General features: G+C 72.0%; 53 protein-coding genes and 2 pseudogenes (2 of these 55 running past the window's edge). 20 read left to right on the plus strand and 35 right to left on the minus strand.

All coding sequences use genetic code 11. The annotated features are described in order from the left end of the window. Positions 1-818, minus strand: partial view of an asparagine synthase (glutamine-hydrolyzing) gene (gene asnB / locus GA0070617_RS19590; RefSeq protein WP_091446696.1) — the beginning only. The gene continues 1,144 nt to the left of window position 1, outside the view; only the first 818 of its 1,962 coding nucleotides appear in the window; its start codon is at positions 816-818; the stop codon falls past the left edge of the window. A gap of 113 nt (positions 819-931) precedes the next feature. On the opposite strand from asnB, the gene GA0070617_RS19595 reads away from it, so the two are divergent. Further along, a complete protein-coding gene (locus GA0070617_RS19595) occupies positions 932-2,413 on the plus strand; it encodes an aminopeptidase P family protein (RefSeq protein WP_091440632.1) in 1,482 nt (493 codons plus the stop codon). Between the two features lie 535 nt (positions 2,414-2,948). Beyond that, positions 2,949-4,646, plus strand: a complete 1,698-nt coding sequence (locus GA0070617_RS19600; RefSeq protein WP_091440635.1) for a hypothetical protein — start codon at positions 2,949-2,951, stop codon at positions 4,644-4,646. A 102-nt stretch (positions 4,647-4,748) separates the two neighbouring features. Here the strand turns inward: GA0070617_RS19600 and GA0070617_RS19605 are convergent, their stop codons facing one another. Further along, on the minus strand, positions 4,749-5,423 hold the full coding sequence (locus tag GA0070617_RS19605; protein ID WP_229688198.1) for a cellulose binding domain-containing protein: 675 nt from the start codon (positions 5,421-5,423) through the stop codon (positions 4,749-4,751). Positions 5,424-5,720: 297 nt separating this feature from the next. Then, positions 5,721-6,437, minus strand: a complete 717-nt coding sequence (locus tag GA0070617_RS19610; RefSeq protein ID WP_091440639.1) for a hypothetical protein — start codon at positions 6,435-6,437, stop codon at positions 5,721-5,723. 19 nt (positions 6,438-6,456) lie between these two features. Here GA0070617_RS19610 and GA0070617_RS19615 point away from each other — a divergent pair, with 19 nt between their 5' ends. Continuing rightward, complete coding sequence (locus GA0070617_RS19615) at positions 6,457-6,627, plus strand: hypothetical protein (protein ID WP_175440384.1); 171 nt, start codon at positions 6,457-6,459, stop codon at positions 6,625-6,627. A gap of 535 nt (positions 6,628-7,162) precedes the next feature. Next, entirely contained in the window at positions 7,163-7,822 is a 660-nt protein-coding gene (locus GA0070617_RS19620) for a C39 family peptidase (protein ID WP_091440645.1), read from the plus strand. 48 nt (positions 7,823-7,870) lie between these two features. Here the strand turns inward: GA0070617_RS19620 and GA0070617_RS19625 are convergent, their stop codons facing one another. After that, on the minus strand, positions 7,871-8,629 hold the full coding sequence (locus tag GA0070617_RS19625) for a DedA family protein (protein WP_091440647.1): 759 nt from the start codon (positions 8,627-8,629) through the stop codon (positions 7,871-7,873). Between the two features lie 237 nt (positions 8,630-8,866). Here GA0070617_RS19625 and GA0070617_RS19630 point away from each other — a divergent pair, with 237 nt between their 5' ends. Beyond that, the gene (locus tag GA0070617_RS19630) at positions 8,867-11,740 is read left to right on the plus strand and encodes an aconitate hydratase (RefSeq protein ID WP_091440650.1); all 2,874 of its coding nucleotides are present in this window, start codon (positions 8,867-8,869) and stop codon (positions 11,738-11,740) included. Between the two features lie 69 nt (positions 11,741-11,809). Here GA0070617_RS19630 and GA0070617_RS19635 read toward each other — a convergent pair whose 3' ends face one another. Genes GA0070617_RS19635 through GA0070617_RS19645 form a run of 3 tightly spaced genes read right to left on the minus strand, consistent with a single transcriptional unit; the run spans position 11,810 to position 13,205 of the window. Beyond that, entirely contained in the window at positions 11,810-12,409 is a 600-nt protein-coding gene (locus tag GA0070617_RS19635; RefSeq protein WP_091440654.1) for a GTP-binding protein, read from the minus strand. After that, positions 12,390-12,776, minus strand: coding sequence for a DUF742 domain-containing protein (locus GA0070617_RS19640; protein WP_091440657.1), 387 nt, complete (start codon positions 12,774-12,776; stop codon positions 12,390-12,392). Before GA0070617_RS19640 ends, GA0070617_RS19635 begins: the two co-directional genes overlap by 20 nt. A gap of 6 nt (positions 12,777-12,782) precedes the next feature. Next, the gene (locus GA0070617_RS19645) at positions 12,783-13,205 is read right to left on the minus strand and encodes a roadblock/LC7 domain-containing protein (protein WP_091440660.1); all 423 of its coding nucleotides are present in this window, start codon (positions 13,203-13,205) and stop codon (positions 12,783-12,785) included. A gap of 408 nt (positions 13,206-13,613) precedes the next feature. Between GA0070617_RS19645 and GA0070617_RS19650 the strand changes: the two genes are divergently transcribed. Then, on the plus strand, positions 13,614-13,859 hold the full coding sequence (locus tag GA0070617_RS19650; RefSeq protein ID WP_091440665.1) for a DUF2630 family protein: 246 nt from the start codon (positions 13,614-13,616) through the stop codon (positions 13,857-13,859). 107 nt (positions 13,860-13,966) lie between these two features. Here GA0070617_RS19650 and GA0070617_RS19655 read toward each other — a convergent pair whose 3' ends face one another. Further along, complete coding sequence (locus GA0070617_RS19655) at positions 13,967-14,902, minus strand: serine protein kinase RIO (protein WP_091440669.1); 936 nt, start codon at positions 14,900-14,902, stop codon at positions 13,967-13,969. Positions 14,903-15,119: 217 nt separating this feature from the next. Beyond that, positions 15,120-15,764, minus strand: a complete 645-nt coding sequence (locus GA0070617_RS19660; RefSeq protein ID WP_091440672.1) for an HAD family hydrolase — start codon at positions 15,762-15,764, stop codon at positions 15,120-15,122. 153 nt (positions 15,765-15,917) lie between these two features. Here GA0070617_RS19660 and GA0070617_RS19665 point away from each other — a divergent pair, with 153 nt between their 5' ends. From GA0070617_RS19665 to mug, 5 genes and pseudogenes are all read left to right on the plus strand, one after another. Further along, positions 15,918-16,490, plus strand: coding sequence for a TetR/AcrR family transcriptional regulator (locus GA0070617_RS19665; protein ID WP_091440676.1), 573 nt, complete (start codon positions 15,918-15,920; stop codon positions 16,488-16,490). A 122-nt stretch (positions 16,491-16,612) separates the two neighbouring features. After that, entirely contained in the window at positions 16,613-17,536 is a 924-nt protein-coding gene (locus GA0070617_RS19670; protein WP_091440679.1) for a TIGR04222 domain-containing membrane protein, read from the plus strand. Continuing rightward, positions 17,533-18,348: pseudogene (locus GA0070617_RS19675) on the plus strand (MbnB/TglH/ChrH family RiPP precursor modification enzyme); the annotation flags it as partial. The gene GA0070617_RS19670 and the pseudogene GA0070617_RS19675, both read left to right, overlap by 4 nt. 197 nt (positions 18,349-18,545) lie before the next feature. Continuing rightward, positions 18,546-19,058, plus strand: coding sequence for an SCO6045 C-terminal-like domain-containing protein (locus tag GA0070617_RS19680; RefSeq protein WP_373868312.1), 513 nt, complete (start codon positions 18,546-18,548; stop codon positions 19,056-19,058). A gap of 43 nt (positions 19,059-19,101) precedes the next feature. Continuing rightward, entirely contained in the window at positions 19,102-19,761 is a 660-nt protein-coding gene (gene mug, locus GA0070617_RS19685) for a G/U mismatch-specific DNA glycosylase (RefSeq protein ID WP_091440682.1), read from the plus strand. Between the two features lie 145 nt (positions 19,762-19,906). Here mug and GA0070617_RS19690 read toward each other — a convergent pair whose 3' ends face one another. The 4 genes from GA0070617_RS19690 to GA0070617_RS19705 form a co-directional block, all read right to left on the minus strand. Next, positions 19,907-21,889, minus strand: a complete 1,983-nt coding sequence (locus tag GA0070617_RS19690) for an ABC transporter ATP-binding protein (RefSeq protein ID WP_091446699.1) — start codon at positions 21,887-21,889, stop codon at positions 19,907-19,909. Positions 21,890-22,062: 173 nt separating this feature from the next. Next, positions 22,063-22,830: an enoyl-CoA hydratase/isomerase family protein gene (locus tag GA0070617_RS19695; protein WP_091440685.1), complete on the minus strand. Its 768-nt coding sequence runs from the start codon at positions 22,828-22,830 to the stop codon at positions 22,063-22,065. A 43-nt stretch (positions 22,831-22,873) separates the two neighbouring features. Beyond that, complete coding sequence (locus GA0070617_RS19700) at positions 22,874-23,101, minus strand: helix-turn-helix domain-containing protein (protein WP_007462679.1); 228 nt, start codon at positions 23,099-23,101, stop codon at positions 22,874-22,876. Positions 23,102-23,416: 315 nt separating this feature from the next. Further along, positions 23,417-25,021: an ABC-F family ATP-binding cassette domain-containing protein gene (locus GA0070617_RS19705; protein ID WP_091440688.1), complete on the minus strand. Its 1,605-nt coding sequence runs from the start codon at positions 25,019-25,021 to the stop codon at positions 23,417-23,419. 243 nt (positions 25,022-25,264) lie between these two features. Here GA0070617_RS19705 and ypfJ point away from each other — a divergent pair, with 243 nt between their 5' ends. Then, the gene (gene ypfJ / locus GA0070617_RS19710; RefSeq protein ID WP_091446701.1) at positions 25,265-26,179 is read left to right on the plus strand and encodes a KPN_02809 family neutral zinc metallopeptidase; all 915 of its coding nucleotides are present in this window, start codon (positions 25,265-25,267) and stop codon (positions 26,177-26,179) included. Between the two features lie 89 nt (positions 26,180-26,268). Here ypfJ and GA0070617_RS19715 read toward each other — a convergent pair whose 3' ends face one another. The 3 genes and pseudogenes from GA0070617_RS19715 to GA0070617_RS19725 form a co-directional block, all read right to left on the minus strand. Beyond that, complete coding sequence (locus tag GA0070617_RS19715) at positions 26,269-26,916, minus strand: acVLRF1 family peptidyl-tRNA hydrolase (protein ID WP_091440691.1); 648 nt, start codon at positions 26,914-26,916, stop codon at positions 26,269-26,271. 453 nt (positions 26,917-27,369) lie between these two features. Further along, on the minus strand, positions 27,370-28,245 hold the full coding sequence (locus tag GA0070617_RS19720) for a sulfurtransferase (RefSeq protein WP_091440694.1): 876 nt from the start codon (positions 28,243-28,245) through the stop codon (positions 27,370-27,372). A 134-nt stretch (positions 28,246-28,379) separates the two neighbouring features. Then, positions 28,380-28,935 (minus strand): annotated as a pseudogene (locus tag GA0070617_RS19725) (LysE family transporter). Positions 28,936-29,180: 245 nt separating this feature from the next. Between GA0070617_RS19725 and GA0070617_RS19730 the strand changes: the two are divergent. Next, positions 29,181-30,017, plus strand: a complete 837-nt coding sequence (locus tag GA0070617_RS19730) for a VOC family protein (protein ID WP_229688199.1) — start codon at positions 29,181-29,183, stop codon at positions 30,015-30,017. A 333-nt stretch (positions 30,018-30,350) separates the two neighbouring features. Here GA0070617_RS19730 and GA0070617_RS19735 read toward each other — a convergent pair whose 3' ends face one another. The 8 genes from GA0070617_RS19735 to GA0070617_RS19770 all read right to left on the minus strand — a co-directional run bounded on the left by GA0070617_RS19735 (position 30,351) and on the right by GA0070617_RS19770 (position 37,268). Continuing rightward, the gene (locus tag GA0070617_RS19735; RefSeq protein ID WP_091446705.1) at positions 30,351-30,725 is read right to left on the minus strand and encodes a metal-sulfur cluster assembly factor; all 375 of its coding nucleotides are present in this window, start codon (positions 30,723-30,725) and stop codon (positions 30,351-30,353) included. A 179-nt stretch (positions 30,726-30,904) separates the two neighbouring features. Continuing rightward, complete coding sequence (sufU, locus tag GA0070617_RS19740) at positions 30,905-31,381, minus strand: Fe-S cluster assembly sulfur transfer protein SufU (RefSeq protein WP_091440698.1); 477 nt, start codon at positions 31,379-31,381, stop codon at positions 30,905-30,907. Positions 31,382-31,419: 38 nt separating this feature from the next. Continuing rightward, entirely contained in the window at positions 31,420-32,736 is a 1,317-nt protein-coding gene (locus GA0070617_RS19745) for a cysteine desulfurase (RefSeq protein WP_091440701.1), read from the minus strand. A 7-nt stretch (positions 32,737-32,743) separates the two neighbouring features. After that, on the minus strand, positions 32,744-33,517 hold the full coding sequence (gene sufC / locus GA0070617_RS19750; protein ID WP_091440705.1) for a Fe-S cluster assembly ATPase SufC: 774 nt from the start codon (positions 33,515-33,517) through the stop codon (positions 32,744-32,746). Then, positions 33,517-33,861, minus strand: coding sequence for a non-heme iron oxygenase ferredoxin subunit (locus GA0070617_RS19755; protein ID WP_091440708.1), 345 nt, complete (start codon positions 33,859-33,861; stop codon positions 33,517-33,519). Before GA0070617_RS19755 ends, sufC begins: the two co-directional genes overlap by 1 nt. Next, a complete protein-coding gene (sufD, locus tag GA0070617_RS19760) occupies positions 33,861-35,003 on the minus strand; it encodes a Fe-S cluster assembly protein SufD (RefSeq protein WP_091440711.1) in 1,143 nt (380 codons plus the stop codon). The genes GA0070617_RS19755 and sufD overlap by 1 nt, the downstream gene beginning before the upstream one ends. 67 nt (positions 35,004-35,070) lie before the next feature. Continuing rightward, positions 35,071-36,501 (minus strand): Fe-S cluster assembly protein SufB, encoded by a 1,431-nt coding sequence (gene sufB, locus GA0070617_RS19765; protein WP_091440713.1) that lies wholly within the window; start codon positions 36,499-36,501, stop codon positions 35,071-35,073. Then, the gene (locus tag GA0070617_RS19770) at positions 36,498-37,268 is read right to left on the minus strand and encodes a helix-turn-helix transcriptional regulator (RefSeq protein ID WP_091440716.1); all 771 of its coding nucleotides are present in this window, start codon (positions 37,266-37,268) and stop codon (positions 36,498-36,500) included. The genes sufB and GA0070617_RS19770 overlap by 4 nt, the downstream gene beginning before the upstream one ends. A gap of 98 nt (positions 37,269-37,366) precedes the next feature. Here GA0070617_RS19770 and GA0070617_RS19775 point away from each other — a divergent pair, with 98 nt between their 5' ends. Further along, entirely contained in the window at positions 37,367-38,356 is a 990-nt protein-coding gene (locus GA0070617_RS19775; RefSeq protein ID WP_091440719.1) for a COX15/CtaA family protein, read from the plus strand. On the opposite strand, the gene GA0070617_RS19780 is transcribed toward GA0070617_RS19775, so the two are convergent. From GA0070617_RS19780 to GA0070617_RS19790, 3 genes are all read right to left on the minus strand, one after another. Then, positions 38,284-39,201 carry an ATP-grasp domain-containing protein gene (locus GA0070617_RS19780; RefSeq protein WP_091446713.1) on the minus strand — a complete coding sequence of 306 codons (918 nt, stop codon included), beginning with the start codon at positions 39,199-39,201 and terminating at the stop codon, positions 38,284-38,286. The two genes, GA0070617_RS19775 and GA0070617_RS19780, sit on opposite strands and share 73 nt — an antisense overlap. A gap of 5 nt (positions 39,202-39,206) precedes the next feature. Then, entirely contained in the window at positions 39,207-39,539 is a 333-nt protein-coding gene (locus GA0070617_RS19785; protein WP_091440721.1) for a hypothetical protein, read from the minus strand. Positions 39,540-39,696: 157 nt separating this feature from the next. Beyond that, complete coding sequence (locus GA0070617_RS19790) at positions 39,697-40,653, minus strand: heme o synthase (RefSeq protein WP_091440722.1); 957 nt, start codon at positions 40,651-40,653, stop codon at positions 39,697-39,699. Positions 40,654-40,920: 267 nt separating this feature from the next. On the opposite strand from GA0070617_RS19790, the gene tkt reads away from it, so the two are divergent. Genes tkt through pgl form a run of 6 tightly spaced genes read left to right on the plus strand, consistent with a single transcriptional unit; the run spans position 40,921 to position 49,338 of the window. Continuing rightward, complete coding sequence (gene tkt / locus GA0070617_RS19795) at positions 40,921-43,059, plus strand: transketolase (protein ID WP_091440725.1); 2,139 nt, start codon at positions 40,921-40,923, stop codon at positions 43,057-43,059. A gap of 14 nt (positions 43,060-43,073) precedes the next feature. After that, positions 43,074-44,252, plus strand: a complete 1,179-nt coding sequence (gene tal / locus GA0070617_RS19800; RefSeq protein WP_091440729.1) for a transaldolase — start codon at positions 43,074-43,076, stop codon at positions 44,250-44,252. Between the two features lie 31 nt (positions 44,253-44,283). After that, positions 44,284-45,933: a glucose-6-phosphate isomerase gene (locus GA0070617_RS19805; protein ID WP_091440732.1), complete on the plus strand. Its 1,650-nt coding sequence runs from the start codon at positions 44,284-44,286 to the stop codon at positions 45,931-45,933. A gap of 2 nt (positions 45,934-45,935) precedes the next feature. Continuing rightward, a complete protein-coding gene (gene zwf, locus GA0070617_RS19810) occupies positions 45,936-47,486 on the plus strand; it encodes a glucose-6-phosphate dehydrogenase (protein WP_091440735.1) in 1,551 nt (516 codons plus the stop codon). Positions 47,487-47,517: 31 nt separating this feature from the next. After that, entirely contained in the window at positions 47,518-48,531 is a 1,014-nt protein-coding gene (locus GA0070617_RS19815) for a glucose-6-phosphate dehydrogenase assembly protein OpcA (RefSeq protein ID WP_091440739.1), read from the plus strand. A gap of 36 nt (positions 48,532-48,567) precedes the next feature. Further along, the gene (gene pgl / locus GA0070617_RS19820) at positions 48,568-49,338 is read left to right on the plus strand and encodes a 6-phosphogluconolactonase (RefSeq protein WP_091440742.1); all 771 of its coding nucleotides are present in this window, start codon (positions 48,568-48,570) and stop codon (positions 49,336-49,338) included. Between the two features lie 328 nt (positions 49,339-49,666). Here the strand turns inward: pgl and secG are convergent, their stop codons facing one another. From secG to GA0070617_RS19860, 8 genes are all read right to left on the minus strand, one after another. Then, complete coding sequence (secG, locus tag GA0070617_RS19825; RefSeq protein WP_091440745.1) at positions 49,667-49,924, minus strand: preprotein translocase subunit SecG; 258 nt, start codon at positions 49,922-49,924, stop codon at positions 49,667-49,669. A 95-nt stretch (positions 49,925-50,019) separates the two neighbouring features. Next, positions 50,020-50,811: a triose-phosphate isomerase gene (gene tpiA / locus GA0070617_RS19830; RefSeq protein WP_091440748.1), complete on the minus strand. Its 792-nt coding sequence runs from the start codon at positions 50,809-50,811 to the stop codon at positions 50,020-50,022. Continuing rightward, entirely contained in the window at positions 50,811-52,010 is a 1,200-nt protein-coding gene (locus tag GA0070617_RS19835) for a phosphoglycerate kinase (RefSeq protein ID WP_091440751.1), read from the minus strand. Before GA0070617_RS19835 ends, tpiA begins: the two co-directional genes overlap by 1 nt. Before the next feature lie 37 nt (positions 52,011-52,047). Beyond that, positions 52,048-53,052, minus strand: coding sequence for a type I glyceraldehyde-3-phosphate dehydrogenase (gene gap, locus GA0070617_RS19840; RefSeq protein ID WP_091440754.1), 1,005 nt, complete (start codon positions 53,050-53,052; stop codon positions 52,048-52,050). 284 nt (positions 53,053-53,336) lie between these two features. Further along, on the minus strand, positions 53,337-54,317 hold the full coding sequence (gene whiA, locus GA0070617_RS19845) for a DNA-binding protein WhiA (protein ID WP_091440759.1): 981 nt from the start codon (positions 54,315-54,317) through the stop codon (positions 53,337-53,339). 54 nt (positions 54,318-54,371) lie between these two features. Beyond that, positions 54,372-55,334, minus strand: coding sequence for a gluconeogenesis factor YvcK family protein (locus tag GA0070617_RS19850; protein ID WP_091440763.1), 963 nt, complete (start codon positions 55,332-55,334; stop codon positions 54,372-54,374). Continuing rightward, positions 55,331-56,245 (minus strand): RNase adapter RapZ, encoded by a 915-nt coding sequence (rapZ, locus tag GA0070617_RS19855; RefSeq protein WP_091440767.1) that lies wholly within the window; start codon positions 56,243-56,245, stop codon positions 55,331-55,333. The genes GA0070617_RS19850 and rapZ overlap by 4 nt, the downstream gene beginning before the upstream one ends. 373 nt (positions 56,246-56,618) lie before the next feature. After that, positions 56,619-56,919: the 3' end of an NADPH-dependent F420 reductase gene (locus GA0070617_RS19860; protein WP_091440770.1), read on the minus strand. Its footprint extends 392 nt past the window's final position; 301 of the gene's 693 nt are visible here — the last part of the coding sequence; the start codon falls outside the window, past its right edge; its stop codon occupies positions 56,619-56,621.

Below are 56,919 nucleotides of genomic sequence, written 5' to 3' on the forward strand. Positions count from 1 at the left end.
GAGCCCACCGGCACGTCGGAGCGCATGTGCATCCGGACGCTCTCCCGCAGCGTCTCCCGGATCTCGTGGTACAGCCGCTGCTCGTCGGAGACCGGGGCGGGGCGGAACACCGGCCGGTACCAGCGGCGCACGTCGAGCCGGCCGCCGGGGCTCCAGCTGAAGTACTCCCCCGAGCCGATCCGGTTGATGCCCCGGTGCAGGGTGCCCGGCTCCGGCACGTACTGCAGGGTCAGGTAGTGCGAGAGGTTCGCGGTGTCGATGCCGGCGTCCCCGGCGTACGCCGACTGGGCGAAGGGCAGCAGGGCCTTCTTCTCCGAGGCGAGGTAGAGCCCGTCGGCGGTCTCCAGGTAGTGCAGCGGCTTGATGCCGAAGTTGTCCCGGGCACCGAAGGCCCGGCGTTCCTGGCGGTCCCAGATGACGAAGGCGAACATCCCGCGCAGCCGGGTGAGTACCTGCTCGCCCCAGTAGTGGTAGCCGGCGACGATCACCTCGCCGTCACCGGCGGTGGCGAACTGGGCGCCGTACTGGCGGATCAGCTCCTCGCGCAGCTCGATGTAGTTGTAGATCTCACCGTTGAAGGTGAGCAGGTAACGACCGCCCGCGTACGACAGCGGCTCTTGGCTGGAGGCCACGTCGATGATGGCCAGCCGCTTGTGGGCGAAGACCCCGTCCGCGTACCGGCCACTGGCGTCGCCGACAACCTCCACCCCTGTCTCGTCCGGTCCGCGGTGGTGCAGGCATTCCAGCGCCCCCGCGATGTGGTCGCGGTGGGCGGCGGCGTTGCCGTTCGCGCTGAAGAAGGCCAGGAGTCCGCACATGGTGGACATCTTTCCACGCGTCCACAGCGACCGTCGCAGCACCGCAGGGTCTCCGCCCGGGCGCGGGCCCGGGTACCGTCTGGACAGCGAGGCGACGCGAAGGAGCTCTGATCATGACCGAGCAGCGCACCGGCGGCCAGCCGGCGGACGGCACCGAGTCACACGACCCGGACTTCCCGGAGGCGTTCCTGTCGTTCATGCGGCAGGGCTGGCAGGACAGCACGCTGCCGGTCAACCCCCGGCCGGAGGTGCCCGACCACGCCAAACGCCGCGCGGCGCTCTCCGCCGCCTTCCCCGGGGAGACCCTGGTCATCCCGACCGGCGGCGAGAAGGTACGCGCCAACGACACCGACCACCCGTTCCGCCCGGGCAGCGACTTCGCGTACCTGACCGGCGACCACGACCCGGACAGCGTGCTGGTGCTGCGGCCCAACGGCTCCGGGCACGACGCCACCCTGTTCATGCGGCCCCGCTCGTCCCGGCTGACCGACGAGTTCTTCCGCAGCCGCCACGGTGAGCTGTGGGTGGGCCGCCGGCACACGCTGGCCGAGAAGTCGACCGAGCTGGGGCTGCCGACGGCCGACCTGACCGAGCTGGAGGCGACGCTGGCCCGGCTCGCGCCGGCGCGTACCCGGGTGTTGCGGGGTTTCGACGCCGAGGTGGACGCGGCCGTACGTCGCTACGACGGCCCCCGTGAGGACGGGCAGCCGAGCCGGGACCGGGAGCTGGCCATCGCGATCTCCGAGCTGAAGCTGGTCAAGGACGAGTGGGAGATCGCCCAGCTCCAGGACGCGATCGACGCCACGGTACGCGGCTTCGAGGACGTGGCCCGGGTGCTGCCGGCCGACCGGGGCGTCTCCGAGCGGCTGCTGGAGGGCGTCTTCGCGCTGCGGGCCCGGCACGACGGCAACGACGTCGGCTACAGCTCGATCGTCGGTGCCGGCGAGCACGCCACGATCCTGCACTGGGTGCACAACCACGGCGTCACCCGGCCGGGTGAGTTGCTGTTGATGGACATGGGGGTGGAGGGACGCAACCTCTACACCGCCGACGTCACCCGGGTACTGCCGGTCGACGGCCGCTTCACCGCGCTGCAGCGCCAGGTCTACGACATCGTGTACGCCTCACAGCAGGCCGGCATCGACGTCATCAAACCGGGGGTGGCGTTCAAGGACGTCCACCTGACCTGCATGCGGGTGCTCGCCGAGGGGCTGGCCGAGCTGGGGCTGCTGCCGGTGAGCGTGGACGAGGCGATGGACGAGAAGTCCCAGGTCTACCGGCGGTGGACGCTGCACGGCTTCGGCCACATGCTCGGGCTCGACGTGCACGACTGCGCCAACGCCCGCAAGGAGCGCTACCGCGACGGCACCCTGGGCGAGGGGTACGTGCTCACCGTGGAGCCGGGGCTCTACTTCCAGCCGGAGGACGAGCTGGTCCCCGCCGAGCTGCGCGGGGTGGGCATCCGGATCGAGGACGACGTGCTGGTCACCGCGGACGGCGCGCGGAACCTGTCGGCCGGCCTGCCGCGCGCCGCCGACGAGGTGGAGAGCTGGCTGGCGCAGCAGCGCGAGGCAGGTCCCCGGCTGCCCGGCTGACCGCACCGACCACCCGGTCACCAGGCCCCGCTCCGGCAACGACGGAGCGGGGCCGTTCGGTATGCCCGTGTATCAGCCAACACGGGTTTTATTCCGGTTAGCGCCACCTTCGTGACGATTGGCCAACTACGGTGGGTTTCAGAACGCTGGTCCCGTTGGTGCCCGTCCGGCACCTTCGCCCCTCGTCGGCGACGAACCGGCGAGCCGCGTCGAGCCACCCGGTGCTCGGCTGATCCACATAGGCCAGGGGCCCTGCCGCGCGCCACGGCCACGGCACGGGCCCCTGGCCCGCGTCAAGGCCACGGCACGGGCCCCTGGCCCGGGTGTGGCCGACCGTGCCGTCTGCGCCGACCGTCCCGACTGCGGCACTCCCGGGCATCAGATCCCCTATGTGGGCTTTTTTCAGATATGACCACGACGCGAGGAACGCTCTCCTACGGTGGGTTTCAGCAGCTACAACCGATTTGTAGCCAGGGGCGCCTCCCGTCACGGCGGGGTGACCTTGTCCTATACAAGGAGAGGGCAGAGAGCACCGATGTCCAATCACCTTAGAAAGAGCGGTGTCACCGACACGGCACCGCGCAGCCGCAGCAAGAAGTGGATCGCCACCGGCATCGCCGGGCTGACCGGCGTGGTCGCCCTCGGCATGGTGGCCGGGTCGAACGCCGGGGCGATGACCCGCCTCGACGACATCGGCGGGCAGCAGAGCCAGAAGGACGGCTCGGGCTGGGAGGGACGTGAGGGCGCCGAGCGGGGGCCGCACGCCACGTCCGTTCCCTGTGACGCCACCGCCCTGGTCGCCGCGATCAACACCGCCAACCAGTTCCTCGGCGGCACGTTGAAGCTGGCCCGTGGCTGCACGTACGAGTTGCGCAACGGCACCGCCAACAACGGGCTGCCGCCGATCACCACGGACATCACCATCCAGGGTGAGCACTCGACCATCGAGCGGGCCTTCGACCTGGCCAGCGCGGCTCCGACGCTCTTCCGCATCTTCCAGGTCAACGCCGGCGGCAACCTGCGCCTGGCTGACGTCACCCTGCGCAACGGCCTGGTGACGTCGGTTCCCGGCGGCGGGGCCATGCTGGTCCAGGCAGGCGGGCGGGCCGAGGTCAAGAACGTCAAGTTCGCCCAGAACAACGCCCGGGGCCCGGGTGGGATCAACGGCGGCGCGCTGACGAACCTCGGCACCACCGTCATCAAGGACAGCAAGTTCACCCTGAACAACGGTGGACAGAACGGTGGTGCCGTCTACAACACCGGCACGCTGACCGTGGAGAAGTCCCACTTCGAGACCAACCGGGTCTCGGGTGCGGCGAACAACGGTGGCGGTGGTATCGCCAGCGCCGGTGGTTCGGTCGTGGTGCGGGAGAGCACCTTCGTCGGCAACCAGAGTGCCGGCGACGGTGGCGGCCTGCTGCTGACCTCCGGCACGGGCGAGATCAGCGACAGCACGTTCCGCCTGAACGTCGCCATCAACAACGGCGGTGGCGTCGCCAACGACGGGGGCACCCTGTCGTTGCGCAACGTCAAGTTCCTGGAGAACACCGCCGCGGCCGGGGCCGGCGGTGGCCTGTACACCGCGGCCGGCACCACCACCACCATCCTGCCCGCCGAGGGCGAGTGGCCCGGCAAGTTGTCCGAGTGGGGGCACTCCGAGTCCGGCAAGGACAAGGGTGGCAAGGAGGAGGAGTCCAAGAAGGACGAGAAGGCCAAGAAGGAGGACGGCGGCAAGGGCAGCACCGCCACCGACAAGACCGAGAAGTCCGAGGGCCACGGCGGCGGCGACGGCGGCAAGCCGGTCGACGACGAGAAGTGGGCCGCGGGTGAGAAGTCGGCCGAGGGTGACAAGCTGGCCGACTTCGCCGGCCCGGACGCCGACGAGAAGCTGGCGCAGCACCGGGGCACCATCTTCTACGGCAACGTCGCCGGCAACGCGGTCACCGGCGGCGGCGCGATCTACAACGCCGGCACCATCACGATCGCCGACAGCCTGCTGCTGCGCAACCAGGCCGGCGGCAACGGCGGCGGCCTCAACAACGCCGTCACCGGCGTGGCCGTGATCCAGCGCAGCGTCATCACCGAGAACCAGGCCAGCAACACCGGCGGCGGCATCTTCAACCTCAACGCCACCGCCGGGTCGGTCACCATCGACACCAGGACCCTGGTGTTCCGCAACAACCCGAACAACTGCGCCGGACCTGGCACCCCGATCGCCAACTGCCAGGGCTGACCACATCCGCTCGACCGGTGAACCACCGGCCGACGGAGCACCGAACCGGCCCCGCCGGACGCGACCGACCAGGTCGCCTCCGGCGGGGCCGGCCGTACGGGATCAGAACCCGACGCAGTCGGCGCCGTTGACGGTGCAGGTGACCGGGCGGGTGGTCGAGCCGGTCCGTTCCAGGTGGAAGCGCAACGACACAGCCGCGCCGGGAGCCAGTTCCGCCCCGCCGGTGTAGCTGAAGACACTGCCGGTCATCTCCGCCCGCCCCTGCTCGGCGCTCTCCACCCAGGCGGTCACCAACCGTCCCTGCGGAAAGACCAGTCGGGTCCGCCACTCCTCGGCCCGCGATCCGGTGTTGGCCAGCCGGACCTCGGCGATGAACGCGTCGCCGTAGCTGTTCATCAGCTGGTAGGTGCCGGTCACCGGCGAGCGCCTGGCCGGCGGGGTGGTGGCGCGTGCGCTCGGACGCGACGGCTGCGTCGACTCGGCCGGCGAGGGCACCGGAGACGGCGGCGGTGGCGGTACGGCCGTCTCGGTGGGCGGCTCCGGCGCGACCTCCAGATCGGTCGAGCGCGGCGAGAGGCCGGGCACCACCGGCGGTGGCGGCGTCGGCGCGACCACCTCGGGCGTCCGGGGCGGCTCACCCTCCGACGGCGGTAGCGCCGGCAACGACACCGTGCTGTCCGCGGAACCGAAATACCCGTCGGCGTCGGGCCCTCGCCCCTGCGCCGAACAGAAGGCGACCACCATCAGCACCATCATCACGATCACACCGGCGGACACCACGATCCACGGTGAGGACGCGACAGCACCGCCACGAACCGAATGCTGGGTACGACGCCGCATGCCGGACATAAGCCTCCCCGGTCCGTCCTGTCCGGAGAGCGTAGCGATCAACGGCAATGTCGGAAAGTACCGGGGTCATCCCGGTGGGTTTTCCACCACCGTGCCGGCCGCGATCCGTGCTCCACAGTGCCCGGTACGGCCTCGACCGGCTCGTGGTGCGCGACGCTCCACACCGGTCGGCCGGTACGGACCGCCGACCCACCGGCGGTCCACGCGGCGCGGTAACGATAGCGCTCACCGGGGCGGGATGCGCACCTCGATCTCGGCGCCGAGTCGGGCCGGGCCGGCCAACCCGAGGTCGTCGCCGCTCCAGAAGCGGCCGGGGTCGTACCAGTTGGGCCGGCGCCCCTCGGGCAGCAGTCCCATCGCCTCGTAGGTCACCGCGACCACCTCGGCGCAGTACGCCGTCTCCAACGCCCGGTCCGACGGCGCGGCCGGATCGTCGGCACGACCCGGAACGGGAGCGGGGGCCCACCGCCCCGGCAACGGCAGCCGTACCTGCGGCACCCGGCCCCGCGCCCAGCGCCAGGCGAGCTGGGCGGTGGACGGGAACGGCGTACCGTCCAGCCGGGCCACGGTACGCAGCGCCGCCTTCTCCATCTCGGCGTCGGCGGGCGGTTCGAGCTGACGCAGCCAGGCCCGCTGGCCGTACCGGTTGGCCCAGACGCAGACCGCGTCCCGCAGGTCGTGCAGTTGCACACCCCGGTGGTGGGTACCGGTCCACATGTCCGGCAGCGACCGGCCCAGCTCGGCGTGCCACATCAGCGGCGGCATGTCGTCCAGCACCAGCGCCATGCCGACGTGGTTGACCGGACTGTTCGTGGTGAGCTGGATGGCCCGGTCCGGCACGCTACGTCCGCGGAACACCCAGACGTCACCGGTGCGACTCAGCTCCACGGCCTCGTCCAGGCTGATGCTCGTGCCGCCCCGCCGTCCGCTCTGCTCGCTCATGGGGGTCTACCCTAGGCGGATGCGGCAAGGAATGCGGTGGTGGAAGGTGCTCGGTCTGGCCGGTATCGCCGGGGTCGCGGCCTCCGGCGTGGTGATCGCCCGGGCGGAGCGGCGGCGTCGGGCGTACACCCCGGAGGAGATCCGGGCCCGGCTGCGCGACCGGCACGCCGAGGCCACCGCCGACGAGTAGGGCAACCAGGCAAACGTACCATTTGGGCGTTTTGTGGGGTTTTGGGGTGTCGGCGAGTGGGCCGGGCCACCCGGCCGGCGGAATCGCTGCCGGGGGCGGGGCGTTATACCTGGCATACCCCGGGCGCTCCACCGCCCACCGCAGGCGCTCCACGGGCTGCGGCACGGGGCCCGGAAGCCACCGGGCACGCGATCCCGCGGCCCACGGCAGCCGGCCGGAATGCCACCGGCCCCCGGGTCGTTACATCCCCCGGACCCCGAGCGACCGGCGCCCAGCACACCGGATCGCAGCCGGCCGGAATGCCTCCGGCCCCCGGGTCGTTACATCCCCCGGACCCCGAGCGACCGGCGCCCAGCACACCGGATCGCAGCCGGCCGGAATGCCTCCGGCCCCCGGGTCGTTACACCCCCCGGACGCCCGAGCAGGTCACCACGAGATCGCCGGGTCGTCCCCCCTAGCTGAGACATCCCCCGCCAGCGCCCGCGTCACCCCCGGCGCGCGGTGCGGCACACCCCCGAACAGAGAGGCACACATCATGCGTACCGATCTGCTTCGTAAGACCGCTCTGACCGTTGCCGGCCTGGCCCTGACCGGCGGCACCATCGCCGGCCCGGTGACCACCGCCATGGCCGCCCCCGCCACCACCACCGGCGTCGCGTCGGTGCAGGCCGACCGCAAGCCGGCCGGCGAGCGTCAGCTCAACGTCCGGTACGAGGCGCAGCCGAACTTCTACTACTGCGGCCCGGCCGCCGCGCGTAACGCGCTGAGCGTCCAGGACAAGGTCATCGACATGGACGCCATGGCCAAGGAGATGGGCACCACCGAGGCGGGTACCGACTCCGTCAACGACATCACCCCGGTGCTGAACAAGCACAGCGGCAAGGACGCGTACCGCAGCGTCGAGATCCGCAGCAGCAAGGCCGACGACAAGCAGACCGACACCCTGCGGGCCGACATCGTCCGCACCGTGGACAACGGCCGGGCCGTGGTGGCCAACATCGCCGGCACCGCGACCGACACCGACGGCACCGTCCACTCGTTCGAGGGTGGCCACTACATCAGCGTGGTCGGGTACTCCGACGACGGCAAGACGGTGACCATCGCCGACTCGGCCAACCCGGACCAGGCCTCCTACCGGATGAGCGTGGACAACCTGGCCGACTGGATCGCCAGCCGCGGCTACGCGACCTCCTGACCCACCGCACACCACGAGCGGGCCGACCCCACACCGGGGTCGGCCCGCTCAGCGTTGCGCGTCGGCACCCACCGGGTCTGCGGCCGGCGGGTCAGCGGCCGGCGGATCGGCGGCCATCGGGGCGGCCGCGTCGGCGGCCGGCGAGTCAGCTGCCGGCGAGTCGGCTGCCGGCGAGTCAGCCGGGTCGGTCTCGTCGGACGGCTCGGGGTTGCGGGTCCGGCTGCGCAGCCACCAGGTGCCGCCCAGACCGACGAGCACCGCGACAGCCAGGGCGATCCAGGAGAAGTCCTTGAGCCAGTGCTCGGCCACCCGCCCCAGGGTGTAGATCAGGTAGGTGGTGCCGAAGGCCCAGACCAACCCGCCGGCCGCGTTGGCCACCAGGAACCGGCGGTACGGCACGTGCAGCATGCCGGCGAGCGGGCCGGCGAGGATCCGCAACAATGCCACGAACCGGCCGAAGAAGACCGCCCACACGCCGTACCGGGCGAAGGTCCGTTCGGCCTGGGCCAGGTGCGCCGGCCCGAGGTGCTTCGGGAACCGCCGACCCAGCCGGTCCAGCAGCGGCCGGCCGCCCCGACGGCCGATCGCGTAGCCGACCGAGTCGCCGACGATGGCGCCGAACGCGGCGAAGCTGGCCAGCCAGAGCGGGTCCACCGCCCCGGTGGTGGCGGCCAGCAGCGCGGAGCTGACCAGCACGATCTCACCCGGCAGCGGAACGCCCATGCTCTCCACGCCGATCACGCCGGCCACGATCAGATAGATGGCGGCCGGCGGCAGCGCGGCGAGCCAGTGTTGTACGTCGACCACGACCCACCCCTTGCGATCCGGCCCCGAACCCTACCCGCGCCGACGGCCGGGTGAGTGCCCGATAGCGGACCGGTCGGCGGTGGTGGATCATGGCTGCACCGCGTGCCACGGGTTGCGTCCTTAACAAGACGGACGTACGGTTTTGTTGGAAGCGGGAATCGGCGGTAAGTGTCACCTAACCGGGGCGTCGCCCCGGGCGGTGCGACAGACTGCCTAGGACTACTCACGGTCGCTGGTGTGAAGGAGTACGACGTGGCGAGCCTCGACACCTTCGGTGCGAAGACCCAGCTACGCGTCGGAGACGCGAGCTACGAGATTTTCAAGGTCGACAAGGTGGACGGTCACGACCGGCTGCCGTACAGCCTGAAGATCCTCCTGGAAAACCTGCTGCGGACCGAGGACGGCGCGAACATCACCGCCGACCACATCCGGCAGCTCGGCGGCTGGGACCCCACCGCCGACCCGAGCGTGGAGATCCAGTTCACCCCGGCGCGGGTGCTGATGCAGGACTTCACCGGCGTACCCTGCGTGGTCGACCTGGCCACCATGCGCGAGGCGGTGCGTGACCTGGGCGGCGACGCCACCAAGGTGAACCCGCTCGCCCCCGCCGAGCTGGTCATCGACCACTCGGTCATCGCCGACCTGTTCGGCCGCGAGGACGCCTTCGAGCGCAACGTCGAGCTGGAGTACGAGCGCAACAAGGAGCGCTACCAGTTCCTGCGCTGGGGCCAGACCGCGTTCAACGAGTTCAAGGTGGTCCCGCCCGGCACCGGCATCGTGCACCAGGTCAACATCGAGTACCTGGCCCGTACGATCATGGAGCGCGGCGGTCAGGCGTACCCGGACACGGTCGTCGGCACCGACTCGCACACCACCATGGTCAACGGCCTCGGCGTGCTGGGCTGGGGCGTGGGCGGCATCGAGGCCGAGGCCGCGATGCTCGGCCAGCCGGTCAGCATGCTGATCCCCCGGGTCGTCGGGTTCAAGCTGCACGGCGAGATGCCGGCCGGCACCACCGCCACCGACCTGGTCCTGACCATCACCGAGATGCTGCGCAAGCACGGTGTGGTCGGCAAGTTCGTCGAGTTCTACGGCCCCGGGGTCAGCGCGGTGCCGCTGGCCAACCGGGCCACCATCGGCAACATGTCCCCGGAGTACGGCTCCACCGTCGCCATCTTCCCGATCGACGCCGAGACCGTGCGCTACCTGGAGCTGACCGGCCGCGACCCGCAGCAGGTGGCGCTGGTCGAGGCGTACGCCAAGGAGCAGGGGCTGTGGCACGACCCGGCCGCCGAGCCGGCGTACTCCGAGCGCCTGGAGCTGGACCTGGGCACCATCGAGCCGTCCCTGGCCGGCCCGAAGCGCCCGCAGGACCGGGTGCCGCTGGGCAGCGCCAAGACCCTGTTCCGCGCGGCCCTGTCCGACTACGTCGCGGCCGACGAGACCGGTGGCGACCCGAGCCGCAAGCCGGGCGTGCCGCAACAGCAGAAGCCGTTCGGCACCGCCGGCCCGGCCGACGAGGCCAGCGCCGAGTCCTTCCCGGCCAGCGACGCCCCGGCCAACGGGGTGAGTGACCCGGCCGACGCCCCGCGCGAGCTGACCACCGCCGCCGTCGGCTCCGGCGGCCGGGCCAGCAACCCGATCCGGGTCACCGGCGACGACGGGGTGGAGTACGAGCTGGACCACGGCGCGGTGGTGATCGCCGCGATCACCTCCTGCACCAACACCTCCAACCCGCAGGTGATGATCGGCGCGGCGCTGCTGGCCCGCAACGCCGTCGACCGGGGCCTGGCCCGCAAGCCGTGGGTGAAGACCACCCTCGCCCCGGGCTCGAAGGTCGTCATGGACTACTACGAGCGCGCCGGGCTGACCCCCTACCTGGACAAGCTCGGCTTCCACCTGGTCGGGTACGGCTGCACCACCTGCATCGGCAACTCCGGTCCGCTGCCGGAGGAGGTCTCCGCCGCAGTCAACGAGGCCGACCTCGCCGTGGTGTCGGTGCTGTCGGGCAACCGGAACTTCGAGGGCCGGATCAACCCGGACGTCAAGATGAACTACCTGGCCTCCCCGCCGTTGGTGGTGGCGTACGCGCTGGCCGGCACCATGGACATCGACCTGGCCAACGAGCCGCTCGGCTCCGACAGCAAGGGCGAGCCGGTCTTCCTGCGCGACATCTGGCCGAACAGCGCCGAGATCCAGGAGGTCATCGCCCAGGCGATCGGCGCCACCGGTTTCAGCGCCGCCTACGAGGACGTCTTCGCCGGTGACCAGCGGTGGCAGTCGCTGCCCACGCCGACCGGCGACACCTTCGCCTGGGCCGACGACTCGACGTACGTGCGCAAGCCCCCGTACTTCGAGGGCATGGCGCAGGAGCCGACGCCGGTGGTGGACATCAGCGACGCCCGGGTGCTGGCCAAGCTGGGCGACTCGGTGACCACCGACCACATCTCGCCGGCCGGCTCGATCAAGGCCGACTCCCCGGCCGGCAGGTACCTCGCCGAGCACGGGGTGCCGCGCCACGAGTTCAACTCGTACGGCTCCCGCCGGGGTAACCACGAGGTGATGATCCGGGGCACCTTCGCCAACATCCGGCTGCGCAACCAGCTGCGGGTCCCCGGGGCCGACGCCGCGCTGCCCGAGGGCGGCTTCACGGTCAACCACCTGACCGGCGAGCAGAGCACCATCTACGACGCCTCCACCGCCTACCAGGAGGCGGGCGTCCCGCTGGTCATCCTGGCCGGCAAGGAGTACGGTTCCGGCTCCTCGCGGGACTGGGCGGCCAAGGGCACCATGCTGCTCGGCGTCCGGGCGGTCATCGCCGAGTCGTACGAGCGGATCCACCGCTCCAACCTGATCGGCATGGGCGTGCTGCCGCTGCAGTTCCCGGTGGACACCACCGCCGAGTCGCTCGGCCTCACCGGCGCCGAGACGTTCTCCATCACCGGTGTGACCGCGCTGAACGACGGCGACACCCCGCGTACGGTGCGGGTCACCACCGACACCGGCGTGGAGTTCGACGCGGTGGTCCGGATCGACACCCCGGGCGAGGCGGACTACTACCGCCACGGCGGCATCCTGCAGTACGTGCTGCGCCGGATGATCGCCAGCTGACCCGCTGACCCCCCGGTACGCCAGCAGGGCCCCTCGTTCGCGAGGGGCCCTGCTGGTTTTTTGTCCCGCTCAGCCCGCCCGGCTCTCCCGCAGCTTCATGGCGTGTTCCATCAACGTGATCAGCACCTGCTTGCCGGACTCCCGCTGGCGGGCGTCACAGAGCAGCACCGGGACGCCCGGATCCAGGTTGAGGGCGGCCTGCACCTCGTCGAGCTGGTAACGCCGGGCCCCCTCGAAGCAGTTGACCGCCACCACGAACGGGGTGCCCCGGCGCTCGAAGTAGTCGACCGAGGGGAAACAGTCGGAGAGCCGGCGGGTGTCGGCCAGCACCACCGCACCGATCGCCCCGAGCGCCAGCTCGTCCCAGACGAACCAGAACCGGTCCTGCCCCGGCGTACCGAACAGGTAGAGCACCAGGTCGTCGCTGATGGTGATCCGACCGAAGTCCATCGCCACGGTGGTGGTGGACTTGTCCTCCACCCCGGAGAGGTCGTCGACCGCGACGCCGCTGGCGGTCAACACCTCCTCGGTACGCAGCGGTTTGGTCTCGCTGACCGCGCCGACCATCGTCGTCTTGCCCACCCCGAAGCCCCCGGCTATCAGGATCTTGATCGCGGTGGGTAGCAGGGGTGCCGCGTCCGCGGCCGGGTCAGAGTGCCCGTAGTCCATGGAGAACCGCCTCGAGGATGCTGTCGTCAGGAAGGTCGGCGGGGATGAGTGGCTCCCGGACCTGGACCAGGCCACGGGCGACCAGGTCACCGAGGAGGACCCGGACCGCCCCCACCGGCAGGTCGAACTGGGCGGCGATCTCGGCGACCGAGCACACCCGCCGGCAGAGCTCGATGATCGCCAGGTGCTCCGGCCCCAGCCCTGCCGGGGCGGGCGGGGCGGCGGGAGTGGTCATCACCAGCGAGATCAGATCGAAGGTGCCGGTGACCGGGCGGCCCCGACCCCGGGTGACCGCGTACGGGCGCACCACCGGCCCCGCCTGCTCGTCGACCCACCGGTCGTCCCACGATCCGTCCGCAACGGCCACCGTGGACTACCGCCCGTCGGCGGGCAGGTCGAGGCCCCGGGCCGGTGAGTTGACGTACTTGCCGACCCGGGTCACCAGCATCGCCATCTCGTACGCGATCAGACCGACGTCGGCCTCCTCACCGGCGAGCACCGCCAGGCACGCGTTGCGCCCGGCCGCCGTGACGAAGAGGAACGAGGACTGCATCTCGATGATCGTCTGCTGTACGTGGCCGCCACCGAAGCGCTTGCCGGCCCCCCGGGCCAGGCTCTGGATCCCGGCGGCCATCGCCGCGAGGTGCTCGCCGTCGTCGCGGCTCAACCCCTGCGAGGATGCCATCAGCAGCCCGTCGGTGGAGAGCGCGACCGCATGCTCAGCCTGCTTCACCCGACTGACCAGGTCGTCCAGCAGCCACGTCAGGTCTGCGCTCGGAGCCGTCTTCTGCACCACTCGTCGTCCTCTTCTCCCCGGCTGGTGTCGCCGTGCTCGTCTCGGGCTTCCCCACGTACCCAGGGCGGTCGCACCCGCCCCGCGGTCGGCTCAACGCGCCATCGGTCGGCGGTGCGGCCTTCCCGGCGGACCGGAGCGTCCACCGGCCACCAGTTCGGTGCGGACGGACCGCACCCATGCCGTACTCCATTATGGACCGCCGGCCGAGACACCGGTCCGCCCGGTCCCGGCGAGCGGGATCGGCGATGGCCGACCTTCGGGGTTCCCGGCCCCGACCCCCGCAGCCGCCCGACCGGTGGACGGTACCCGTTCCGGGTTTCGGACGGGTGCACGGGCGACGGTACGCCGGACGGGCGGCCTATCCGGTCCGGGCGACAGTGGCCGGTGTGCTGTGCCACGCTCAGGGGCATGGACGACAGGAACATCTTGAGGCGCATCTCGGAGCTGGTCGACGAGGAACACCGGCTCCGGTCCACCGCGCAGGTCAACGAGGCGGGCACCGCGGACGAGCAGGACCGGCTACGGGAGTTGGAGGAGTCCCTGGACCAGTGCTGGGATCTGCTGCGCCGACGCCGGGCCGCCCGGCAGGCCCACGGCGACCCGGAGGCGCAGGGTGCCCGGCCGGTCTCGGAGGTCGAACGCTACCTGCAGTGACGTCCGCCGGCTCGGCGCTGCCGCGTCCGCCGGTGGGCGCCGGGTGGCCCGGACCCGAAGATCGGTTTCCGGGCCACCCGCGCCCAACGGATGCCGGCCACCCGCGCTCAGCGGATGCCGGCCTCCCTCAGCAGCAGCTCGGTCAGGGCGGCCGGATCGGCGGTGCCGCCGGGCAGTCCCCGGGCGGTGAACCAGGCGGCGACCACCCGGACGTCGCGGGCCAGGAACTCCGGGCCCTGCGGGTTGGCCACCACGTCGACCACCTGCGGCAGATCGATCATGACCAGTCGTCCGTCGTGCACGAGCAGGTTGTACGGGGAGAGGTCGCCGTGGGCGTACCCGACCCGCGCCAGCACCACCAGGGCGTCCACCAGCTGCTGCCAGAGCGCCCGCAGCTCCACCGGCCCGGGACGCAGCTGGGCCAGTCGCGGCGCGGCGTGGCCCTGCTCGGCGTCACCGAGGAACTCCAGCATCAACTCGGTGCCGAGCACCTGCACCGGGTACGGGACGGCGATCGTGCCGAACTCCGCGCCGATCCGCCAGAGCCGACCGAGCGCGTCGAACTCGGCGGCGGCCCACTGCCCCGCTATCAACTGCCGGCCGAAGTCGGTCCGCCCGGCCATCGCCCGGTTCTCCCGGGACCGGCGGACCCGACGGCCTTCGAGATAGCCGGCGTCGCGGTGGAAGAGCCGGTGGTTGGCGTCCCGGTAGCGCTTCACCGCCAGCAGGCAGGACCGGTCGGTCCCCGGCACCGCCCGGCGGAGCAGGTGCACGTCGGCTTCCTTGCCGGTCTTGAGTACCCCGAGTTCGGTGTCCCGGGCGGCCGACTCGGTGACCACCCAGTCGGGGTACGGCTCGGGGCCGTGCACGGCGGTGTCCCAGGACGACCACCGGTCGCCGGTCTGGGGATCGGGCTCGTCGCCGGGGTCGGCGGTGACCGGTGGGGCCGGTCGACCGCGCTTCAGGAGGTAGGGCTCGTCGTCGTCGAAGCGGCTCCGGCCGCGGGCACGGCGCGGCTGCGCCGGTAGGTCATGTTCACGCACTTGTCTGGTGATCCCTTGATCGAGGCTGGTGGGGACGGACGGGAAGAGCCTGCGAAAACAGCCATGACCGACCTCCTCTCCACTCGACCGGGCGTCACCCGGGCACGTGCCACACGCGCGCCGACCATCCTCACCGCCGCCGGAGCGGACGGTCAACCGATTTATCCACCGACCGGTCGGTTGCGCGCTCCGGCACCTGCGGCCGGCCGCCCGGCGGTCAGCTGCCGAGCACGACCGCGACGGCGGCGATCAGGCCGTCGACGACGTGGGTGGGTGCGAACCGGGAGTCCGACCAGGTACGCCCCCGGTGCAGCCAGACGCTGGGCAGCCCGACCGAGGTGGCTCCGCCGATGTCCGCCTCCGGACCGTCACCGATCACCCAGGCTCCCCGCAGCGGCATCCGGACGCGTTGGGCGGCGAGCGCGAAGATCCTCGGGTTGGGCTTGCTCACCCCGGCCTCCTCGGAGATCACCCAGTCGGCCACGTACCGGTCCAGCCCGGTGCGCCGGATCAGGGCCTCCTGCTGGCGTACCACGCCGTTGCTGACCACCACCGGCAGCCAACCGGCGTTGTCGGCGATCCGCAGCGCGCACGCCACCAGCGGGTCGAGCCGGGTGTACGACAGCGCCCCGTCGTGCAGCTCCTCGACCAGGTCGATGGAGGGAATGAGCAGGCCGTAGCGGTCCCGGATGGCGTCCGCGACGTCCCACCGGTCGGTCAGCCCGTCCGCGTCGATGGCGACCAGCCAGTCGATGTCGCCGGGCGGGGCACCGACGGCGTCCAGGAAACGCTGTCCCCAGGTACGGAACGACCCGGCCCGATCGAGCAGGGTGTTGTCCAGGTCCAGCAGGAGCAGCGGCACCCGCCGAAGGGTACGGGACCACGCTGTGTCATGGACAGGGCCGGTTGGCCCACCGTGGCGCTGCGGTACCGCCGCGTACCACCCCGGTCACCCCAACGCACCAAGCCGTACGTACGGTTTGCACCGGTCCACCGCACCTGACACGATCGTCAGGTGCCCAGAGTAAGTCAGGACCAGCTTGACGCCCGACGACAGGAGATCCTCGCCGCGGCGCGGGACTGTTTCGCCCGACACGGGTACGAGGGGGCCACCGTCCGGCGGCTGGAGGAGGCCACCGGCCTGTCCCGGGGGGCGATCTTCCACCACTTCCGGGACAAGGACTCCCTCTTCCTGGCCGTCGCCGAGGACGACGCGGTGGCCATGGTGGAGACGGTGGCGCGCAACGGTCTGGTCCAGGTGATGCGCGACCTGCTGGCCCGTGCGGTCTCCCCGGACACCACCGGCTGGTTGGGCAGTCAGCTGGAGGTCTCCCGCCGGCTGCGTACCGATCCGGCCTTCGCCCGCCGGTGGGCCGAGCGGTCGGCGGCGATCGCCGAGGCGACCCGGGACCGGCTGACCCGCCAGCGGGAGGCCGGCGTGCTGCGCGAGGACATCCCGATCGACGTCCTCGCCCAGTTCCTGGAGTTGGCCTACGACGGCCTGGTGCTGCACCTGGCCATGGGGCGGCCCGCCGGCGACCTGGCCCGGGTGCTCGACCTGGTCGAGGAGGCGGTCCGCCGCCACTGACCCCGGTCCCGGGCCAGCCGCACCGACCTCCGGTCCGCCGGCACCGACCGGCGGGACCGTGGGTGGCGGGGCTGGCCCACAATGGGCGCACCCCTGCCACGTGTGACCACAGGAGCCGACACATGCTGGTTCTCGCCGCCCCGGACGACACCTGGGGCATCTCCGGTCCGGTCTTCCTCGGGAGCTATCTGACGGTGGCCGTCCTCATCGTCTGCTGGTCGCTCGTCGACCGGGCCCGTCTGCTCACCGGATCGCCCAGGTACGGCCCGCTCGGCGCGCAGCCGGTCGCCTACCTCAACGGCGGCGAACAACTCGCCGTCTGGGCCGCCCTCGGCGGGCTGCGCGGCAGTGGTCTGGTCGGCGTCACGCCGGACCGGCGGCTGGCGGTCACCGGCAGCCTGCCCGCCGGTGCCACCGGCCTGGACGTGGCGGTGCACCACGCGGCGTACCGCCGGTTGACCGCCCGGCAGCTGCGCCAGGACCCGGCGGTGCGTCAGGCGCTGGACGCGCTGCGGGAGGGGTTGCGGCGACAGGGCCTGCTGCTCACCCCGGCCCAGCGTCGTCGACTGCGTCGGGGCGCGGTACTGCTCGGCGTGCTGCTCCTGGTCGGCCTGGTCCGGGTCCTCGCCGGCCTGGCCAACGACCGGCCGGTCGGCTTCCTCCTGCTCGGCATGGCGGTCATCGGGGTGACCGCCCTGCTGCTGACCCGGGCGCCCCGGCGGACCAGGGCCGCGACGGCCGCGCTGCGCGCCCATCGCCAGCAACACGTCCATCTCGCCCCCACCAACAATCCGGCGTACGCCACCTACGGCGCCACCGGGGCCGCGATGGGGATCGCCCTGTTCGGCACCGCCTCGATCTGGGCCGCCGACCCCACCTTCGCCGAGCAGGCCGACATCCAGCGGCAGACGGCCACGGGTGGTGGCTCCACCGGCGGCTGCGGCAGTGGCTCCTCCGGGGACAGCGGTGGTTCCTCCGGCGACAGCGGCGGTGGCTCCAGTTGCGGTGGTGGTTCCAGCTGCGGCGGCGGGGGGTGTGGCGGGTGACCGGACCGGCCGGGGTGGGCATCGGCTGGCGGCCGGAGATCGCCGGCTTCGTCGCCGACCTGCCCGGACTGCGTTTCGTCGAGGTGGCCGCCGAGTCGATCCCGTCGACCGGGCCGCTTCCCGCCGCCCTGGCCGAGCTGCGTGGGCGGGGTGTCACCGTCGTACCGCACGGGGTGCGACTCTCCCTCGGCGGCGCGGAACCGGTCGAGGCGGCCCGGGTGGCACACCTGGCCCGGGTCGCGGAGCTGACCGGGGCCCCGCTGGTCAGCGAACACATCGCGTTCGTCCGGGCCGGCGGCCTGGAGGCCGGGCACCTGCTGCCGTTGCCGCGCAGCCGGGAGGCGGTGGCCGTCACCGTGGCCAACGTGCGGCGGGCCCAGGCCGACCTGCCGGTCCCGCTCGCCCTGGAACCGATCGCGGCGCTGTTCGACTGGCCGGACGACGAACTGGACGAGGCGGACTTCCTGACCGAGATCCTCGACCGGACCGGCGCGCAGCTCCTGCTCGACCTCGCCAACGTGTACGCCAACGCACGCAACCGGGGCACCGACCCGGTCGCCCTGCTCGACCGGCTGCCGTTGGAACGCGTCGCCTACGTGCACGTCGCGGGCGGCGCCGAGGCGGGCGGTTTCTACCACGACACGCACACCGATTCGCTGCCCCGGCCCGTACTCGACCTGGTCGTTGCGCTCTGCGCGCGCCGGCGTCCCCCGGCGCTGCTGTTGGAACGGGACGGCCACTACCCGCCGGCCGCCGAGCTACGCGCCGAACTGGACGCCATCGCCACCGCCTCCGGCCACCCGCCCGTAACCCCCACCGGTAAGGAAGGGCCCCCTGTTAACGCTTTCGGTATAGAAGGGAACCCCTTTTGCCTGCCGAGTGGCGGAGCTGAACTCGGCCATCCGGCGGCGGGCGCACCGGGCCATCCGGCGGCGAGCACACCAGGTCATCCGGCGACGGGCACACCGGGCCGGCCGGCGACGGGCGTACCGGGCCGGCCGGTGGCGATGTGAGTACGCCGGAGGGGACCGGCGCGGCGCGGGCCGCCGACGGGCCGAGCACCCCCGACGGTGCCGGTGACCTCGCGGTCCGGCAGGCCGCGCTGGTCGCCGCCCTGGTCGCGGGTCGACCGGCCCCGCCGGGCTTCGCGCCGGAGCCGCTGGCCGCCGCCCGCGCCGCCCTGCTACGCAAGCGGGCCGGGGAGGTGGCCCGACACTGGCCCCTGCTCGCCGCCGGCCTCGGTCCGGCCTGGCCGGGCACCTTCACCGGGTGGGCCGCCGGCCGCCCCGGCAACGGTTCGCTGCGCGACGGCTGGGACCTCGCCCGGCACCTGCTCCAACGGGACGCCCTGCCCCCGTTGGGCGCCGACGAGTTGGCCGTCCGGGAGGCCACCGTCGGCTACGACGGGCAACGACCCCCGCGTACGCGGCGGCTGCCGGCGGTGGGCCGGGCCGGCGGTGCCGTCGCGCTCCAGGTCGCCGGTCGGGTACGCCTGCTGCGGGCCGCCAGCCGTTCGCGGTGACCTCGACCGCGACCCCGGTCACCGGGTACGGCAGGATCACCACATGGCCGAGCTACCTGACCGGACTCCCTCCCCCGGTCGACGGTCGGGCACTGCGCAGTCGTCGCCTACCGTGCGGCCGGCGCCTCCCGCACCGCGCCGGGCACGCGCGGGATCGCCCACGCCGAGCCGGGAGGAGTTGGCGGCGGCGGCCGACCGGACCATCCCGGACGTCGTCGCGCCCGGCCTGAACGTGCTCTTCGTGGGGATCAATCCGGGGCTGTGGTCGGCCGCCACCGGCCGGCACTTCGCCCGGCCAGGCAACCGGTTCTGGCCCGCCCTGCACCGGGGTGGCTTCACCCCGTACCAGCTTGCCCCGCACGAGCAGGACGACCTGCCCGGCTACGGCCTGGGCATCACGAACATGGTGGCCCGGGCCAGTGCCCGCGCCGACGAGCTGACCGCCGCCGAACTCGTCGCCGGCGCGGAGATCCTGACCGATACCGTCGAGCGGTACCGGCCCCGCTGGGTGGCGGTGGTCGGGGTGACCGCGTACCGGACCGGGTTCGGCCGGCCGAAGGCCACCTACGGACCGCAACCGGAGACGCTGGGCCCGGCCAAGCTGTGGGTGCTGCCCAACCCGAGCGGCCTGAACGCGCACTTCACCGCCGAGACCCTGGGTGCCGCCTTCGCCGAGTTGCGGGCGGCGACGGCATCCCGGTGACCGGTCCGCCGCCGGGCGGCGGAGTGACCGGGTGGCCGCCGGGCGGCGGAGTGACCGGGTGGCCGCCGGGCGGCGGAGTGGCCAGTTCGCCACCGGGCGGCGGAGTGACCGGTCCGCCGCTGGGCGGCCGGGCTGCTCCTGCTGGTCAGTTCGCCGCGGCTGGCGGCAGCGCCTCCTCGGCGAGGTACTGGCTCGTCGGCACGGTGGTGATCACCGGCTCGGGGCCGGTGGCGTCGGCGTACGGGCTGGGCGAGTCGGCGACCGCGAACTGGGTCCGGTACAGCTCGGCGTAGAGCCCGCCGACGGCCACCAGCTCCTCGTGCCGGCCCCGCTCGACGATGCGTCCGCCGTCGAGGACGAGGATCTGGTCGGCGTCGCGGACGGTGGAGAGCCGGTGCGCGATCACCAGCGCGGTACGCCCGGTCAACGCCACCGACAGGGCCCGCTGCACCGCCGCCTCGCTCTCGGAGTCCAGGTGTGCGGTCGCCTCGTCGAGGATCACGATCGACGGGGCCTTGAGCAGCAACCGGGCGATGGCGATGCGCTGCTTCTCCCCGCCGGAGAAGCGGTAGCCGCGCTCCCCGACCGTGGTCTGCAGGCCGTCGGGCAGCGTCCGGACCAGATCGGCGACCTGGGCGCCGGCAAGCGCCGCCCAGATCTCGTCGTCGGTGGCGTCGGGTTTGGCGTAGCGCAGGTTCTCCGCGATCGTCTCGTGGAAGAGGTGCGAGTCCTGGGTCACCACCCCGATCTCGTCCCGCAGCGAGGCGAGGGAGGCGTCGCGGACGTCCACCCCACCGACGAGCACCTGGCCGTCGGTGACGTCGTAGATCCGGGAGACCAGCATGGACAGGGTGGACTTGCCGGCACCCGAGGGCCCGACCAGGGCCACCATCTGACCCGGCTCGACGCTGAACGAGACCCCCTTGAGCACCGGCTCGTTGATGGTCCGGTCCAGCGTGGTGACCTCTTCGAGGGAGGCCAGGGAGACTTCGGCGGCGCTCGGGTACCGGAACCGGACGTCGCGGAACTCGACCCGGCCGTTGCCCGGCGGCACCGCCACCGCACCCGGCTTCTCCTCGATGCCCGGCCGCAGGTCGAGCACCTCGAAGACCCGGTCGAAGGAGACCAGGGCGCTCATCACGTCGACCCGGACGTTCGACAACGCGGTGAGCGGGCCGTACAGGCGGGTGAGCAGCAGGGCCAGCGTCACCACGGTGCCGGCGCTGACGCTGCCGGTGACCGCGAGCCAGCCGCCGAGACCGTAGGTGAGCGCCTGGGCCAGCGAGGCGACCAGCAGCATCGCGACGAAGAAGGTCCGGGAGTACATGGCGGACTGGATGCCGATGTCGCGGACCCGTTCGGCCCGCCCGGCGAACCGGCGGGCCTCCTCGTCGGGGGTACCGAAGAGCTTGACCAGCAGCGCGCCGGCCACGCCGAACCGCTCGGTCATCGTCGCGTTCATCTTGGCGTCGAGGTTGTACGACTCCCGGGTGATCTCGGCCAGCCGCTTGCCCACCCGCCGGGCCGGCACGATGAAGATCGGCAGCAGCACCAGCGAGAGCACGGTGATCTGCCAGGAGAGGGTGAACATCACCGCGGCGGTGAGCACCAGCTGGATGACGTTGCTGACCACCCCGGACAGGGTCGAGGTGAAGGCCCGTTGGGCACCCATCACGTCGTTGTTGAGCCGGCTGACCAGCGCACCGGTCTGGGTCCGGTTGAAGAACTGCAGCGGCATCCGCTGCACGTGGTCGTAGACCCGGGTCCGCAGGTCGAGGATGATCCCCTCGCCGATGCGGGCGGAGTACCACCGTTGGGCCAGCGAGAGCAGTGCGTCGAGGACGGCGAGCCCGGCGATGAACAGCGCGAGGCGGACCACCGCCGCCCCGGCGTCGGTGCCGCCCCGGTTGATCGTGTTGATCACGTCGCCGGCGAGGACCGGCGTGGCCACCCCGATGATCGCGGCGAGCACCACCGTGACCAGGAAGACCACGATGTCGCGGCGGTAGGGCCGGGCGAACGCCACGATGCGCCGGGCGGTGCCGTTGCTCAGTCGGTGGGCGGTGACCTGGTCCCGGTCGCGCATCGACCGGAGCATGCTCCATCCGCCCATGCCGCCGCCGGGCATCGGGTTCGCCACGTATCACCTCCGGGTCGTCGGGCCGCCAGGTCCATTCTCCCGACGTGTACGACAACCTCGGCGGTAACCTGGCTCTTCCCGAGCGGTCCTTACTATCCGGCACGACCGAAACGGCCGCCAGTCGGGGCGACCCGGCCCGTGCCCGGGCACGTCCGGCTCGGCTATTCCCCGCGTCCGGCCAGGTCACGCAGCCGACGGGTCTGCGCCTCCCGCTCGGCCCGCTGCTGGTCGGCGGCGTTGCGGTTGACCGCGCCCGCCAGCAGGGCCTTGATCTCGACCACCGCGTCGCGGTCGTGGGCGAGCAGGCCGGCGGTGAGGTCCCGGACCGCGTCGGTCAGCTCGGCGGTGGGCACGACGAGGGTGGCCAGGCCGATCCGGTCCGCCTCGGCGGCGTCCATCCGTCGACCGGTCGCGCAGATCTCCAGGGCCCGGGAGTAGCCGACCAGGTCGACCAGGCGCTTGGTGCCGGCGAGGTCGGGGACCAGCCCGAGGGTGACCTCGGCCATGGCGAGCCGGGCGTCCTCGGCGAGCACCCGCAGGTCGCAGGCGAGGGCGAGCTGGAAGCCGGCACCGATGGCGTGCCCCTGGACGGCGGCGACCGAGACGATGTCGGGCCGGTGCAGCCAGGTGAACGCGGCCTGGAACTCGGCTATCCGCTGCGCGCACTCGGCCTCGGGCAGGGTGGCCAGCTCGGCGAACGAGCCCGGCCCGGTGGCACCGGCGACTGCCAGGTCGAGGCCGGCGGAGAAGGCCCGCCCCTCGCCGCGTACGACGACGACCCGGACGTCACCGGGCAGCTCCCGGGAGATGTCGACGAGCGCGCGCCACATCGCCGGCGTCTGGGCGTTGAGCACGTCGGGCCGACACAACGTCACCGTCGCGACCGGCCCGGCGCAGTCGATCCGTACCCCGTCCGAACCGGCGGTCACCGGCGAAGCCTGGGGACGGCGTTGATGGGCGAGACCGGGTGGGTCACGCCTTCTTGCGACGGCGGGCACCGCCGCGCTGACGCAACTGCACGCCGGACTCGGTGAGCACCCGGTGGATGAATCCGTACGAACGGCCGGTCGAGGCCGCGAGCGCACGGATGCTCTCCCCCGAGGTGTACCGCTTTACCAGGTCCTTGGCGAGCGTCTGACGCTCGGCTCCGACGATCCGGCGACCCTTCTCAGTGCTGGTGGCTGTGCCAGTGGCTGCCATGCTGATTCCTCACGTCCCAGACTGTGCGGTTCGGATACGGTCAACACCTATTAGACCGTCTCGAACGATCATGCGCCAGATATCAACTCATCGCCAACCGACACGCTCTGCATTGTCAGGAACCCGATAGAGTGACGCCGCCGGCCCGACGGGAAGCGCACGCTGCGGATTCCCACCGGAGGCCGGTCTCATCCGACGCGACGCAATGTCCAGGACCGGACACCGACCGTCAGCGCAAGGTCGCCCGGGGGCCGCACCGGCCGGCGGGCGACAGCCCTGCTCCGGTCCGCACCGGCCGGCGGGCGGCGGCCCGACTCAGGCCAGCTCCACCAGCTCCAGCAGGTCGTCGCTCCAAGCGTCCTCGTCGCCGTCGGGCAACAGGATCGCCCGGTCCGGCTTGAGCGCCGAGACCGCGCCCGGGTCGTGGGTGACCAGCACGATCGCCCCCGGGTACCGGGCGATGGCGTCGAGCACCTGCTCCCGGCTGACCGGGTCGAGGTTGTTCGTCGGCTCGTCGAGCAGCAGCACGTTCGCGCCGGAGCAGACCAGGGTGGAGAGCGCCAGCCGGGTCTTCTCCCCGCCGGAGAGCACCCCGGCCGGCTTGTTGACGTCCTCGCCGGAGAAGAGGAACGCACCGAGGATCTTGCGCAGCTCGGTGTCGGTCTGCTCGATCGCGGCGGCCCGCATGTTCTCCAGCACGGTCCGCGAGACGTCCAGCGTCTCGTGCTCCTGGGCGTAGTAGCCCAGCCGCAGCCCGTGCCCGGCGTGCACCTCACCGGTGTCCGGCTCCAGCAGCCCGCCGAGCATCCGCAGCAGGGTGGTCTTGCCGGCGCCGTTGAGGCCGAGAATGGCCACCCGGGAGCCCCGGTCCACGGCCACGTTGACGTCGGTGAAGATCTCCAACGAGCCGTACGACTTGGACAGGCCGCTGGCGGTCAGCGGCGTCTTGCCGCACGGCGCGGGGTTCGGGAAGCGGACCTTGGCCACCTTGTCGGAGACCCGGACCTCCTCCAACCCGGAGATCAACTTCTCGGCACGGCGGGCCATGTTCTGCGCGGCGACGGTCTTGGTGGCCTTGGCCCGCATCTTGTCGGCCTGGGCCATCAGCGCGCCGGCCTTCTTCTCGGCGTTGGCCCGCTCCCGGCGGCGGCGGCGCTCGTCGGTCTCCCGCGCCTCCAGGTACGCCTTCCAGCCCAGGTTGTAGACGTCGACCACCGATCGGGTGGCGTCGAGGAACCAGACCTTGTTGACCACCGACTCCAGCAGGTCGCCGTCGTGGGAGATCACGATCAGCCCGCCCTTGTGGTTGGCGAGGAAGCCGCGCAGCCAGGTGATCGAGTCGGCGTCGAGGTGGTTGGTGGGCTCGTCGAGCAGCAGGATGCCCCCGCCGTTCTCGCCCGCGTCGCGGAACAGGATCCGGGCCAGCTCGATGCGACGGCGCTGGCCGCCGGAGAGGGTGCCGATGGTCTGGGCGAGGGCCCGGTCGGGCAGCCCGAGGTTGGCGCAGATCCGGGCGGCCTCGGCCTCGGCGGCGTACCCGCCGAGGGCGGCGAACTGGTCCTCCAGGGCACCGTACCGACGGACCAGCTTCTCGTCGGTGTCCTCGGCGAGCCGCTGCTCCAGCTCGTTCATCTGGGCCATCAGCACGTCCAGGCCCCGGGCGGAGAGCACCCGGTCGCGGCCGGTCACCTCCAGGTCGCCGGTACGCGGATCCTGCGGCAGGTAGCCGATGGCGCTGCGCCGGTCGAGCTGCCCGGCGTAGGGCTGCCCCTCCCCCGCGAGCACCTTGAGGGTGGTGGTCTTGCCGGCGCCGTTGCGCCCGACCAGGCCGATCCGGTCCCCCGGCTGCACCCGCAGGGTGGTGTCGGACAGCAGGATCCGGGCGCCGGCACGCAACTCCAGGCCGGTGGCAGTGATCATTTCGGGGAACTCGCTCTCGGGGTCCGGAAGGGCTGACTCGGGGCACGCGAAAGCGCCGGCGGGCGCGGGGCCCGTCGGCGCGGGGCGGTTCAGCCTTCGCAGAGCAGCACCCGACAAGTGTACCGGGCGTCGATCGGCGCTTCGTCCGGATTACCCGGCAAGATCATCGGGTACCGGAGCGACGTGGCGGACCCGGTCCGATACCGCAACCACACCCACGCCCAGACGTTGATCGAGGTCGACATGGAGCTGAACGAGAACGCCCGCATCGACACCAGCCAGGTGGACGACCGGCGAGGATCCGGCGGAGGTGGCGGGATCAGCGGGATACCCATCCCGATCGGCGGCGGCCGGGGAGGGATCATCGGCATCGTCGTCGCGGTGGTGGTCGCCCTGGTCGGCGGCGGTTTCGGGCTGAACTCCGCGTTCAGCGGCGGCGGCGAGGCCGGCGACAACACCGCCCTGGAGCAGCGCTGCTCGGGTGAGGACGCGCTGGCCCAGCTCGACTGCCGCAACACCCTCTACGTCAACTCGATCCAGGCGTACTGGCGTACCGCGCTGCCGCAGGCCCTCGGTGAGCAGTACCGCCCGGCCAAGACCGTCTTCTTCAGCCAGGGGGTCAGCACCGCCTGCGGGCAGGCCGACTCCGGCGTCGGCCCGTTCTACTGCCCCGCCGACAGTCAGATCTACATCGACCTGACCTTCTACCAGGTGCTCGCCGAGCAGCTCGGTGCCGCCGGCGAGTTCGCCCAGCCCTACGTGCTGGCCCACGAGTACGGCCACCACGTGCAGAACCTGCTCGGCACCAACGAGCAGGTACGCCGCCAGCAGCAGCGCGACCCGGGCAACGCCAACGAGCTGTCGGTCCGGCTGGAACTGCAGGCCGACTGCTACGCCGGCGCCTGGGCGAAGAACGCCACCGGCACGGCCGACGACACCGGCCAGAAGATCTTCACCAGCATCACCGAGCAGGACATCCGGCAGGCCATCGACGCCGCCGAAAAGATCGGCGACGACGCCATCTCCGAGCGGGCCAACCGCCCGGTCAACCCGGAGGAGTTCACCCACGGCTCGTCGGCCCAGCGTCGGGACTGGTTCACCCGGGGCTACGAGTCCGGCGACCCCACCCGCTGCGACACCTTCTCCACCCCCCTCTGAGGGGTAAGGAAGGGCCCCTTGTTAACGCTTTCGGTAGAGAAGGGTTCCCCTCTCACCATGGGGCGTTAACAAGGGGCCCTTCCTTCGTGTCAGGTGGGGTCGCGGATGAGGATGTGTACCGCGCGGGCTGCGGTGATCGCCTCGACCAGGACGGTCCGCCGGGGCTCGGGTACGTCGAGCAGCCGTTCGGCACGCAGTGCGGCCAGCGGGGCCAGCCGCCGGTCGGTCAGGACGATGTCCACCGCCCGCCGGTCCCCGCCGCAGACCAGCGTGGTCAGGGTGGCGACCTCCGGCAGCAGCAGCCGTACGGCCAGCTCGGCGGCGTCGGCCAAGGCGGCTTTGGCCTGATTGTCCCGCCGTCGGGCGAACCGCTGCTGCGACCAGCCGCCCGCGGCGGTACGCCCCTGCACGTACCGCGTGTCGACCTTGGAGATGATCAGCTCCTCGCCGGCCGCCACGCCCACCGCGACCGCGCCCTTGCGGGCCAGCAACAGGCCGATCCGGCGGGGCGCGGTCGCCGCCGCCGCGAAGGCGACCAGATCCGGGGTACGACGCACCCCGGGCGGGGCGTACAACTCGGCGGTGGCCCCGTCGGCGGCGGTGAGCAGCAGGCCGTGCGAGAGCGCGGTGGTGCTCGGCGGGCCGTGCCGGTCGGCGAAGCCGTCGACCCAGCGGGCGACGCGGGCCGGGTCGACCTGCACCCATCGGCCGCCACCGGCGGCGGGTCGGCTGGACATCACCCGACGGTACGGCACCCCGGGCGGGCCACTACCGGCCCGGCGGCCCCGTCGCGCCCGATCGGGCAGGCGGCGGCGGGGCCGGACAGCGCAGCCGGGCCGGAGAGCAAGCCGGGCCGGACAGCGCAGCCGGGCCGGAGAGCAAGCCGGGCCGGACAGCGCAGCCGGGCCGGAGAGCAAGCCGGGCCGGACAGCGCAAGCCGGGCCGGACAGCGCAAGCCGGGCCGGACAGCGGCCGGGCCGGACAGCGGCCGGGCCGAGCGGGACGGCGGCGGGTAGCGGGCCGAGCAGCGAGCCGGGCCGGGCCGGACGGCGCCGGGTAGCGGCCGAGCGGGACAGGACGGCAGCGCCGGCGGGCGGCCGGTCCAGGCAGCGGCGGGCGAACCGCGCTGACGAGACGGACGGACCGTAGTCGGCACTCGGGTGCCGGCTACGGTCCGCCCACGGCCGTGCTCAGCCCACCTCGAGCGGCAGGGTGGGGTCGCTGGTCCACTCCCGCAGCGAGCCGTCGTAGACCGCCACGTCGGTCTCGCCGATCAGGTGCAGGGCCAGGGCGTCGCCGGTGGCGGCGATCCCGCCCCCGCAGTACGTCACCTTCCGGCCCGGTTCGGCCTGTACGTCCCGGAAGATCTCCCGCAGCTCTGGTACCGGCCGGAACGTCCCGTCGGCCGGGTTGAGCAGGGCGGCGACGAAGACGTGCCGGCTGCCCGGGATGCGCCCGGGGCGGGGGTAGCTCAGCGTCTCGGTGGCGTGGAAGTCCTCCGGCGACAGCGAGTTGATCAGGCAGGCGCCGGTGCCGCTCTCGACCACCTGCCGGACCTCGTCGAGGTCGGCGAAGAGTTCCGGTCGGGGGGTGCCGACGAACTCCGCCGGCGGGTAACTCTCGGTGCCGGAGCGGGTCGGGCGGCCCTCGGCGGTCCACTTGCCGAAACCGCCGTCGAGCACCGCCACGTTGTCGAAGCCGTTGGCCAGCAGCAGCCACCAGACCCGGGTGGCCCAGAACACGTTCACCGCGTAGACCACGACGGTCGTGTCCGGGCCGATGCCCAGCCGGCCGGCCGCGGCGGCGAACCGTTCCGGTGTCGGCTTGGTGAACCACCCACCGTCGGGCTCGGAGAGCTCGTCGATGATGTCGGCGAAGGCCGCTCCCGGGATGTGGGCGGCCTCGTAGTCGGGGCGACCGGAGCTCTGGCTCCAGTCCGCGCCCGCCTCGGTCGGCGGGGCCAGGTGCACGGTAGCGTCGAGGATCCGCAGCTTCGGGTCGTCGAGATGCTCGGCCAGCCACTCGGTGGAGACGAGCGGGGTGGTCAGGTGGGCGGCGCCTGCCATCGGTCCTCCAGATGGAATCGAATACTATCCCTATCGGGATAATCTTGATTACCTTCGGTAGGAAGGACGGGCTACCACCAGACATTCCCGCAGGTGGCACGGTTCACTCGCCAACACCGACGGTGACTGCGCGTTCAGAACAGCAGGGTGACCACCGCGAGCCCGGCGATGATGGCGCTGGAGGCCAGGGCGGTGACCCGCCGGCCGCGCGGCCCGGTCAGCACCCGTCCCACCAGCGAGCCGCCACCGGCGATCAGCAGCTGCCAGCTCGCCGAGGCGAGACGCCCGCGCCGGAGTGTGCAGGCCACCGCGCTCCACCCGACGTGGTGCCCCGGCGGGCTCACCGTCATGCGGCAGCGACCGGGGACGCCGACCACGACGCCGTACGGGGCCGGGCGACGTCGGGCGCAGGGCCCGCCAGGCGGTGTGCGCGGCGAGGCCGAGCAACACCAGCGCCGCACCACCCGTAGTGGATCGGCGACCGGGGCGATCGCCGCGGCCAGCGCCGCGCCGCCGAGCACCGCCGCCGCGGCGTAGCTGCCGTCGGCAACGGCCACCCCGAGCGCGGCGGCGGCACCGACCCCGGAACGAGGTCCGCGCGGTCAGGCCGATGACGAGCACCGCGATGGCACCGACCGGGACGGCGACGCCGTACCCGGACACTATTCCGGCCAGGAACCCCGCCGTCACGACGGCTGACGGCGCGTCAGCCTGGCCCTCGGCACGGTCCGCTGTCGCCGCCCGGCAGTCGCCGCACGGACCAAAACCTGCATCGGGTACGCCTCGCTCACCCGACGGTCCTCACCCGGCCCAGCCGGACGGGCCAGTGGTTTTCCCGGCCACCCGGCCGCCCCGGAAAAACCGACGTGCGCCCCGCGTCGTCGTACGGCAGAATTGTCCAGTTGCCCGTTCTGCGCACGACGAGTGGAGTGGCGATGTCCGTGGACCACGTTCGACCAGCGGAGCCCACCGACCCATCCAGCGAAGGCACCGGCCGCCCCGACGACAGCAGCCCCCGCCCCGTCGAGGACGCCGTCGACTCCGGCGGGAGCAGCGTCCGACCCAACGAGACCACCGTGCCGATGTTGCACTGCAGTTCGCCCGAGGAGACCCTCGCGTTCTGGCGGGCTCTCGGCTTCGCGGTCACCTGGGAACAGCTCAAACCGTACGTGTACCTGGCGTTCCGGTGGAGCGGCTTCGAGCTGCACTACTACGCGCGGAGCGCGACGGCCCCGTCCCCCGGCCAGCCCGGCGGCTGCCTGGTGATGGTCGACGCGGTCGCGCCGTACCACGCGGTGTTCAGCGCGGCGATGCGCCGCGCCTACGGCAGGGTGCTGGCCAGGGGCGAGCCCAGGATCACCCGGTTCCGGCCCGGCGCGTCCCGCTTCACCGTGGTCGACCCCTCCGGAAACTTGATCACCTTCATCCAGCGCGACGAGCCGGCGGGCCTGGAGTACGGCGGCGCGAAGGATCTGACGGGGTTGGCCCGGTCGCTCGACAACGCCCGGATCCTGCGTGACTTCAAGCGGGACGACCGGGCGGCCTTCCGGGCGCTCAACTCCGGGCTGCGCCGGCACGGGGACGCGGCTCCCGCCGTCGAGCAGGCGTTGGCGCTCGCCGCGCTGATCGAGCTCTCGGTGGCGCTGGAGGAGCCGGAACGGGTACCCGGGTGGGGTGCCCGACTGCGGACTCTCGGGCTGACCGATCCGGAGCGGCAGCAGGTGACGCGCTCCGTATCCGACCAAGAGGTGCTGGCACCCTGGCTGCCCTGATCCGCTGCTCGACACGGTCAAGGTCCTGGCCTGCGTCGCTCCGGCGACGCTGTCCGGCGCCCAGTCCGGTGTCCCGCGCTCGGCCAGGTCGAGAGGTTCAGGTCACGCCTGCGAGGCCGATGCGCCTCGCTCTCTCCGTACCCGATCGGAGTGTAGATCTTGGACACTTACCGTCCAAATAGGACGGCAAGTGTCCAAGATCCACCTCGGGGCCCGCTTGGTGCGGTGACGGGAGGGGTGGGGGTGGGTGGGGAACGGGGCCCGGAAACGCGTCGAGCGCGGCACCCTGGTCGGGTGCCGCGCTCGGACGATGCCACGCTCCGAGGGGAACGCTCAGACGTTGAAGCCGAGGGTACGTAGCTGGTCGCGCCCCTCGTCGGTGATCTTGTCGGGGCCCCACGGCGGCAGCCAGACCCAGTTGATCCGGATGTCGCTGACCAGTCCCCCGCCGGGGCCGGTGGTCAGCGCCGACCGGGTCTGGTCCTCGATGACGTCGGTCAACGGGCAGGCCGCCGAGGTGAGCGTCATGTCCAGGGTGGCGACATTCTCGTCGTCGACGTGCACGCCGTAGAGCAGGCCGAGGTCGACCACGTTGATGCCGAGCTCCGGGTCGACGACATCCTTCATCGCCTCTTCGATGTCGGCGGTGGCGGCCTTGCCACCCCCGTTGCCGGCCGATGCCACCACGCCGTTGCCGGCCGATGCCATCACGCCGTTGCCGGCCGATGCCACCGCGTCGTCGCCGGTCGGCGCCACCGCGCCGCTGTCTGCCGTAGGCGCCACGTCATCGGCGGCGTGCGGTGCCACGGTGCCGTCGACGGCCGGCGTCGTCGCGCCGTCGGTGGCCACGGTGCCGCCCTGCGGCGTGGTGGCCGTTTCCTCGCTGCTCATGCCTTCACCTCCGGGCTCACGCCCACCCCGGCGCGTGCCGCGGCGTCCTTGAACGCCATCCACGGCAGCAGCGCGCACTTGACCCGGGCGGGATAGCGCGCGACACCCGCGAACGCCACCCCGTCACCGAGTACGTCCTCGTCCGGCGTGACCTCGCCACGCCCGGACATCAACTCGACGAACGCCTCGTGCACCGCGAACGCCTCACCCGCGTCCCGCCCCCGCAGCAGCTCGTGCAGCACGCTCGCCGAGGCCTGGCTGATCGAGCAGCCCAGCCCGTCGTACGAGATGTCGTGCAGCACGGTGCCGTCGCTGGCGACCCGTACGGTGACCTCGTCGCCGCAGGTCGGGTTGACGTGGTGCGCCTCGGCGACCCGGTCGGCCGGGTCGTCGGCGTCGCGCAGACCACGGCCGTGCGGGTGCTTGTAGTGGTCCAGGATGATCTCCTGGTAAAGAGAATCAGGATGCGTCACGCTGACCTCCCGTCGATCGCGGGCTCCTGCGTCGCCGCTCACGCGAACACCTTCCGCACCTGCTCCAGACCACCCACCAGGGCGTCGATCTCCGCGGTGGTGGTGTAGAGGTAGAACGACGCCCGGGTCATCGCCGGCACCCCGAACCGGGTGCAGACCGGCTTGGCGCAGTGGTGGCCGACCCGCACCTGCACGCCGAGGGAGTCGAGGACCTGCCCGACGTCGTGCGGGTGGATGTCACCCAGGGCGAACGAGATGGTGCCGCCCCGGCCCACCGGCACCGTCGGACCGAAGATCCGCAGGCCGGGCACGGTGGCCAGCGCCTCCAGCGCGTACGCGGTCAGCTCCTTCTCGTGCCACTGCACGGCCCGCACGTCCAGGCCGGTGAGGTAGTCCACGGCCGCACCGAGCGCCACCGCCTCGGCGATCGGCGGGGTGCCCGCCTCGAACCGGGCCGGCGGCGCGGCGAACGTGGAGCCGCTCATCCGTACCGTCTCGATCATCGAGCCGCCGCCGAAGACCGGTGGCATGGCCGCCAGCAGCTCGGCCCGCCCCCAGAGCACCCCGATGCCGGTCGGCCCGCACATCTTGTGGCCGGTGAAGACCACGAAGTCGGCGTCCAGGTCGACCACGTCGACGGGCAGGTGCGGCACCGACTGCGAGCAGTCCAGCAGCAGCAGCGCACCCACCTCACGCACCCGCGCGGTGATCCGCGAGGTGGCGTTGACGGTGCCGAGGATGTTCGACATGTGCACCAGCGAGACCAGTTTGGTCCGCTCGTTGACCAGGTCGGTCAGGCCCGACTCGTCCAGCCGTCCCTGCTCGGTGACCGGGAACCAGCGCAGCGTCGCGCCGGTCCGCTCGGCCAGCAGCTGCCACGGGACGATGTTCGAGTGGTGCTCCATCTCGGAGATCACGATCTCGTCGCCGGGGCCCAACCGGAACCGCTCGTCGGTCGCCGCCGACACCGCGGCGGGCAGCGAGGCGTTGGAGAACGCGTACGCCACGATGTTGATCGCCTCGGTGGAGTTCTTGGTGAACACCACCTCGTCCACGCTCGGCGCGTTGACGAACGCGGCGATCTTCGCCCGCGCGCCCTCGTACGCCTCGGTGGCCTCGGTGCCCAGGGTGTGCACCGAGCGGGACACGTTGGCGTTGTGCCGGGCGTAGTGCTCGGCGAGCACGTCGAGCACCTGACGCGGCTTGTGCGAGGTGTTGGCGCTGTCCAGGTAGACCAGCGGGTGCCCGTTGACCTCCCGGTCCAGGATCGGGAAGTCCGCGCGCACCCGCGCCACGTCGAAGCGGGGCACGTCGTCGTACTGCGGCATGCCCGGCGGGATCGCGATCGAGGTCATGGTCAGGTCAGGCCCGCGCCGAGCCGGCCCCGGCGACGTACCGCTCGTAGCCCTCTTCCTCGAGCTTGTCGGCCAGCTCCGAGCCGCCCTGCTCGACGATCCGGCCGGCCACGAAGACGTGCACGTGGTCCGGCTTGATGTAGCGCAGGATCCGGGTGTAGTGGGTGATCAGCAGCAGGCCGGTGTCGCCGGTGTCGCGGACCCGGTTGACGCCCTCGCTGACCACCCGCAGGGCGTCGACGTCGAGGCCGGAGTCGGTCTCGTCGAGGATGGCGATCTTCGGCTTGAGCAGCTCCAGCTGCACGATCTCGTGCCGCTTCTTCTCACCGCCGGAGAAGCCCTCGTTGACGTTGCGCTGGGCGAACGCCGGGTCCATGTGCAGGCGCTCCATCGCGCCGCGCAGCTCGCCACCCCAGGTACGCAGCTTCGGGGCCTCGCCGTCGATGGCGGTCTTGGCGGTGCGCAGGAAGTTGGCCACCGAGACGCCGGGCACCTCGACCGGGTACTGCATGGCCAGGAAGAGCCCGGCGCGGGCCCGCTCGTCGACGGACATGGCCAGCACGTCGACGCCGTCGAGGGTCACGGTGCCGCCGGTGATCTCGTACTTGGGGTGGCCGGCGATCGAGTACGCCAGGGTGGACTTGCCGGAGCCGTTCGGGCCCATGATGGCGTGGGTCTCGCCGGAGCGCACGGTCAGGTCGACACCGGCCAGGATCGGCTTGAGCTCACCCTCGGGCAGCTTGACCGACACCTGCAGGTCGCGGATCTCCAGGGTGCTCATTATCGGGTCACTCCATTGCTCGGCAGCGGACGGCCCTCGCCGTCGACGGGAAGGTAGATGTCGCCGTCGCGCACGTCGACGGGGTAGACGGGTACGGGTTCGGTGGCGGGCAGCCCGGTGGGCTCACCGGTACGCAGGTCGAAACGGGATCCGTGCAGCCAGCATTCCAGCGTGCACCCGGAGACCTCGCCCTCGGACAGCGCGACGGCGGCGTGCGAGCACTCGTCCCGCACCGCGTAGAACCGGTCGTCCTCGGCGTGCACCAGGGCGATCGTCGTACCAGCGACGTCCGCGCTGATCACGCTGCCCTTCGGCACGTCCTCGGTCGAACAGATCCTGATCATCAGGCACCGGCCCGGGTGAGTCGGGCCTCGATGGCCTCGCCCAGCCGCTCGCGCAGCTCCTCGACCGGGATCTTGTTGATCATCTCGGCGAAGAAGCCCCGGACCACCAGACGACGGGCCTCGGCCTCCGGGATCCCCCGGGCCATCAGGTAGAACAGCTGCTCGTCGTCGAAGCGGCCGGTCGCGCTGGCGTGACCGGCGCCGGCGATCTCGCCGGTCTCGATCTCCAGGTTGGGTACGGAGTCCGCCCGCGCGCCGTCGCTCAGCAGCAGGTTCCGGTTGATCTCGTAGGTGTCGGTGCCGGTGGCCTCGGCCCGGATCAGCACGTCGCCCACCCAGACGGTGTGCGCGTCGTCGCCCTGCAGGGCACCCCGGTAACCGACGTGGCTGCGGCAGTCCGGCACGGTGTGGTCGACCAGCTGGCGGTGCTCCAGGTGCTGGCCGGAGTCGGCGAAGTAGAGGCCGTACAGCTCGGCCTCGCCACCCCGGTCGGTGTACTCCACGCTGGTGTACTGCCGGACCAGGTCACCGCCGAGGGTGACCTGCACGTGGCTGACCCGCGCGTCGCGGCCCAGCCTGACCTTCAGGTGCTGGGCCTGCACCGCGTCGGCGGCCCAGTCGGCGACCGTGACCAGGGTCAGCTTCGCGCCGTCGGCCACCGCCACCTCGACGTTGTCGGCGAGCGTGGTCGATCCGGTGTGCTCCAGCACCACGGTCACCTCGGCGAACCGGCCCACCTCGACGAAGGTGTGCCCGAAGGCCAACTGCTCCGCACCGTCGCCGGTCACCCGTACGGTCACCGGCGCGTCCACCACGGTGTCCGCGGCGACCGCCAGCAGCAGCGCGTCGGCGGCCCCGCCGTAGGCCAGCGCGCTGATCCGGTCGACCGGGGTGAGCACGCTGCCCACCCGCGCGTCGCCGGTGTCGATCCGCTCGACGGTGACGCCCTCGGGCAGGTCACCGTGGGAGTGCCGGACCGCGCCGGTGGCGGTCTGGTCGTCACCGACCAGACCGCGCAACCGCTTGAGCGGGGTGAAGCGCCACTCCTCCTCCAGGCCGGTCAGGGCCGGGAAGTCGGCGACGTCGTACGAGCGGAGCGCCTGGGACTTGGTGCTGGGCGGCGCGGAAGCCTGAATGGTCATCTCTTCCTTGGTCTTCTGTCAGTGCGACGACGGTGTCCGGGGTGCGCGGACGGCGGTGTGGGCGGCCTCAGCCGACCGCGCCCTCCATCTGCAGCTCGATGAGGCGGTTGAGCTCCAGGGCGTACTCCATCGGGAGCTCCTTGGCGATCGGCTCGATGAAACCGCGCACGATCATCGCCATCGCCTCGTCCTCGCCCAGACCCCGGCTCATCAGGTAGAAGAGCTGGTCGTCACTGATCTTGGAGACGGTGGCCTCGTGCCCCATCGAGACGTCGTCCTCGCGGATGTCGACGTACGGGTACGTGTCGGAGCGGGAGATCGTGTCGACCAGCAGCGCGTCGCACTTGACCGTGCTCGCGCTGTGGTGCGAGCCCTCCAGCACCTGCACCAGACCCCGGTACGAGGTCCGGCCGCCGCCCCGGGCGATCGACTTCGACACGATGGACGAGGAGGTGTGCGGCGCGGCGTGCACCATCTTCGCGCCGGCGTCCTGGTGCTGACCCTCACCGGCCATCGCCACCGAGAGCACCTCGCCCTTGGCGTGCTCACCGGTCATGTAGACCGCCGGGTACTTCATGGTGACCTTGGAGCCGATGTTGCCGTCGACCCACTCCATGGTCGCGCCCTCGTGGCACACCGCGCGCTTGGTGACCAGGTTGTAGACGTTGTTCGACCAGTTCTGGATGGTCGTGTACCGACACCGGGCGTTCTTCTTGACGATGATCTCCACGACCGCGCTGTGCAGCGAGTCGGAGGAGTAGATCGGCGCGGTGCAGCCCTCGACGTAGTGCACGTACGCGCCCTCGTCGACGATGATCAGGGTCCGCTCGAACTGGCCCATGTTCTCCGTGTTGATCCGGAAGTAGGCCTGCAGCGGGATGTCCACGTGGACGCCCTTGGGCACGTAGATGAACGAGCCACCGGACCACACCGAGGTGTTCAGCGCGGCGAACTTGTTGTCGCCGACCGGGATCACCGTGCCGAAGTACTCCTTGAAGACGTCCTCGTGCTCGCGCAGCGCGGTGTCGGTGTCCAGGAAGAGCACGCCCTGCTCCTCCAGGTCCTCCCGGATCTTGTGGTAGACCACCTCGGACTCGTACTGGGCGGCGACCCCGGCGACCAGGCGCTGCTTCTCCGCCTCGGGGATGCCCAGCTTGTCGTAGGTGTTCTTGATGTCCTCGGGCAGGTCCTCCCAGCTGGCGGCCTGCTTCTCGGTGGAGCGTACGAAGTACTTGATGTTGTCGAAGTCGATCCCGGTGAGGTCGGCGCCCCAGGCCGGCATCGGCTTGCGGCCGAACAGGCGCAGGCCCTTGAGTCGCAGGTCGAGCATCCAGGCCGGCTCGTTCTTCTTGGCCGAGATGTCCCGCACCACCGCCTCGCTGAGGCCCCGCTGGGCGACCGACCCGGCGGCGTCGGGATCGGCCCAGCCGTACTCGTAGTTACCCAGGGCGGCGAGCTGCTCCTCCTGGGTCAGGGGGGCGACGATCTGCTCGGTCATCTATCTGTCCTCACAGTGGTGACGGGCTTTCCGGACTGGTCACGCCCCGGCTGGGCGGGAATGTGCGTGGTGCACACCCCGTCGCCGTGCGCGATGGTGGCCAGGCGCTGCACGTGGGTGCCGACCAGACGGGAGATCACCGCGGTCTCGGCCTCGCACAGCTGGGGGAACTCGGCGGCCACGTGCGCCACTGGGCAGTGGTGCTGGCAGAGCTGCCCGCCGGAGGCGATCGTGGTCGCGTTGGCAGCGTAACCCTCGGCGGTCAACGCCGCGGCAAGTGCCTCGGCCCGCGCCGGGAGATCGTCGCCGGCGTCCTCCATCGCGGAGCGGCAGCGGGCCTCCAGGGCGGCGACCTGGTCGGTGGCGAACGCCTCGACCGCGTCCGAGCCACCGGTACGGGCGATCCACCGCAGGGCGGCGGTGGCCATGTTGTCGTAGTGGTGGGTGCCGCAGCGGACCCGGGCCGCGTCGGTCAGCCCGAAGAGCTTGGCCGGTCGGCCCCGGCCCCGGTGCCCCCGGACGGTCTGCTCCCGGGCGGCCACGTCACCGTCGGCGAGCATCGCGTCGAGGTGCCGGCGGATCGCCGCCGGGCTCAGCCCGAGCGCGGCGCCCAACTGCGCGGCGGTGGTCGCCCCCTGCTCCAGCAGGAGCCGGGTGACCCGGTCCCGGGTCGAGACGTCGGCTGCGGGCGCGCTGCCGGACGGGGCCGCACCGGCGGCCAGACCGGCCGTCGGCCGGTGCCCGTGGAGCTCCGCCGCGTATTTCACAACGCCAACGTTACGTATTTCCGGCAGGGGTGGCAAACCCGGGTCCGGGTGATCCGAACCACCGGTGCCCCGGAGCCGCCCGGACCCCGAGCACTACGGTGCGTAGGATTTGCGCCGTGACGCCCTCTGCCCGGCTTCCGGTATCCGCCACACTGCTCCGCCGCCTCGCGTTCGCGTCGATCGTCGCGAACGTCGCGATCGTCGGCACCGGCGGGCTGGTCCGGCTGACCGCCTCCGGTCTCGGCTGCCCCACCTGGCCCCGGTGCACCGACGACTCGTACACCACCACCGCCGAGATGGGCATGCACGGGGTGATCGAGTTCGGCAACCGGCTGCTCACCTTCGCGGTGGGGGCGATCGCACTGGCCGTAGTGGTGGCCGTGCTGAGCCACCGTCCCCGCCGGCCGGAGCTGGTGCCGCTGGCGGTCGGGGTGCTGCTGGGCATCCCCGCCCAGGCGGTGATCGGCGGCATCACCGTGCTCACCGACCTCAACCCGTGGGTGGTGGGGCTGCACTTCCTCGCCTCGATGGTGGTCATCGCGGTGGCGTACGCGCTCTGGCGGCGGATCAAGGATCCGGCCGGGCCGGTGGTGCCGGTGGTGCCGGTGGTGCCGGCGCCGCTGCGCACCCTGGCCCGGCTCACCGCCGTGGTCAGCGCCTCCGTGCTGGTGGTCGGGACCTGGGTCACCGGCAGCGGCCCGCACGCCGGCGACCACGGCGCGGCCCGCAACGGCCTTGACCCGCAGACTATCTCCCAGCTCCACGCCGACGGCGTCTTCCTGCTGATCGGGCTCTCCGTGGCGCTGGTCTTCGCCTTCCGCGCCGTGGGCGCGGCGCACGCCGCCCGGGCCGCCGGGATCCTGGTCGCGGTGGAGCTGGGTCAGGGCCTGATCGGTGTCGTGCAGTACCTCACCGACCTGCCCGCGCTGCTGGTCGGCGCGCACATGGTCGGCTCCTGCCTGGTGCTGCTGGCCACCCTGTCGATGCTCTGGTCGACCCGCGAGCGCCGCCCGGTTCAGCCCGGCCGCGACGACGACAGGCGGCCGGCGATGGCCTCGGCCAGCCGGTCGGCGGCACCCTCGGCGTAGCCGAGGAAGAGCGACGGCTCGGCCAGCTCCAGCTCGACCAGCACCGGCGCGCCATCCGGACCGGCGATCAGGTCCACCCGGGCGTAGAGCAGCTGGCCCGGGCCGCCCGGCACGGTCGCCAGGGCCTTCCCGGCAACCGCCAGCTGGTCGGCGGTGGCGCTGCGGGCGGTGATCTCCTCCGGCCGGTACAGGCCGGGCGCACGAAGGTCCGGGCCGGTGAGGATCGGGCCCTTGCGGATCGCGTGGCTGAAGACCGGGCCGTCCGGGCCGGCCAGGAAGAGCAGCGCGGTCTCGCCGTCGGTGTCCACCGCGCTCAGGTACGGCTGCACCATGACCGTCCGGCCGGCCGCCGTGAGCCGACGGACGTGGGCCACGGCCAACTCGCGGTGCCGGGGGTCGGCCGGGTCGTACCGGCCGGTGTCCTGGCTGCCCGCGCTGACCGCCGGCTTGACCACGTACTCGCCGGGCCCGGTCGGGGGTTGCCAGTGCTGACCGGGCTCGACCCAGCTGGTGGGCACGGTGGGCACCCCGGCCCGGCCCAGCTCGGCCAGGTACCGCTTGTCGGTGTTCCAGCCGACCACCCCGGCCGGGTTGGCCAGCCGGGGCACCCGGGTCGCCCAGGCGACGAAGTCGTCCCGGCGTGGCACGTAGTCCCACGGGGAACGGAGCACCACCAGGTCGTAGCCGGCCCAGTCGACCCGTGGGTCGTCCCAGACCTCCGGTACGGCGGTGACGCCCCGGGCGGCCAGCGGGGCGATCACCAGGCGGTCGTCCGCCTCCAGCTCCGCGAACTCGGTGCAGGTGACCAGGGCGATCCGCGCCCCGGCCCGGGTGCCGCCGGTCATCGCGGTCAGCGGGCCATCGTCCGGCGGGCCATCGACCGCCACAGGTCGTTGCTCGGCCGCATCTGGTCCATCAGCTCCCGCTCCCAGGCGTTCTCCACGTCCACTCCCGCCTCGGCGCAGGCCTGGCGGGCGGTGACGGTGTCCTCGGCGAACTGGTCGCCCCAGGCACCGTCGGTGCCGACCAGGACGATGCGCGCTCCGCGCTTGCCGACGTACTCGACGACCGCCTTCGCGCCGCCGTGGCTGGCGGCGAACGACCGGATTCCCGCGACCAGGCCGTTGGGGGCCGGCGCGGGGGTCTGCTCGGCGGTCAGGGTTGTATCGGAACCATCTGCCATGACGCGAAGCCTAAGCAGACTTCGGATGACACGCGGCGGAACCATCAACTATTTGTGATGCCGATTACGAAAAGGTTTAGCCTTGCTCCGCAGCGTAATGCCCGGATATATCCGCTTATGACGGGACCAAATGCACCAGAAACGGTGCCGGCGTGGCTCAGATCAGCGCGTCCAGGGCGACCGCGGCGAAGACGATGGTCAGGTACGTCGTCGACCAGTGGAACAGCCGCATCGGCCGGACCGCCTCGCCACGGGTCACCCGCCCGCAGAGCCGGTGCGCCTCCAGCAGGAAGATGCCCCCGACCACCAGGGTGGGCACGCCGTAGATGGCGCTCATGCCCAGCGGCCAGAGGGCCAACGAGGTCAGCACGGTGAGCCAGGCGAAGATCAGGATCTCGGCGTTGACCCGACGGGCCGAGGCCACCACCGGCAGCATCGGGATGCCGGCCCGGGCGTAGTCGTCCTTGTACTTCATGGCCAGCGGGTAGAAGTGCGGCATCTGCCAGAAGAAGACCACCGCGAAGAGCACCCAGGCGGCCGGGGCCAGCGACCCGGTCACCGCCGCCCAGCCGATCAGCACCGGCGCGGCCCCGCACGCCCCACCCCAGAAGGTGTTGGCCGTCGTGGTGCGCTTGAGCCAGAGCGTGTAGACCAGGTCGTAGTAGAGAATCGCGGCGAGGGTGAGCCCGGCGGCCAGCAGGTTGGTGAAGACCGCCATCAGGGCCACCGACACCGCCGCCAGCACCAGCCCGAACACCAACGCGCTGCGCGGCGACACGGTGTGCGCGGGCAGCGGGCGCCGCTTGGTGCGCCGCATCAACTGGTCGATGTCCCGGTCGATGTAGCAGTTGAGCACGCTGGCCGCGCCGGCGGCGAGCGAACCGCCGACCAGCACCACCGCCACCAGCCAGAGCGAGGGCAGCCCGCCGTGCGCCAGCATCATCGCCGGCACCGTGGTGACCAACAGCAACTCGACGATCCGGGGCTTGGTGAGCGTGACGTAGGCCGAGACGACCGCCCGCACGTCCCGCCGTACCACCGGCGGCGCGTCGTCCGTCCGCACCGGCGGTGGCCCGGCAGGTTTGCTGACGGGGCGCTCGGTGATCATGCTCACGGATTGCCACCTTCCGGCATCGGCAGGGGGAGTTCGAGTCGGTCGGGGCCCGGAATCCGGGGCCACACACCGACCGACAGCCTACGCGTCGCCGTTTGCGCTGCCCGGGCGACCCGACAACGGTGCGCCCGTCGTCACAGTACGAGATGAACGATCCACCGGGTCCGTCCCGTACCTCAGACCATGCAGAGATCCCTGGGCGGATGTTTAGAACCGCTCGATAGGGTCATCACCGAGGGTTCCGCCCAACCGAGGAGCACATACATCGTGGCTGCCAACCGACCCGCGCACTCGACACTGAACTGGACCGACCTCGACCGGCGGGCGGTGGACACCGTCCGCGTACTGGCCATGGACGCCGTGGAGAAATCCGGCAACGGCCACCCCGGCACCGCGATGAGCCTCGCTCCCGCGGCCTACCTTCTGTTCAACCGGGTCATGCGGCACAACCCGACCGACCCGAACTGGCCCGGCCGGGACCGCTTCGTGCTCTCCGCCGGGCACTCCAGTCTGACCCTGTACATCCAGCTCTTCCTCGCCGGGTACCCGTTGAGCCTGGACGACCTGAAGGCGCTGCGGCAGTGGGGCTCGCTGACCCCGGGTCACCCGGAGCACGGCCACACCCCGGGCGTGGAGACCACCACCGGGCCGCTCGGCCAGGGGCTGGGCAACGCGGTCGGGATGGCGATGGCGGCCCGCCGCGAGCGGGGGCTGTTCGACCCGGACGCCGAGCCGGGCGCGTCGGTCTTCGACCACCAGATCTGGTGCATCGCCTCCGACGGTGACATCGAGGAGGGCATCAGCCACGAGGCCAGCGCGCTCGCCGGCCACCAGCAGCTGGGCAACCTCACCCTGATCTACGACGACAACGAGATCTCGATCGAGGACGACACCCGGATCGCGATGAGCGAGGACGTCGCCGCCCGGTACGCGGCGTACGGCTGGCACGTGCAGACCGTCGACTGGCGCACCGGCGACGCCGACCAGGGCGACTACCACGAGAACGTCGAGGCGCTCTTCGAGGCGCTTACCGCCGCCCGGGCCGAGACCAACCGGCCGTCGTTCATCGCGCTGCGCACCATCATCGGCTGGCCCGCGCCGAACAAGCAGAACACCGGCAAGATCCACGGCTCGGCGCTAGGCGCCGACGAGGTCGCCGCCACCAAGCAGATCCTCGGCTTCGACCCGGCCCGCACCTTCGACGTCGACGAGGAGGTCCTCGGCCACGCCCGGCAGGTGGTCGGCCGGGGCGGCGAGGCCCAGCAGGAGTGGCAGCAGGCGTACGACAAGTGGGCCGAGGCCAACCCGGAGCGCAAGGCGCTGCACGACCGGCTGGCCGGGCGGATCCTGCCCGACGGCTGGACCGAGGCGCTGCCGACCTTCCCCGCCGACGCCAAGGGCGTGGCCACCCGGGCCGCCTCCGGCAAGGTCCTGGAGGCTCTCGCCCCGGTGCTGCCCGAGCTGTGGGGCGGCTCGGCCGACCTGGCCGAGAGCAACAACACCACCATGAAGGGCGAGCCGTCGTTCGTCCCGGCGGTGCACGCCACCAAGGACTTCCCCGGTCACGAGTACGGCCGCACCCTGCACTTCGGCATCCGTGAGCACGCCATGGGCGCGATCCTCAACGGCATCGCCCTGCACGGCGGCACCCGCCCGTACGGCGGCACGTTCCTGGTCTTCAGCGACTACATGCGCCCCTCGGTGCGGCTGGCCGCGCTGATGAAGCTGCCGGTCACCTACGTCTGGACGCACGACTCGATCGGGCTGGGCGAGGACGGCCCCACCCACCAGCCGGTGGAGCACCTGACCGCGCTGCGGGCCATCCCCGGCCTGGACGTGGTCCGTCCCGCCGACGCCAACGAGACCGCCTGGGCGTGGCGGCAGGCCCTGGAGCACACCGACCGGCCGACCGCGCTGGCGCTGAGCCGTCAGGCGCTGCCGACCCTGGACCGCACGGTGGTGGCCGGCGCCGAGGGGACCGCCAAGGGCGGTTACGTGCTGGCCGAGGCGTCCACCGGCAAGCCGCAGGTGATCATCATCGGCACCGGTTCCGAGGTGCAGCTCTGCCTGACCGCCCGGGAGCGGCTGGAGGCCGAGGGCACCCCCGCCCGGGTCGTCTCGATGCCCTGCCAGGAGTGGTTCTTCGCCCAGGACGAGGCGTACCGCGAGTCGGTGCTGCCCCGTGGGGTAAAGGCACGGGTGAGCGTGGAGGCCGGCATCGCGATGTCCTGGCGGGGCATCGTCGGCGACGGTGGCGAGTGCGTGAGCCTGGAGCACTACGGCGCGAGCGCTCCGCACTCCGTGCTCTTCGAGCAGTTCGGTTTCACGCCCGACCGGATCATCGCCGCCGCGCACGCGGCGTTGAGCCGGCAGGGCGACATCACCGGTTTCACCACCGGCAACTGAGGGAGCGGCAGCGCATGACAGACAGACTGGGTGAGCTCACCGCCGCGGGAGTGGCGGTCTGGCTCGACGATCTTTCCAGGGTGCGGCTCAGCTCGGGCGGGCTGGACCAGCTCCGCCGGGAGCAGCACGTGGCCGGGGTGACCACCAACCCGACCATCTTCGCCAAGGCGCTCAGCGACGCCGACGAGTACAACTGGCAGTTGCGGGACCTGGCCACCCGGGGCGTGGACGTCGAAGAGGCGGTCCGCATGCTCACCACGTACGACGTGCGGTGGGCGTGTGACGTGATGCGGCCCTCGTACGACGGCAGCGCCGGGGTCGACGGCCGGGTCTCCATCGAGGTCGACCCCCGGGTGGCCCACGACAGCGACAAGACCCTCGCCGAGGCCAAGGCGCTGTGGTGGCTGGTGGACCGGCCCAACCTGTTCATCAAGATCCCGGCCACCGAGGCCGGCCTGCCGGCGATCACCAAGACCCTGGCCGAGGGGATCAGCGTCAACGTCACGCTGATCTTCGGGCTGGACCGCTACTCGGCGGTGATGGAGGCCTTCCTCGCCGGGCTGGAGCAGGCCAAGGCCAACGGCCACGACCTGTCCAAGATCGGCTCGGTGGCCTCGTTCTTCGTCTCCCGGGTCGACTCCGAGGTCGACAAGCGACTGGAGAAGATCGGCTCCGAGCAGGCCAAGGCGCTGCGCGGCAAGGCCGCCGTGGCCAACGCCCAGCTCGCCTACGAGCGCTACGGCGAGGTCTTCTCCTCCGACCGCTGGCAGGCCCTGGCCGACGCCGGCGCCCACCCGCAGCGCCCGCTCTGGGCATCCACCTCGACGAAGAACCCGGACTACCGGGACGTCATCTATGTCGAGGAGCTGATCGCCCCGGGCACCGTCAACACCATGCCCGAGTCGGTGGTGCAGGCGTACGCCGAGCACGGCGAGACCCAGGCGGACACCATCACCGGCTCGTACGACGCGGCCCGGCAGGTCTTCGACGACCTCGCGTCGGTCGGCGTCGACATGTCGGACGTGATCGCCACCCTGGAGCGCGAGGGGGTGGAGAAGTTCGAGGCGAGCTGGCAGGAGCTGCTCGACGGGGTCCGCAAGTCGCTGACCGCCGCGGCCCAGGGCACCGGTGCGCCGAACCAGGCCGCCCAGGACAACGCCGCCGCCGCCCAGCAGGCCGGAGGCAACGCATGAGCGAGCGAATCATCAGGGCCGGAGGCAACGCATGAGTGACCTGCTCGACGGGCCGGTCGAGGCCGCCGCGGGGCTGTCCGTGCACGGCGCCGACACGGTCGACCGGTCCGCCCCGGCCTCCACCCGGGACGCGCTGGTCTCGGCCGGGGTGCCGGCGAAGCTGGCCGCCAAGGACCCGACGCTGTGGGGTCCGGACGCCCAGGCCGAGGCGCAGGTCCGGCTGGGCTGGGTGGACACCTGGCGGCAGAGCCGGGAGCTGCTCCCCCAGCTCGCCGAGCTGCGGGCCGAGCTGGCCGACCTGGACCACGTGGTGCTGGCCGGGATGGGCGGTTCGTCGCTGGCCCCCGAGGTCATCGCGCGGACCCTCGGCAAGTCGCTGACGGTGCTGGACACCACCGACCCCGGGCAGGTCCGGGCGGCGCTGGCCGACCGGCTGGAACGCACGGTCGTGGTGGTGGCCAGCAAGTCCGGCTCCACGGTCGAGACGGACAGCCACCGCCGGGCGTACTGGCAGGCGTTCCTGGACGCGGGGCTGAGCGAGGCGGAGGCCGGCCGGCACTTCGTCATCGTCACCGACCCGGGCTCGCCGTTGGCCGACACCGCGGCCGAGATGGGCGCCTTCACGGTGCTCGCCGACCCGAACGTGGGCGGCCGGTACTCCGCGTTGACCGCGTTCGGGATGGTGCCCGCCGCCCTGATCGGCGTCGAGGTGGCCGAGCTGCTCGACGAGGCCGAGGCGCTCGCCGGTTCCTTCGGCGCCGACCGGGACAACCCCGGGCTGGCCCTGGGCGCGGCGCTGGGCGCGGCGGCCACCATGGGCCGGGACAAGGTCGCGCTGGTCTCCGACGGCACCGGCATCGAGGGCCTGGGTGACTGGGCCGAGCAGCTGATCGCCGAGTCGACAGGCAAGGCCGGAATCGGGATCCTGCCGGTCGTGGTGGAGTCGCCGCAGAGCCCCGGCGCCACCGGCGCGGACGTGCTGACCGTGAGCTACGGCGGCGCGCTGACCGCCGGTGCGGTGCCCGGCGGCGGGGCCACCCCGGACGTCGCGGTCAACGGTTCGCTCGGCGCCCAGTTCATGACCTGGGAGTACGCCACCGCGATCGCGGGCGTGGTGCTCGGCATCGATCCGTTCAACCAGCCGAACGTGACCGAGAGCAAGGAGAACACCAACAAGATCCTCGCCTCGGGTCCGCCGGCCGAGCGGCCGTCGTTCACCGACGGCGCGATCGAGGTGTACGCACCGGACGGCGCCCCGGGTGACCTGGTAGGCGCGCTGCGCTGGCTGCTGGACGGGCTGGGCGCGGAGGGCTACCTGGCCGCGATGGCGTACCTGGACCGGTTCGCCGATGCCGAGGCGGCCCGGCTGCGACCGCTGCTGGCCGCGGCGGGCGGACGTCCGGTGACCTTCGGCTGGGGGCCGCGCTTCCTGCACTCCACCGGCCAGTACCACAAGGGTGGTCCGCAGGTGGGCAGCTACCTGCAGCTGACCGGCGCGGTCGGCGACGACCTGCCGGTGCCCGGCAAGCCGTACACCTTCGGGCAGTTGCAGGCGGCGCAGGCCGCCGGTGACCGGCAGGCGCTCGCCGGCCGGCAGCGGCCGGTGCTGCGGCTGCACCTGACCGACCGGGCGGCGGGCATCGCCCAGCTGCTGGATGCGGCCGGACGGCTGTCGACGTGACGATGAACGACGTGGACCGAGCGGAGCGAGGAGGCGGCGTGAACCCCCTACGCGACGCCCAGGACCGGCGGCTGCCGAGGATCCCGGAGCCGTGCGCTCTGGTGATCTTCGGCGTCACCGGTGACCTGGCTCGCAAGAAGCTGTTACCCGCGGTGTACGACCTGGCCAACCGGGGGCTGCTGCCCCCGGGCTTCGTGGTGCTGGGCTTCGCCCGGCGCGACTGGGCCGACGGCGACTTCGAGTCGCTGGCCCACGAGGCGGCCAAGGAGCACTGCCGGACCCCGTGGCGGGAGGAGGTCTGGGCCCGGCTGGCCGGCAACATCAAGTTCGTCGGCGGCTCGTTCGACGACGACGCGGCCTTCGACCGGCTCGCCCGGACCCTGGACGACCTGCGCGACAGCCACGGCATCCACGGCAACGCCGCGTTCTACTTCTCCATCCCCCCGGCGGCGTTCCCGGTGGTGCTCAAGCAGCTCGCCCGCACCGGCATGGCCGACAACGAGAAGTGCGGCGGCTGGCGTCGGGTGGTGGTCGAGAAGCCGTTCGGGCACGACCTGCCCTCGGCCAAGGAGCTCAACGACCTGGTCGACGACGTCTTCACCGGCCAGGACGTCTTCCGCATCGACCACTACCTGGGCAAGGAGACGGTCCAGAACATCCTCGCCCTGCGGTTCGCCAACAACCTGTTCGAGCCGCTGTGGAACTCGCACTACGTCGACTCGGTGCAGATCACCATGGCCGAGGACGTCGGGATCGGCAGCCGGGCCGGCTTCTACGACTCGGTGGGCACCGCCCGGGACGTGGTGCAGAACCACCTGCTCCAGCTGCTCGCCCTGGTCGCGATGGAGGAGCCGACCAGCTTCGACGCCGACGAGATCCGGGCCGAGAAGCTCAAGGTGCTGCGGGCCATCACCATCCCGGCCGACGTGGCCCGGGACACCGTCCGGGGCCAGTACCTGCCCGGCTGGGTGGGCGGTCAGCGGGCTGTCGGCTACCGGGACGAGGACGGTGTCCCGGCGGACTCCACCACCGAGACGTACGTGGCGGTCAAGCTCGGCATCCAGAACCGCCGCTGGGCCGAGGTGCCGTTCTACATCCGGGCCGGCAAGCGGTTGCCCCGCCGGGTGACCGAGGTCGCCATCATGTTCAAGAAGGCGCCCCACCTGCCGTTCAACGACGCCGACATGGAGATGCTCGGCAACAACCAGCTCGTCATCCGGGTCCAGCCGGACGAGGGCGTGGTGCTCAAGTTCGGCTCCAAGGTGCCGGGCACCACCATGGAGGTCCGCGACATCGCGATGGACTTCCAGTACGGCGAGGCGTTCACCGAGTCCAGCCCCGAGGCGTACGAGCGGTTGGTGCTGGACGTCCTCATCGGTGACCGGACGCTCTTCCCCGACGCCGCCGAGGTCGAGCAGAGCTGGGCGGTGGTCGACCCCCTGGTGCACGCCTGGGAGGACACCAAGCCGAAGCCGTACCGCTCCGGCGAGTGGGGCCCCCGGGCCGCCGACGAGATGCTGGCCCGCGAGGGCCGGGCGTGGCGGCGGGCGTGACCAGGCGCAGCGAGCAGACCAGGAGGCTCCATTGATCGGCCTGTGGGACACCACCGGTAACGAGGTGGTCAAGGCGCTGGCCGCCGAGCGGCGCAGCGCCGGCGGAGTGGCCAGTGGGATGGCACTCACGCTGATCGTGGTGACGGACGAGAAGCGGGTCCGCGACGCGGAGGCGGCGGCGACGGTGGCCGCCGCCGCCCACCCGTGCCGGCTGCTGGTGGTGGTCCGCGCCGACGTGGAACGCAACCGGGACCGGCTGGACGCGGAGATCGTCGTCGGCGGGCGGCTCGGCCCGTGCGAGGCGGTGGTGATGCGGATGTACGGGCGGCTCGCCCTGCACGCCGAGTCGGTGGTGATGCCGCTGCTGGTGCCGGACGTACCGGTGGTGACCTGGTGGCACGGCGAGCCGCCGACGGAGATCGCCACCGACTTCCTCGGGGTGGTGGCCGACCGGCGGATCACCGACACCGCCCAGGCTCCCGACCCGCTCGCGGCACTGCGCCTGCGGGCCGAGGACTACGCCCCGGGTGACACCGATCTGGCGTGGACTCGGATCACCCCGTGGCGCACCCTGGTCGCGGGGGCGTTCGACACCACCCAGGCGCAGGTCACCGAGGCGACGATCGTGGCGCCGCCGAAGGATCCGACCGCGGCGCTGATGTCCGGCTGGTTGAGCAGCCGGCTGGGCATCACCCCGCGGTGGGAGGCCACCGAGGAGTTCCCCCGGATGCGTCAGGTGCAGCTGCGCTGCGCCAACGGTGACGAGTTGACCCTGACCCGGGACGACAGCCGGGCCACCTTCCGCCGTACCGGGCAGCAGGACCGGACCCTGCCGTTGGTCCGTCGGCCGCTCGGCGACGAGCTGGCCGAGGAGCTGCGCCGGCTCGACGCCGACCAGGTGTACGCCGAGGCGCTGGGTGCCTCGGCCGGCCTGGCCGACCTGGACCGGCGGCCCGCTCAGCGGGTGCACATCTGGAAGGACCCGACCACCGCCGAACGGACCCGGGCCGGCGCCACCGCGCACGCCGGCCCGGCCGACAACTGATGGCCCCGACTGTGACCGCAGAGACGAAGGCAATCCATGAGTGAGGCGAGTGTCGCCGTACACGCCGACGCCGACCTGCTGGCGCAGGCGGTGGCGGCCAGGTTGGTGGTGAAGCTGCTCGACGCCCAGGCCGAACGGGGTCAGGCGTCGGTGGTGTTGACCGGTGGGCGGATCGCCGCCGCGGTGTACCGGGCGGTGGGCGCGCTGCCGGCCCGGGACGCCATCGACTGGTCCCGGGTCGACGTGTGGTGGGGCGACGAGCGGTTCCTGCCCGCCGGTGACCCGGACCGCAACGAGACCCAGGCCCGGGCGGCCCTGCTCGACCAAGTGCCGCTGGACCCGGCCCGGGTGCACCCGATGCCGGCCTCCGACGGCCCCGACGGCGCCGACCCGGAGGCCGGTGCCGCCCGGTACGCCGAGGAGCTGGCGGCGGCGGCCCGACCGGGGCACGCCGCCCTGCCCCACTTCGACGTCCTGATGTTGGGCGTCGGCGAGGACGGGCACGTCGCGTCGGTCTTCCCGGAACATCCGGTGCACCACGACAACCGACCGGTGAGCGCCGTGCGGGGCAGCCCCAAGCCGCCACCGGTGCGGACCACCCTCACCCTGCCGACGATCAACACGGCGGAAGAGGTGTGGCTGGTGGCCGGCGGGGCGGACAAGGCCCAGGCGGTGGGCATGGCGCTGGCCGGGGCAGGTCCGCAGCAGCTGCCGGCGGCCGGGGTGCACGGCGTGAGCCGTACCCTCTGGTTGCTGGACCGGGCGGCGGCGGCCAACGTGCCACCCCGCTTCCGCAGCCTCCGCTAACCCCGGTAAGGAAGGGCCCCCTCTTAACGCCTGGGGTAGAGAAGGGAACCCTTCTCACCGCCTCTCACGGGAGGCGGCGCAGCTGGTGAACGTCGAGGGCCCCCGCCGTCCATGGACGGCCGGGGCCCTCGAACCTTCGGTACACCGGACGCGCGCCGGCCGTGGAGACGACGGCACCCGGCGACCGCGCCCGCAACGGACGCGCCGCAGCGGGTAGGCGACCGCACCCCGCGGCCGGGCCCGCAACGGACGCGGGGCGGCGGGTAGACGACGACGCGCGCGGCCCGTCTGAGGACGGGCCGCGCGCGGTCTGGTCAGGTACGGCTACTCAGGCGCTGTTCATCGCGAGCCGGAGCCAGAGCCCCAGCCCGACGATGCAGGCGAACCAGACGATCCCCACCAGGACGGTGTACCGGTCGAGGTTCTTCTCGGCCACCGACGAACCGGCGAGGCTGGAGCTGACCCCACCGCCGAACATGCTGGACAACCCGCCACCCTTACCTCGGTGTAGCAGGATCAGCATGACGAGCAACACGCTCGTGATGACCAGCAACACGATCAACGTGTATGCGAATGCGATCGGCATGGCTGGGGTCAGTCCTCTCGTTACGATCCTCGCCCGGACAGCTCGGGCACGGGGGCACCGGCCGGTGGACGGGCGGGATCCAGGATAGCGAGCCTTCAGCGGGCGATGTGCTCCGGGAACCGACAGATCTGAGAAAACTCGTCGGCGTCCAGGCTCGCCCCGCCCACCAGCGCGCCGTCCACGTCCGGCTGGGCCATGATCGCGGCGACGTTCGAGGACTTGACCGACCCGCCGTAGAGGATCCGTACCTGGTCGGCGGTGGTCGGGTCGAACCGCTCGGCCAGCCGCCTACGAACCGCCCCGCACACCTCCTGGGCGTCCTCGGGGGTCGCGGTCTTGCCGGTGCCGATCGCCCAGACCGGCTCGTACGCCACGACGACCTTGGTCACCTGCTCGGCGGTGAGCCCGGCCAGGGCCGCGTCGAGCTGGTCGCAGCAGTGCGGCACGTGCCGCAGCTCCTCGCGGACCTCCAGCCCCTCCCCCACGCAGAGGATCGGCGTCAGGCCGTTGGCCAGCGCCGCGCCCACCTTGGCGTTGACCAGGGCGTCGTCCTCGTGGTGGTACGCCCGCCGCTCGGAGTGCCCGACGGTGACGTACGAGCAGCCGAGCTTGGCCAGCATCGCCCCGGAGATGTCCCCGGTGTACGCCCCCGACTGGTACGGCGACAGGTCCTGTGCGCCGTACCGGATGAGCAGTTTGTCCCCGTCGACGAGGGTCTGCACGCTGCGCAGGTCGACGAAGGGTGGCAGTACCACCGTCTCCACCGCGGTGAGCTGGTCCTCGTTCAGGCTGAACGCCAGCTTCTGGACCAGCGCGATGGCTTCCAGGTGGTTCAGGTTCATCTTCCAGTTGCCGGCCATCAACGGCCGGCGTTGCGTTGCCGCCATCAGTCCTCCAGCGCCGCGATGCCGGGGAGGGTCTTGCCCTCCAGGTACTCCAGCGAGGCTCCCCCGCCGGTGGAGATGTGTCCGAACGACGACTCGTCGAGCCCGAGGGCCCGCACCGCCGCGGCGGAGTCCCCGCCGCCGACCACGGTGAACGCGTCGGCCTTGGTGATGGCCTCGGCCACCCCCCGGGTGCCGGCGGCGAACGCCGGCATCTCGAACACACCCATCGGGCCGTTCCAGAAGACCGTCCGGGCCGTCCCGATCACCTCGGCGAACGCCGCGACCGTACGCGGCCCGACGTCCAGGCCGAGCCGCTTGCTCGGGATGGCGTCGGCCGGCACCGTGTCGTGCGCGGCGTCCGGGGCGAACGCGTCGGCGGCCACCACGTCGACCGGGAGCAGGATCTTGCCGTCGGCCCGCGCCAGCAGGTCGGCACAGGTGCCGACCATCTCCTCCTCCAGCAGCGAGGTGCCCACCTCGTGGCCCTGGGCCTTGAGGAAGGTGAAGCACATCCCGCCGCCGATGAGCAGCTTGTCGACCTTCGGCAGCAGCGCCTCGATCACGGCCAGCTTGTCGGAGACCTTCGAGCCGCCGAGGACCACCACGTACGGCCGCTCCGGCTCGCCGGTCAGCCGGGACAGCACCTCGACCTCGCGCAGCACCAGCCGGCCGGCCACGTGCGGCAGCCGGGCCGGTACGTCGTGGACGCTCGCGTGCTTGCGGTGCACCGCACCGAACGCGTCGTCGACGTACGCCTCGCCGAGGGCGGCGAGCTGGTCGGCGAAGGCACCCCGCTCGGCGTCGTTCTTGCTGGTCTCGCCCTTGTTGAAGCGCAGGTTCTCCAGCAGGGCCAGCTCGCCGTCGGCGAGCGCGTCCACGGTGGAGCGCGCCGAGTCACCGACGGTGTCCTCGGCGAAGCTCACCGGGACCCCGAGCAGCTCACCGAGGCGCCCGGCGACCGGACGCAGGCTGTACTGCGGGTCCGGGGCGCCCTTGGGGCGGCCCAGGTGGGAGAAGACCACGACCTTCGCGCCGGCCTCGGTCAGCGCCCGCAGCGTCGGCAGCACCGCCCGGATCCGGCCGTCGTCGGTGATCGCACCGGTCTGCTTGTCGAGTGGGACGTTCAGGTCGGCGCGCACCAGCACGCGCCGACCCGACACCCCCTCGGCGAGCAGGTCGTCGAGGGTACGGATGCTCACCGAGCCAGCCCTCCATTCATGACCACGGGGCTCGCGATCACAGGGACTTACCCACCAGCTTGACCAGGTCGACCAGGCGGTTGGAGTAGCCCCACTCGTTGTCGTACCAGCCGACGACCTTGACCTGGTTGCCGATCACCTTGGTCAGCGGCGCGTCGAAGATGCAGGACGCCGGGTCGGTGACGATGTCCGAGGAGACGATCGGGTCCTCGTTGTAGACCAGGATGCCCTTGAGCGGGCCCTCGGCGGCGGCCTTGATGGCGGCGTTGACCTCGTCCACGGTGGTCTCCCGGCCGACCTCGACGCTGAGGTCGGTGGCCGAGCCGGTCGGGATCGGCACCCGCAGGGCGTACCCGTCGAGCTTGCCCTTGAGCTCCGGCAGGACCAGGCCGATGGCCTTCGCGGCGCCGGTGGAGGTCGGCACGATGTTCAGCGCGGCGGCGCGGGCCCGACGCAGGTCGGAGTGCGGCGCGTCCTGCAGGTTCTGGTCCTGGGTGTACGCGTGGATGGTGGTCATCAGACCCTTGTTGATGCCGAACGTGTCCTGCAGCACCTTGGCCATCGGGGCGAGGCAGTTGGTGGTGCAGGAGGCGTTCGAGATGATCGTGTGCTTGGCCGGGTCGTACTGGTCCTGGTTGACGCCCATGACGACCGTGACGTCCTCGTTCTTCGCCGGAGCGGAGATGATGACCTTCTTGGCCCCGCCGTCGACGTGCGCCTTGGCCTTGGTGGCGTCGGTGAAGAAACCGGTCGACTCGATGACCACGTCGACACCCAGGTCGCCCCAGGGCAGCTTGCCCGGGTCCCGCTCGGCGTACGCCTTGATGGTCTTACCGCCCACGGTGATCTCGTCGGCGGTCGCCTTGACCTCGTGCGGCAGACGACCCAGGATGCTGTCGTACTTGAGCAGGTGGGCGAGCGTCGCGTTGTCGGTCAGGTCGTTGACCGCCACTACCTCGACGTCCGCTCCGGACGCCAGGACGGCCCGGAAGAAGTTACGGCCGATGCGGCCGAAGCCGTTGATGCCAACCCGGATGGTCACAGGTCCCATCTCCTCGCGTTGTGATCCGCCGGCGTCGGTGTCGGACCGGCGGGATGGTGTGCGCCGACCGTTGGGCCGGCCGCTGACAGTTCATCTCGGCCGCCCCGCCGCGGTCCCCGAGGGACCTGACCGCCAAGGGCGGTGAATGCGGCGAGATGGGCCGGTTGTCGGCCCCCTTGCCGTACGCTTCGAGCCTATCCGAGCGGGCGACACGCCGCTGCGCCGGGGCGTGAACCCGCCCCCGCACCGCTGTCCCGCAGGTCGCTCCGACCCTCACCGTCTCATCAGACCACGAGCATGTCGGGCGTGACGGCCGCTTCCGTATCCGGGATGCCCAGGTCGCGGGCCCGCTTGTCGGCCAGGGCGAGCAGTCGCCTTATCCGGCCGGCGATGGCGTCCTTGGTAAGCGGCGGGTTGGCCAGCGCTCCCAACTCCTCCAGCGAGGCCTGCCGGTGCTCCAGGCGCAACCGGCCGGCGTCGGTCAGGTGGTTCGGCGCGTCGTCGGCCAGTATCTCCAGCGCCCGGGTGACCCGGGCGGCGGCGGCCACCGCGGCCCGCGCGGAGCGGCGCAGGTTCGCGTCGTCGAAGTTGGCCAGCCGGTTCGCGGTGGCCCGCACCTCACGGCGTACCCGACGCTCCTCCCAGGCCAGCACGCTGGAGTGCGCGCCGACCCGGGTGAGCAGCGCGGCGATCGCGTCGCCGTCCTTGACCACCACCCGGTCCACCCCCCGCACCTCGCGGTTCTTGGCGGTGATGCCGATCCGCCGGGCGGCACCGACCAGGGCCAGCGCCGACTCCGGGCCTGGACAGGTGATCTCCAGCGCGCTGGAGCGGCCCGGCTCGGTGAGCGAGCCGTGCGCCATGAACGCGCCCCGCCAGGCCGACACCGCGCAGCAGACGTTGGCCGCCACCACGTGCGGCGGCAGACCCCGCACCGGCCGGCCCCGCACGTCCAGCAGGCCGGTCTGGCGGGCCAGCATCTCACCGTCCTTGACCACCCGGACGATGAAGTGGCTGCCCTTGCGCAGGCCACCGGAGGCGAGGACGTGGATCTCACTGGGATAGCCGTAGACCTCGGCGACCTCCCGCCGCAGCCGACGGGCCACCGAGCCGGTGTCGAGTTCGGCCTCGACCACCACCCGGCCGGAGACGATGTGCAGCCCCCCGGCGAAGCGCAGCAGGGCCGCCATCTCCGCTCGCCGGCAGCAGGGCTTGGGCACGTCGACCCGACTCAGCTCGTCCTTCACCGCAGCCGTCATCGCCATTGTGCGTCCCCTCACGGACCGGTTCCGGCGTGTCGCCGGTGATTACGTACGTGTCTAACGATCGGCGCCCAGGACAGGCACCAGTGCGGCGCCCAGGGCGTCTGGATCATGGCGAGGTGTGCCGTCGGCGACGGCGACCGGGGCGAGGACCAGCCGGGCCCCCAGGGATTCTGCCGCACCCTCGACCGGTCCCGGATCGCCCACCGCCTTGGCGTCGGCCAGCACCAGGTCCACCGACAATTCGGGCAGGTACCAGCGCAGCGCGGCGAGGTGGTCGGCGAGGGAGAGCCCGAGCGTCTCCTGCTCGGTGGCGAGGTTGAGGGTGACCAGTCGCCGGGCCCGGCAGGACACGATCGCCTCGGCCAGCCCCGGCACCAGCAGGTGCGGCAGCACGCTGGTGTACCAGCTGCCGGGGCCGAAGATCAGCCAGTCCGCCTCGTGGATCGCCCGGACCGCCTGCGGGCAGGCCGTCGGGGCGGTCGGGGTGAGCCGCAGCGCCTCCACCCGGCCACCGGTCACCGCGACCTGGTGCTGACCCCGCAGGGTCTGCACCTCGTCCGGTCGGGCCGGGTCGACGCCGCGTACCCGGGCCTCGATGTCGACCGGCTGGCAGGACATCGGCAGCACCCGGCCGACCGCGCCGAGCATCGACCCGGCGTGTTCCAGGGCGGCGACCGGGTCGCCGAGCAGCTCGATCAGGCCGGCCAGGACCAGGTTGCCGACCGCGTGCCCGTCCAGGCCGTGCGGGGAGTCCCCGGCGAAGCGGTGCTGGAACAGGCCGGCGCTGCGCCGGGCGGCCGGCTCGTCGGCGGCCAACGCGACCAGCGCCTGCCGCAGGTCACCGGGGGGCAGGCCGCCGCGCTGGGCGCGCAGCCGGCCGCTGGAGCCGCCGTCGTCGCCGACGGTCACCACCGCGGTGATGTCCAATGCCAGATCGGGTACGCACCGCCGCAGCGCCCGCAGCGACGCCGCCAGCCCGTGTCCCCCGCCGAAGGCGACGACCCGGGTCGGCGTCATTCCCGCCCCAGGTCGCGGTGCTGGGCGTTGGCGGCGAGACCGGACCGACGCAGCCGGTCGGCCAGCTCCTCGGTGATCGCCACGCTGCGGTGCTTGCCGCCGGTGCACCCCACCGCCACGGTCAGGTACCGCTTGCCCTCCCGCTCGAACCCGCCGGTGGTGGCGTTCACCAGGTCGGCGTAGGAGGACACGAAGGCGTCCGCGCCCTCCTGACCGAGCACGTACGCGCTCACCGCCTCCTCACGACCTGTGTGTTCCCGCAGTTCGGGCACCCAGTACGGGTTGGGCAGGAACCGGGCGTCGAGCACGAAGTCGGCGTCCGGCGGCAGGCCGTACTTAAAGCCGAAGGAGAGCACGGTCACCCGCAGCCGCCGGGCGTCCTCGGCGCCGAACAGCTCCTCGATGCGCCGCCGGAGCTGGTTGACGTTGAGGTGGCTGGTGTCGATGATCACGTCGGCCTGGTCGCGGGCCTCCTCCAGCAGGCCACGCTCGACGGCGATGCCGTCGGCCAGCCGCCCGTCGCCCTGCAACGGGTGCGAGCGGCGCACGCTCTCGAACCGCCGGATCAGCACCTCGTCGTCGGCGTCGACGAAGACCACCCGGGGCGAGAAGCCCCGGTCCTTGAGCTCCCGGATCGCCCCGGCCAGGTCGGTGGAGAAGGCCCGGGAGCGCACGTCCAGCACCATCGCCGTACGCCGGGCCGCGCCGCCGGCCTTGACGGCCAGCTCGGCCATGTCCAGCATCAGCGCCTGGGGGAGGTTGTCGACGACGTAGAAGCCGACGTTCTCCAGGGCCCGGGCGACCGTGCTGCGCCCCCCGCCGGACAACCCGGTGACCACCACCAACGTGGTGTCCGGCTCGGCCGGGTGGCCGTCCTGCGGCGCCGTCTCGACTCTTCGCGCCTCGCTCAATCCACTACCCCCAAGCCGTGGCGCGCGGTCGTGGTCGACCGCCGATGGTCAGTCAGCGACTCTATCCCGCCGGAGGAGGTCGATCGGTGCGCGGCCACGGGCAGCGCGGCCCCGGTACCGCAGCGCGACCGGCCGGACCGCGTTTTCGGACCTTCCGTCATATTCCCGATAGATCAACCACTTGCTGACGATCAGTGATCGTACCTAACCTCTCGGCGACAACCGCAGGTGGAGGCGGTACGAACGCGGTGGGTGCGAGGCACGAGCTGGCCGCCCGCGGCACCGTGACAGCCGACCGGGCGACCCGTCCAGGCCGCCCGGTCGTGTCCCGGTCACGCCCGCCAGCAGCCGGGCGCCGGGTGCGGTCCGGCGGTCAGGCGTCGGCGTACCGGCGGGCGGCGGCCAGGGCGGCGCGTAGCTTCTCCGCGTCGACCGGCGCGGGTCCCGCCTCGAAGAAGTTCGCCGGGTCCGTGGCGTAGAGGCCCGCGTACGCGGTGGTGTCGCGCTGGAACCGCCAGCCCTCGGCCAGCGGACCGGCGTCCACGGTGTCGTACCCGATGCTGTCGAGAAAGGCGGTCACGGCGGCCTTCGCGGCGGCGTCGTCCCCGGCGATGGCCAGGACGCTGCGGTCGGCGGCCCCGGCCGGGCGGGCCAGCGCCCGCAGGTGCGCGAAG

Source organism: Micromonospora yangpuensis, from assembly GCF_900091615.1.
Classification (GTDB): domain Bacteria; phylum Actinomycetota; class Actinomycetes; order Mycobacteriales; family Micromonosporaceae; genus Micromonospora; species Micromonospora yangpuensis.

Bases quoted from the DNA above. Each gene is read 5' to 3' on its own strand.
- GA0070617_RS19595 (WP_091440632.1), top strand. From the start codon at position 932: ATGACCGAGCAGCGCACCGGCGGCCAGCCGGCGGACGGCACCGAGTCA.
- GA0070617_RS19600 (WP_091440635.1), top strand. From the start codon at position 2,949: ATGTCCAATCACCTTAGAAAGAGCGGTGTCACCGACACGGCACCGCGC.
- GA0070617_RS19610 (WP_091440639.1), bottom strand. From the start codon at position 6,437: ATGAGCGAGCAGAGCGGACGGCGGGGCGGCACGAGCATCAGCCTGGAC.
- GA0070617_RS19615 (WP_175440384.1), top strand. From the start codon at position 6,457: ATGCGGCAAGGAATGCGGTGGTGGAAGGTGCTCGGTCTGGCCGGTATC.
- GA0070617_RS19620 (WP_091440645.1), top strand. From the start codon at position 7,163: ATGCGTACCGATCTGCTTCGTAAGACCGCTCTGACCGTTGCCGGCCTG.
- GA0070617_RS19635 (WP_091440654.1), bottom strand. From the start codon at position 12,409: ATGGACTACGGGCACTCTGACCCGGCCGCGGACGCGGCACCCCTGCTA.
- GA0070617_RS19650 (WP_091440665.1), top strand. From the start codon at position 13,614: ATGGACGACAGGAACATCTTGAGGCGCATCTCGGAGCTGGTCGACGAG.
- GA0070617_RS19670 (WP_091440679.1), top strand. From the start codon at position 16,613: ATGCTGGTTCTCGCCGCCCCGGACGACACCTGGGGCATCTCCGGTCCG.
- mug (WP_091440682.1), top strand. From the start codon at position 19,102: ATGGCCGAGCTACCTGACCGGACTCCCTCCCCCGGTCGACGGTCGGGC.
- GA0070617_RS19690 (WP_091446699.1), bottom strand. From the start codon at position 21,889: ATGCCCGGCGGCGGCATGGGCGGATGGAGCATGCTCCGGTCGATGCGC.
- GA0070617_RS19700 (WP_007462679.1), bottom strand. From the start codon at position 23,101: ATGGCAGCCACTGGCACAGCCACCAGCACTGAGAAGGGTCGCCGGATC.
- GA0070617_RS19705 (WP_091440688.1), bottom strand. From the start codon at position 25,021: ATGATCACTGCCACCGGCCTGGAGTTGCGTGCCGGCGCCCGGATCCTG.
- ypfJ (WP_091446701.1), top strand. From the start codon at position 25,265: ATGGAGCTGAACGAGAACGCCCGCATCGACACCAGCCAGGTGGACGAC.
- GA0070617_RS19715 (WP_091440691.1), bottom strand. From the start codon at position 26,916: ATGTCCAGCCGACCCGCCGCCGGTGGCGGCCGATGGGTGCAGGTCGAC.
- GA0070617_RS19720 (WP_091440694.1), bottom strand. From the start codon at position 28,245: ATGGCAGGCGCCGCCCACCTGACCACCCCGCTCGTCTCCACCGAGTGG.
- GA0070617_RS19730 (WP_229688199.1), top strand. From the start codon at position 29,181: ATGTCCGTGGACCACGTTCGACCAGCGGAGCCCACCGACCCATCCAGC.
- GA0070617_RS19735 (WP_091446705.1), bottom strand. From the start codon at position 30,725: ATGGCATCGGCCGGCAACGGCGTGGTGGCATCGGCCGGCAACGGGGGT.
- GA0070617_RS19745 (WP_091440701.1), bottom strand. From the start codon at position 32,736: ATGACCTCGATCGCGATCCCGCCGGGCATGCCGCAGTACGACGACGTG.
- sufC (WP_091440705.1), bottom strand. From the start codon at position 33,517: ATGAGCACCCTGGAGATCCGCGACCTGCAGGTGTCGGTCAAGCTGCCC.
- GA0070617_RS19755 (WP_091440708.1), bottom strand. From the start codon at position 33,861: ATGATCAGGATCTGTTCGACCGAGGACGTGCCGAAGGGCAGCGTGATC.
- sufD (WP_091440711.1), bottom strand. From the start codon at position 35,003: ATGACCATTCAGGCTTCCGCGCCGCCCAGCACCAAGTCCCAGGCGCTC.
- sufB (WP_091440713.1), bottom strand. From the start codon at position 36,501: ATGACCGAGCAGATCGTCGCCCCCCTGACCCAGGAGGAGCAGCTCGCC.
- GA0070617_RS19780 (WP_091446713.1), bottom strand. From the start codon at position 39,201: ATGACCGGCGGCACCCGGGCCGGGGCGCGGATCGCCCTGGTCACCTGC.
- GA0070617_RS19785 (WP_091440721.1), bottom strand. From the start codon at position 39,539: ATGGCAGATGGTTCCGATACAACCCTGACCGCCGAGCAGACCCCCGCG.
- tal (WP_091440729.1), top strand. From the start codon at position 43,074: ATGACAGACAGACTGGGTGAGCTCACCGCCGCGGGAGTGGCGGTCTGG.
- GA0070617_RS19805 (WP_091440732.1), top strand. From the start codon at position 44,284: ATGAGTGACCTGCTCGACGGGCCGGTCGAGGCCGCCGCGGGGCTGTCC.
- zwf (WP_091440735.1), top strand. From the start codon at position 45,936: ATGAACGACGTGGACCGAGCGGAGCGAGGAGGCGGCGTGAACCCCCTA.
- pgl (WP_091440742.1), top strand. From the start codon at position 48,568: ATGAGTGAGGCGAGTGTCGCCGTACACGCCGACGCCGACCTGCTGGCG.
- secG (WP_091440745.1), bottom strand. From the start codon at position 49,924: ATGCCGATCGCATTCGCATACACGTTGATCGTGTTGCTGGTCATCACG.
- tpiA (WP_091440748.1), bottom strand. From the start codon at position 50,811: ATGGCGGCAACGCAACGCCGGCCGTTGATGGCCGGCAACTGGAAGATG.
- whiA (WP_091440759.1), bottom strand. From the start codon at position 54,317: ATGGCGATGACGGCTGCGGTGAAGGACGAGCTGAGTCGGGTCGACGTG.
- GA0070617_RS19850 (WP_091440763.1), bottom strand. From the start codon at position 55,334: ATGACGCCGACCCGGGTCGTCGCCTTCGGCGGGGGACACGGGCTGGCG.